At 60.5% G+C, this 57671-nt stretch carries 48 protein-coding genes, 2 tRNA genes, 1 pseudogene and 1 riboswitch (2 of these 52 running past the window's edge); of the genes and pseudogenes, 35 read left to right on the forward strand and 16 right to left on the reverse strand.

The features are described from left to right. The 3 genes in view from BW686_RS02940 to BW686_RS02950 are tightly spaced (at most 31 nt apart) and all read left to right on the forward strand, a layout consistent with a single transcriptional unit that may run on beyond the window. Nucleotides 1–323, forward strand: partial view of a glycosyltransferase family protein gene (locus BW686_RS02940; protein WP_084914138.1) — the 3' end only. Its footprint begins 634 nt before the window's first position; only the last 323 of its 957 coding nucleotides appear in the window; its start codon lies off the left edge, out of view; the stop codon is at nucleotides 321–323. A 31-nt stretch (nucleotides 324–354) separates the two neighbouring features. Further along, a complete protein-coding gene (locus tag BW686_RS02945; RefSeq protein WP_084914139.1) occupies nucleotides 355–1128 on the forward strand; it encodes a hypothetical protein in 774 nt (257 codons plus the stop codon). Beyond that, the gene (locus tag BW686_RS02950) at nucleotides 1118–2293 is read left to right on the forward strand and encodes a hypothetical protein (RefSeq protein ID WP_084914140.1); all 1176 of its coding nucleotides are present in this window, start codon (nucleotides 1118–1120) and stop codon (nucleotides 2291–2293) included. The genes BW686_RS02945 and BW686_RS02950 overlap by 11 nt, the downstream gene beginning before the upstream one ends. Nucleotides 2294–2339: 46 nt before the next feature. Here BW686_RS02950 and BW686_RS02955 read toward each other — a convergent pair whose 3' ends face one another. Further along, on the reverse strand, nucleotides 2340–2978 hold the full coding sequence (locus tag BW686_RS02955) for a toluene tolerance protein (protein ID WP_179149149.1): 639 nt from the start codon (nucleotides 2976–2978) through the stop codon (nucleotides 2340–2342). 215 nt (nucleotides 2979–3193) lie between these two features. Between BW686_RS02955 and msbA the strand changes: the two genes are divergently transcribed. Then, nucleotides 3194–4996, forward strand: a complete 1803-nt coding sequence (msbA, locus tag BW686_RS02960) for a lipid A export permease/ATP-binding protein MsbA (protein WP_084914317.1) — start codon at nucleotides 3194–3196, stop codon at nucleotides 4994–4996. 124 nt (nucleotides 4997–5120) lie between these two features. Further along, on the forward strand, nucleotides 5121–6542 hold the full coding sequence (gene hldE / locus BW686_RS02965) for a bifunctional D-glycero-beta-D-manno-heptose-7-phosphate kinase/D-glycero-beta-D-manno-heptose 1-phosphate adenylyltransferase HldE (RefSeq protein ID WP_084914142.1): 1422 nt from the start codon (nucleotides 5121–5123) through the stop codon (nucleotides 6540–6542). A 33-nt stretch (nucleotides 6543–6575) separates the two neighbouring features. Here the strand turns inward: hldE and BW686_RS02970 are convergent, their stop codons facing one another. Genes BW686_RS02970 through BW686_RS02985 form a run of 4 tightly spaced genes read right to left on the reverse strand, consistent with a single transcriptional unit; the run spans nucleotide 6576 to nucleotide 9937 of the window. Next, nucleotides 6576–7532, reverse strand: coding sequence for a metal ABC transporter ATPase (locus BW686_RS02970; protein WP_084914143.1), 957 nt, complete (start codon nucleotides 7530–7532; stop codon nucleotides 6576–6578). A 36-nt stretch (nucleotides 7533–7568) separates the two neighbouring features. Further along, nucleotides 7569–8384 carry an aldo/keto reductase gene (locus BW686_RS02975; RefSeq protein ID WP_084914144.1) on the reverse strand — a complete coding sequence of 272 codons (816 nt, stop codon included), beginning with the start codon at nucleotides 8382–8384 and terminating at the stop codon, nucleotides 7569–7571. Then, on the reverse strand, nucleotides 8381–9556 hold the full coding sequence (locus BW686_RS02980; protein WP_084914145.1) for an NAD(P)/FAD-dependent oxidoreductase: 1176 nt from the start codon (nucleotides 9554–9556) through the stop codon (nucleotides 8381–8383). Before BW686_RS02980 ends, BW686_RS02975 begins: the two co-directional genes overlap by 4 nt. 48 nt (nucleotides 9557–9604) lie before the next feature. Further along, nucleotides 9605–9937 (reverse strand): SMR family transporter, encoded by a 333-nt coding sequence (locus BW686_RS02985; protein WP_084914146.1) that lies wholly within the window; start codon nucleotides 9935–9937, stop codon nucleotides 9605–9607. 69 nt (nucleotides 9938–10006) lie between these two features. On the opposite strand from BW686_RS02985, the gene waaA reads away from it, so the two are divergent. Beyond that, a complete protein-coding gene (waaA, locus tag BW686_RS02990) occupies nucleotides 10007–11287 on the forward strand; it encodes a lipid IV(A) 3-deoxy-D-manno-octulosonic acid transferase (protein ID WP_084914147.1) in 1281 nt (426 codons plus the stop codon). Nucleotides 11288–11577: 290 nt separating this feature from the next. Here waaA and BW686_RS03000 read toward each other — a convergent pair whose 3' ends face one another. After that, entirely contained in the window at nucleotides 11578–13017 is a 1440-nt protein-coding gene (locus BW686_RS03000; protein WP_084914148.1) for a TolC family outer membrane protein, read from the reverse strand. Nucleotides 13018–13179: 162 nt separating this feature from the next. Then, nucleotides 13180–13284: riboswitch (TPP riboswitch) on the forward strand. A gap of 156 nt (nucleotides 13285–13440) precedes the next feature. Between BW686_RS03000 and thiC the strand changes: the two genes are divergently transcribed. After that, a complete protein-coding gene (thiC, locus tag BW686_RS03005) occupies nucleotides 13441–15330 on the forward strand; it encodes a phosphomethylpyrimidine synthase ThiC (RefSeq protein ID WP_084914149.1) in 1890 nt (629 codons plus the stop codon). 1092 nt (nucleotides 15331–16422) lie between these two features. Here the strand turns inward: thiC and BW686_RS03015 are convergent. Then, nucleotides 16423–17172, reverse strand: a complete 750-nt coding sequence (locus BW686_RS03015; protein WP_084914151.1) for an RsiV family protein — start codon at nucleotides 17170–17172, stop codon at nucleotides 16423–16425. A 208-nt stretch (nucleotides 17173–17380) separates the two neighbouring features. On the opposite strand from BW686_RS03015, the gene BW686_RS03025 reads away from it, so the two are divergent. From BW686_RS03025 to BW686_RS03065, 10 genes are all read left to right on the forward strand, one after another. Further along, complete coding sequence (locus tag BW686_RS03025) at nucleotides 17381–17998, forward strand: NUDIX domain-containing protein (RefSeq protein ID WP_179149150.1); 618 nt, start codon at nucleotides 17381–17383, stop codon at nucleotides 17996–17998. After that, a complete protein-coding gene (locus BW686_RS03030) occupies nucleotides 17989–18441 on the forward strand; it encodes a DUF1249 domain-containing protein (protein ID WP_084914153.1) in 453 nt (150 codons plus the stop codon). Before BW686_RS03025 ends, BW686_RS03030 begins: the two co-directional genes overlap by 10 nt. Before the next feature lie 27 nt (nucleotides 18442–18468). After that, nucleotides 18469–18663 carry a hypothetical protein gene (locus BW686_RS26750; protein ID WP_179197220.1) on the forward strand — a complete coding sequence of 65 codons (195 nt, stop codon included), beginning with the start codon at nucleotides 18469–18471 and terminating at the stop codon, nucleotides 18661–18663. A gap of 87 nt (nucleotides 18664–18750) precedes the next feature. Next, nucleotides 18751–19557: a 3',5'-cyclic-AMP phosphodiesterase gene (gene cpdA, locus BW686_RS03035; protein WP_084914154.1), complete on the forward strand. Its 807-nt coding sequence runs from the start codon at nucleotides 18751–18753 to the stop codon at nucleotides 19555–19557. A gap of 91 nt (nucleotides 19558–19648) precedes the next feature. Further along, nucleotides 19649–20257, forward strand: coding sequence for a YqiA/YcfP family alpha/beta fold hydrolase (locus BW686_RS03040; RefSeq protein WP_084914155.1), 609 nt, complete (start codon nucleotides 19649–19651; stop codon nucleotides 20255–20257). Between the two features lie 71 nt (nucleotides 20258–20328). Next, complete coding sequence (gene parE, locus BW686_RS03045) at nucleotides 20329–22233, forward strand: DNA topoisomerase IV subunit B (RefSeq protein WP_084914156.1); 1905 nt, start codon at nucleotides 20329–20331, stop codon at nucleotides 22231–22233. Then, nucleotides 22233–23222: an esterase-like activity of phytase family protein gene (locus BW686_RS03050; protein WP_373270977.1), complete on the forward strand. Its 990-nt coding sequence runs from the start codon at nucleotides 22233–22235 to the stop codon at nucleotides 23220–23222. The genes parE and BW686_RS03050 overlap by 1 nt, the downstream gene beginning before the upstream one ends. Nucleotides 23223–23260: 38 nt before the next feature. After that, complete coding sequence (locus BW686_RS03055; protein ID WP_179149165.1) at nucleotides 23261–23740, forward strand: retropepsin-like aspartic protease family protein; 480 nt, start codon at nucleotides 23261–23263, stop codon at nucleotides 23738–23740. 10 nt (nucleotides 23741–23750) lie between these two features. After that, a complete protein-coding gene (parC, locus tag BW686_RS03060; RefSeq protein WP_084914159.1) occupies nucleotides 23751–26006 on the forward strand; it encodes a DNA topoisomerase IV subunit A in 2256 nt (751 codons plus the stop codon). A 183-nt stretch (nucleotides 26007–26189) separates the two neighbouring features. Further along, complete coding sequence (locus BW686_RS03065; RefSeq protein WP_179149152.1) at nucleotides 26190–26885, forward strand: PqiC family protein; 696 nt, start codon at nucleotides 26190–26192, stop codon at nucleotides 26883–26885. A 195-nt stretch (nucleotides 26886–27080) separates the two neighbouring features. Here the strand turns inward: BW686_RS03065 and BW686_RS03070 are convergent, their stop codons facing one another. Continuing rightward, nucleotides 27081–28625: a HAMP domain-containing protein gene (locus BW686_RS03070; protein WP_084914161.1), complete on the reverse strand. Its 1545-nt coding sequence runs from the start codon at nucleotides 28623–28625 to the stop codon at nucleotides 27081–27083. Between the two features lie 130 nt (nucleotides 28626–28755). Here BW686_RS03070 and serB point away from each other — a divergent pair, with 130 nt between their 5' ends. Continuing rightward, a complete protein-coding gene (gene serB, locus BW686_RS03075) occupies nucleotides 28756–29970 on the forward strand; it encodes a phosphoserine phosphatase SerB (protein ID WP_084914162.1) in 1215 nt (404 codons plus the stop codon). A gap of 45 nt (nucleotides 29971–30015) precedes the next feature. On the opposite strand, the gene BW686_RS03080 is transcribed toward serB, so the two are convergent. The 4 genes and pseudogenes from BW686_RS03080 to BW686_RS03090 all read right to left on the reverse strand — a co-directional run bounded on the left by BW686_RS03080 (nucleotide 30016) and on the right by BW686_RS03090 (nucleotide 35468). Next, nucleotides 30016–31800: a molecular chaperone gene (locus BW686_RS03080; RefSeq protein ID WP_084914321.1), complete on the reverse strand. Its 1785-nt coding sequence runs from the start codon at nucleotides 31798–31800 to the stop codon at nucleotides 30016–30018. Between the two features lie 263 nt (nucleotides 31801–32063). Beyond that, nucleotides 32064–32927 carry an archaetidylserine decarboxylase gene (gene asd, locus BW686_RS27035; RefSeq protein ID WP_245399343.1) on the reverse strand — a complete coding sequence of 288 codons (864 nt, stop codon included), beginning with the start codon at nucleotides 32925–32927 and terminating at the stop codon, nucleotides 32064–32066. 150 nt (nucleotides 32928–33077) lie between these two features. Then, nucleotides 33078–33887 (reverse strand): annotated as a pseudogene (locus BW686_RS27040) (rhodanese-like domain-containing protein); the annotation flags it as partial. Between the two features lie 45 nt (nucleotides 33888–33932). Then, a complete protein-coding gene (locus BW686_RS03090; RefSeq protein WP_084914164.1) occupies nucleotides 33933–35468 on the reverse strand; it encodes an HDOD domain-containing protein in 1536 nt (511 codons plus the stop codon). A gap of 207 nt (nucleotides 35469–35675) precedes the next feature. Between BW686_RS03090 and motA the strand changes: the two genes are divergently transcribed. Then, the gene (motA, locus tag BW686_RS03095) at nucleotides 35676–36527 is read left to right on the forward strand and encodes a flagellar motor stator protein MotA (RefSeq protein ID WP_084914165.1); all 852 of its coding nucleotides are present in this window, start codon (nucleotides 35676–35678) and stop codon (nucleotides 36525–36527) included. A 3-nt stretch (nucleotides 36528–36530) separates the two neighbouring features. Continuing rightward, the gene (gene motB, locus BW686_RS03100; RefSeq protein WP_084914166.1) at nucleotides 36531–37553 is read left to right on the forward strand and encodes a flagellar motor protein MotB; all 1023 of its coding nucleotides are present in this window, start codon (nucleotides 36531–36533) and stop codon (nucleotides 37551–37553) included. A gap of 62 nt (nucleotides 37554–37615) precedes the next feature. Here the strand turns inward: motB and rsgA are convergent, their stop codons facing one another. Next, nucleotides 37616–38647 carry a small ribosomal subunit biogenesis GTPase RsgA gene (rsgA, locus tag BW686_RS03105; protein WP_084914167.1) on the reverse strand — a complete coding sequence of 344 codons (1032 nt, stop codon included), beginning with the start codon at nucleotides 38645–38647 and terminating at the stop codon, nucleotides 37616–37618. A gap of 108 nt (nucleotides 38648–38755) precedes the next feature. On the opposite strand from rsgA, the gene orn reads away from it, so the two are divergent. Together orn and BW686_RS03115 are read left to right on the forward strand one after the other, a co-directional pair. Further along, nucleotides 38756–39292, forward strand: coding sequence for an oligoribonuclease (gene orn, locus BW686_RS03110; RefSeq protein ID WP_005731116.1), 537 nt, complete (start codon nucleotides 38756–38758; stop codon nucleotides 39290–39292). Nucleotides 39293–39398: 106 nt separating this feature from the next. Then, the gene (locus BW686_RS03115; protein WP_084914168.1) at nucleotides 39399–40010 is read left to right on the forward strand and encodes a trimeric intracellular cation channel family protein; all 612 of its coding nucleotides are present in this window, start codon (nucleotides 39399–39401) and stop codon (nucleotides 40008–40010) included. A gap of 51 nt (nucleotides 40011–40061) precedes the next feature. On the opposite strand, the gene queG is transcribed toward BW686_RS03115, so the two are convergent. Then, complete coding sequence (gene queG, locus BW686_RS03120; RefSeq protein ID WP_084914169.1) at nucleotides 40062–41150, reverse strand: tRNA epoxyqueuosine(34) reductase QueG; 1089 nt, start codon at nucleotides 41148–41150, stop codon at nucleotides 40062–40064. Nucleotides 41151–41213: 63 nt separating this feature from the next. Here queG and BW686_RS03125 point away from each other — a divergent pair, with 63 nt between their 5' ends. From BW686_RS03125 to BW686_RS03180, 12 genes are all read left to right on the forward strand, one after another. Continuing rightward, complete coding sequence (locus BW686_RS03125) at nucleotides 41214–42704, forward strand: NAD(P)H-hydrate dehydratase (RefSeq protein WP_084914170.1); 1491 nt, start codon at nucleotides 41214–41216, stop codon at nucleotides 42702–42704. A 29-nt stretch (nucleotides 42705–42733) separates the two neighbouring features. Then, nucleotides 42734–43162: a tRNA (adenosine(37)-N6)-threonylcarbamoyltransferase complex ATPase subunit type 1 TsaE gene (tsaE, locus tag BW686_RS03130; RefSeq protein ID WP_245399023.1), complete on the forward strand. Its 429-nt coding sequence runs from the start codon at nucleotides 42734–42736 to the stop codon at nucleotides 43160–43162. Nucleotides 43163–43164: 2 nt separating this feature from the next. After that, the gene (locus BW686_RS03135; RefSeq protein WP_218775740.1) at nucleotides 43165–44592 is read left to right on the forward strand and encodes an N-acetylmuramoyl-L-alanine amidase; all 1428 of its coding nucleotides are present in this window, start codon (nucleotides 43165–43167) and stop codon (nucleotides 44590–44592) included. Then, nucleotides 44592–46535: a DNA mismatch repair endonuclease MutL gene (gene mutL / locus BW686_RS03140; RefSeq protein ID WP_084914172.1), complete on the forward strand. Its 1944-nt coding sequence runs from the start codon at nucleotides 44592–44594 to the stop codon at nucleotides 46533–46535. Before BW686_RS03135 ends, mutL begins: the two co-directional genes overlap by 1 nt. Next, nucleotides 46536–47507, forward strand: coding sequence for a tRNA (adenosine(37)-N6)-dimethylallyltransferase MiaA (gene miaA, locus BW686_RS03145; RefSeq protein WP_084914173.1), 972 nt, complete (start codon nucleotides 46536–46538; stop codon nucleotides 47505–47507). Nucleotides 47508–47598: 91 nt separating this feature from the next. After that, the gene (gene hfq, locus BW686_RS03150) at nucleotides 47599–47859 is read left to right on the forward strand and encodes an RNA chaperone Hfq (RefSeq protein ID WP_002551819.1); all 261 of its coding nucleotides are present in this window, start codon (nucleotides 47599–47601) and stop codon (nucleotides 47857–47859) included. A gap of 12 nt (nucleotides 47860–47871) precedes the next feature. Continuing rightward, complete coding sequence (gene hflX, locus BW686_RS03155) at nucleotides 47872–49173, forward strand: ribosome rescue GTPase HflX (RefSeq protein ID WP_084914174.1); 1302 nt, start codon at nucleotides 47872–47874, stop codon at nucleotides 49171–49173. A gap of 96 nt (nucleotides 49174–49269) precedes the next feature. Next, nucleotides 49270–50466, forward strand: coding sequence for an FtsH protease activity modulator HflK (gene hflK, locus BW686_RS03160; RefSeq protein ID WP_084914175.1), 1197 nt, complete (start codon nucleotides 49270–49272; stop codon nucleotides 50464–50466). After that, nucleotides 50466–51335, forward strand: coding sequence for a protease modulator HflC (gene hflC, locus BW686_RS03165; protein WP_084914176.1), 870 nt, complete (start codon nucleotides 50466–50468; stop codon nucleotides 51333–51335). Before hflK ends, hflC begins: the two co-directional genes overlap by 1 nt. A gap of 270 nt (nucleotides 51336–51605) precedes the next feature. After that, complete coding sequence (locus BW686_RS03170) at nucleotides 51606–52793, forward strand: ATP phosphoribosyltransferase regulatory subunit (RefSeq protein WP_084914177.1); 1188 nt, start codon at nucleotides 51606–51608, stop codon at nucleotides 52791–52793. A gap of 54 nt (nucleotides 52794–52847) precedes the next feature. Next, entirely contained in the window at nucleotides 52848–54140 is a 1293-nt protein-coding gene (locus tag BW686_RS03175) for an adenylosuccinate synthase (RefSeq protein WP_084914178.1), read from the forward strand. Between the two features lie 169 nt (nucleotides 54141–54309). Beyond that, nucleotides 54310–56244, forward strand: coding sequence for a methyl-accepting chemotaxis protein (locus BW686_RS03180; RefSeq protein ID WP_084914179.1), 1935 nt, complete (start codon nucleotides 54310–54312; stop codon nucleotides 56242–56244). Between the two features lie 104 nt (nucleotides 56245–56348). On the opposite strand, the gene BW686_RS03185 is transcribed toward BW686_RS03180, so the two are convergent. Together BW686_RS03185 and BW686_RS03190 are read right to left on the reverse strand one after the other, a co-directional pair. Next, nucleotides 56349–56435, reverse strand: a tRNA-Leu gene (locus tag BW686_RS03185). Between the two features lie 160 nt (nucleotides 56436–56595). Further along, nucleotides 56596–56682: transfer RNA gene (locus BW686_RS03190), tRNA-Leu, on the reverse strand. 225 nt (nucleotides 56683–56907) lie between these two features. On the opposite strand from BW686_RS03190, the gene rnr reads away from it, so the two are divergent. Beyond that, a protein-coding gene (rnr, locus tag BW686_RS03195; protein ID WP_084914180.1) for a ribonuclease R crosses the window boundary here: on the forward strand, nucleotides 56908–57671 show its 5' portion. Its footprint extends 1870 nt past the window's final position; 764 of the gene's 2634 nt are visible here — the first part of the coding sequence; its start codon is at nucleotides 56908–56910; its stop codon lies off the right edge, out of view.

Raw genomic sequence — 57671 nt, forward strand, 5'->3', positions numbered from 1 at the left:
TCAAGAACTTCGAAGCCATGGCGTGCGGGTGCGTGCTGTTTGCGTTTGATCAGGGCGCTGAGGAAAACCGTGCGCTGGGCTTTGTGGACATGCACAACATCGTGCTCTACCGAGACATTCCCCAGCTTCGGGAAAAGCTGGCACAGTTGCGCGAGAACGCCGAACTTGCCAGCGAAATCTCACGCAACGGGCAGACTTTGGTTCAGGAACGCTTTACATTCCATGCCCTTGGAAAAGCCATTGTGGACACTATGCGTGCGCCATTGCGCAGTATGCCGGCACCCCGCTGGACCGATCGCTTGCGGTCACGGTGGGGCTGGTAATGCCTTATGAATATTCAATGATTGGGAACGAATGATGGTATTCAGCGAAAACAGCGACATCACACTGGTCGTGACCAGTTGTGGTCGCTTCGACCTGTTGAAGCGCACCCTGGAGACATTCGACCGTTTCAACACTGCGCCCTTGCGCCAGGTGCTGATTACCGAAGACTCGGGCGACGCTCAGGTCGAAGCGTGTATTCCGGAACACTGGCGTCCCCACACGCGCTTCATCATCAACAACCCGAAGCTTGGGCAGATGCGCTCGGTCGATGCGGCCTATTCGATGATCGAGACAACCTGGGTCTTCCATTGCGAAGATGACTGGGATTTCTACCGTCCGCACTTCATCGAAGAGTCGATGGCCCTTCTGGAGCATGACCCTCAGGCGCTGCAGGTCTGGCTGCGCAGCTACAATCACGACCTGCGTATCCACAGCCCTTATGTTTACCTCGACGCGCGCGAAGTGGTCGATTGCATTCCGTTTTACAGGCTGTGTTCACACAAGGCCGAGTGGCAGGGGTTTTCATTCAACCCCGGGCTGCGCCGTCTGGCGGATTACCAGCAGCATGCGCCTTATGCGGCGCACGGTGGAGAGAAGAAACTTTCACAATTATTCGCTGCGCAAAACCGGTACGCTCTGATTCTGGAAAATGATGCCGTGTTGCACACCGGTTTCGGTGAGCATGTGGTGGTGCCGCAGGAGCGGCTTGATAAACAGCGTCGCAAGCGTCGTGATCGCATCAAGCTGATCGCCGCTGTGTTCGCTGGCCTTGTAGCAGGTTGGTTGCTCAATAATGTCAGTTGACCGAATCAGAATGCCCGGCAGCAAAGTACAAGCGTATTTCACGGCAGCGATTGTTGTCTTTCTGCTGAGTTTCATTCTCAACTCGTCAGCCAAGATCACCAACAACCTGTTCTATGCATTCACGGCCTTGCCCGGCTTGTTCTTTTTGATCAAGTACCGGGGCGCAGGCGTGTTTGCCAAGCCGCTGGGCATTGCCTGGGTGGTGTTCATGACGTGCTTTCTGGTCCCGGCGCTGCAAGCGCAGGAGTTCCAGTATTACAAGCACATTGTCTACGTCAGCCTGTTTGTCTTTGTCGTGGCCGGCATCACGGACAACGGGTTTTTCCGGCGTGGCCTCTTTGTGCGGGGCATGTTCTGGGCCGTAGGCCTGTACATTCTGCTCAGTTCGATCCACAGCTGGGTGACCGGGCAGTTTGTCTTCGGCCAGCGTGTGGCAATTCTGCCGGGACGTATGGAGAACGTGATCTACGCCAGCGCCTGGCTGGTGTGCAGTCTCGCCCTGGCACTGCCGCTGTGGGCTAAAGAGCGACGTTGGGTCGAGGCGGTCTGCGCAGCCTTGTTCACGCTGGTGATCACCGCGTTTGTCGTCCAGACACGGACCGCTCTGGTCGGGGCGGGCTTCCTGTTTTTTGCCTGCACGGTGTATTCGATCTACCGTTTTCCGTTGCGTACTGTCGTGGCCTTACTGGTATTGGGCGTTGTGGCGGCCGCAGGTTTCTGGATCGTGAAAGATGAGCAGTGGGTGACCTTGTTGATGGTCAGAGGCGATTCCTACCGTATCGAACTGTTTGAAATCATGACCGGCGAGTGGCATCGCTGCGGTTGGCTGCTGGGGTGCGGTGTCGACTTTTACACCACCCAGACACTCACCGGGGGCGTACCGATTCAGCACCCGCACAACATCTTTGTGTCACTGGGGCTCTACACCGGCGCCGCTTCGCTGGTGATGTTTCTGGTGGTGATGGCGATGACGCTGTGGAACGCCTTGCGTGAGGGTGACGCCTGGGGCCTCTATCTGGCATGCGCGCTGGTGATGCTCAACTTCGACGGCGGGCAACTGGTCGGCAACCCGGACGAACTCTGGGTGCTGGTGCTGCTGCCGGCGACGATGGTGCTGGGGCGTGTGGTGCAGACGCACCGGCTCAAGCGGGCAGCGGCGGTCTGATCGCCGCAACGAATAAAAATGGCCGCCTTTCGAGCGGCCATTTTTTTCAGGCCATCGCCTGGGTCAGTTCGCCCGTATCGCAGAGAGTCTGAGCGCTCATGTAGCCTTCCAGAAACGCCGGATTGCCGTTGTCCAGCAGCCACTGGCGGTCTTCCTGATAGCGCAGCATGTGCTTGAAGTTACGCAGACGCAGGCTTTTGCGGAGCGCGCGGCGGTAGGTTTTCATGTCGGCAATGTCGATCAGGCCGAGGTTGCCGTCTGGCGTGAGGATCACGTTGCCCAGGTGCGCCGAGCGAAAGTAGATACCTTTCTCATGCAGGTTGGCGATGAAACGCCCCAGTTGCGCGCGCAGTTTGTCATCGGCGAGCGCGCTGCCCAGCAGTTGGCGCAGCGTGTAACCGGCCAGCGGTGCGTAATGCACGGCATCACGTTCTATCTCGGCGATCCGGCGGACCGCGAGGACGCGAGGGCAGGGGATATCACGATTGGCCAGCGTGACGCAGTTGTCCGCGAAGCGCTGGGCATAGGGATACCAGGCTGCCGAGCTGACAAAACGTTTGCGCCGAAACAATTTCAACATCGACCCGTCACGCAGACGTAGTACTTTATCGCCCGTGCCGTCGGCTTCAAGCACTTCGGCGCCTTGAACCAGGTCAAGGTAATGGGCGTGGTCAAGCGCTTGCATCGATACTCCGGTTTTTACGCCCCAGGGGCCACTGGTCGTCATGCACAAGCCTGCTTTTGATTCTGGCCAAAGGCCGTGGGCAGAAGCCAGATTTGCAGGTTTCAGGCAGCGATCAGAAACCCTTGGGTATGGGCGGGCCGCCTATGTTACCGCAGCAGGCGGCCGCGAAAACTGCTGTGATACAATTCGGCCTCTTTTTAACACGACGGATTCTCATGACAACTTCCGAATCGTCCGCCACCTCCAGCGTGAAAATCTATTTCCGTCTGTTGTCGTACGTGCGTCCGTATGTGGGCATTTTTCTGCTCAGTATCATCGGTTTCGTGATCTTCGCCTCGACCCAGCCGATGCTCGCCGGCATCCTGAAATACTTTGTCGATGGCCTGACCAACCCTGAAGCCGTGCTGTTCCCCAATGTGCCGTACCTGCGCGAGCTGCAATTGCTGCAGGCCGTGCCGCTGCTGATCGTCCTGATCGCCGCCTGGCAGGGGCTGGGTTCGTTTCTGGGTAACTACTTTCTGGCCAAGGTCTCGCTGGGGCTGGTACACGACCTGCGCGTCGAGCTGTTCAACAAGCTGCTGGTCCTGCCCAATCGCTATTTCGACACGACCAATTCCGGCCACCTGATCTCGCGCATCACCTTCAACGTCACGATGGTGACCGGTGCTGCCACCGATGCGATCAAGGTCGTGATTCGTGAAGGCCTGACAGTCGTGTTTTTGTTCATCTATCTGCTGATGATGAACTGGAAACTGACGCTGGTGATGCTGGCAATTCTGCCGCTGATCGCCGTCATGGTCGGCAGCGCGAGCAAGAAATTCCGCAAGCAGAGCAAGAAGATTCAAGTGGCAATGGGCGATGTGACCCATGTTGCTTCGGAAACCATTCAAGGCTATCGCGTGGTGCGCAGCTTCGGTGGTGAGTCCTACGAGCAGAATCGTTTCGCCGAGGCCAGCGACAGCAACACCCGCAAACAGCTGCGCATGACCAAGACCGGCGCGATCTACACGCCGATGCTGCAACTGGTGATCTACAGCGCCATGGCGGTGCTTATGTTCCTGGTGCTGTTCCTGCGTGGCGATGCCACTGCAGGCGATCTGGTCGCCTACATCACTGCCGCCGGCCTGCTGCCCAAGCCGATTCGTCAGTTGTCGGAAGTCAGCTCGACCATTCAGAAGGGCGTCGCAGGTGCCGAAAGCATCTTCGAACAGCTGGATGTCGAGGAAGAGGTCGACACCGGCACTGTCGAGCGTGATCGGGTCACCGGCCACCTTGAAGTGAAGAACCTCAGTTTCTTCTACCCGCAAACCGAGCGTCAGGTGCTGAATGACATCAGCTTCTCTGCGGCGCCGGGGCAGATGATCGCGCTGGTGGGCCGCTCCGGCAGCGGCAAGTCGACGCTGGCCAACCTGATTCCGCGGTTTTACGGTCACGAGATGGGCAATATTCTGCTCGATGGCGTCGAGATCAACGACTACCGGTTGCGCAACCTGCGCAGGCACATCGCCCAGGTCAACCAGAACGTCACCCTGTTCAACGACAGCATCGCCAACAACATCGCTTATGGCGATCTGGCCGGTGCGCCGCGTGCCGACATCGAGGCTGCTGCCGCTGACGCTTACGCCAAGGAATTCATCGACCAGTTGCCGCAGGGTTTTGATACTCAGGTGGGGGAGAACGGTGTGTTGCTGTCCGGTGGTCAACGGCAGCGCCTGGCGATTGCCCGTGCCTTGCTCAAGAATGCGCCCTTGCTGATCCTCGACGAGGCCACGTCCGCACTGGACACCGAATCCGAGCGTCACATTCAGGCGGCGCTGGATCACGTCATGAAAGGCCGTACCACGCTGGTCATCGCTCACCGCCTTTCGACCATCGAAAAGGCCGACCTGATTCTGGTCATGGACGCCGGGAAAATCGTTGAGCGTGGCACCCATTCCGAGTTGCTGGCGCAAAACGGCTATTACGCCCGTTTGCATGCGATGGGGCTGGATGAGCCTGCTCCTGTCGGCGCTGTCTGACATTGCTATCAGGCGGGCTGATGCAGCCCGCCTGCCTTTTGGTGGCGTGATTCAACAGCCTGTCTGTTGCAAACCCCTGTGCTAAGATTCCGCCCCTGTCCATTTTTCTAGTACGGGTTGTTCCATGAAGCTAACCATGCCGCGCTTTGATCAGGCCCCTGTCCTGGTGGTCGGTGATGTCATGCTCGACAGATACTGGCATGGTGGTACCTCGCGTATTTCCCCTGAAGCGCCGGTGCCTGTGGTCAAGGTCGATCAGATCGAGGACCGTCCGGGCGGTGCCGCCAACGTTGCCCTGAACATTGCTGCGCTGGGCGCGCCGGCTTCGCTGGTCGGTGTGACGGGTGACGATGAGGCGGCTGACAGCCTGGCCAACAGCCTGAAAGCGGCGGGTGTACTGGCGCGCTTCCAACGCATCGCCGATCAGCCGACCATCGTCAAGTTGCGTGTCATGAGTCGCCATCAGCAATTGCTGCGTATCGACTTCGAAGAACCGTTCAACACGGATCCGCTGGCACTGAGCGCAGAAGTTTACAGCCTGCTGGACGGCATCAAGGTGCTGGTCCTGTCCGATTACGGCAAGGGCGCACTGAAAAACCATCAGGCGCTGATTCAGGCAGCCCGCAAGCGTGGCATTCCGGTGCTGGCCGACCCCAAGGGCAAGGATTTCGCGATCTATCGCGGTGCGAGCCTGATCACCCCGAACCTGAGCGAATTCGAAGCCATCGTCGGGCATTGCGTCGACGAAGCCCAGTTGGTCACCAAAGGTGCGCAACTGATGCAGGAGCTTGACCTGGGCGCGTTGCTGGTGACCCGTGGCGAGCACGGCATGACATTGCTGCGCCCCGATCAACAAGCCCTGCACCTGCCGGCCAGAGCACGCGAAGTGTTTGATGTGACCGGCGCGGGCGATACGGTCATCTCCACGTTGGCGGCGGCGATTGCGGCTGGCGAAGAATTGCCCCATGCCGTCGCGCTGGCCAATCTGGCGGCGGGCATCGTGGTCGGCAAACTGGGCACCGCAGCCATCAGCGCCCCTGAGCTACGCCGCGCCATTCAGCGCGAAGAGGGCTCCGAGCGCGGCGTGCTGGGCCTGGAGCAATTGCTGCTGGCGGTCGACGATGCGCGTGCCCACAAGGAACGAATCGTCTTCACCAATGGCTGTTTCGATATTCTCCACGCCGGCCATGTGACCTACCTGGAGCAAGCCAGGGCGCTGGGCGATCGCCTTATCGTGGCAGTCAACGACGACGCTTCCGTCAGTCGTCTGAAAGGGCCGGGCCGTCCGATCAACAGTGTCGACCGGCGCATGGCGGTGCTGGCCGGGCTGGGGGCGGTGGACTGGGTCATCAGCTTCCCTGAAGGCACGCCCGAGAACCTGCTGGCTCACGTCAAGCCGGACGTGCTGGTCAAAGGCGGTGATTACGGGGTCGATCAGGTGGTCGGCGCTGACATCGTTCAGGCCTACGGCGGCGATGTGCGGGTCTTGGGGCTGGTTGAAAACAGCTCGACAACGGCAATCGTCAGAAAAATTCGCGAGCAATAACGCCAAGGCGAGCGGCAGGCTTCAGCCTGTCGCTCACAGCCTGCCGCTCATCGCCTGCAACAGTTCCCGTGCCTTGCCGGTCAGGCGCTTGAAACCGGTCTTTTTCGGCGGCGGTGTCATCCCCTGCTGACGCAGCCAGTCTTTCCAGCGGATTCGCTCCTCACGCACCACCCAGCCATCCTGTGCGGCAAAGCTTTCTGCCAGGTGCAAGCCGCGAGTTCCGGCCGGGATCAGCTTGTCGCGCTTGAGCGTGTAGAGCTCGGGCAGTGGCGATCCGTTCTCCAGCGGCATCAGGTACAGGTCCGGTTTACTGCGGTTCAGGCGGACGATCAGTTGATCGTTTTCCAGCACTTCATCAACGTGGAACAGGCTGACCGGGCGCGCCTCTTTGGGGATTTCCAGGCGCATGTCGTAAATCAGCTGCAACGATGCCGTGGGCAGATGCACATAGGCCCTGGGCCGCTCGATGAGTGTCAGGTTGCCGCTGCGCACCGGCCTTGCCGCACCGGACAACGGGCTCAGGCGAAAGGGCATTGCGTCGCGGTAATGCAGCGCCGCCGCGTAGGGCGCAGGCAGCCAGGTTTCCTTGAACAGCCCGTTCAACCAGCCCTGAGGCGTTTCGATCAGGCATTCTTCGGCCACTTCCTGAATCGCCGTATGCAGAGGCAACGCCATTTCGTGGGCCGGGACATAACCCGAGATCAGCTTGAGTACAACGTCGCCGCGGTCCTGACGGCGCTGGCGGACCAGCACCCAGTAATCACGATTCTGCCAACTGACGGTGAGGCGGACCGAGACGCCCAGATTGGCCAGCTCGGCAGCGAAACGTTCGGTGTCCGGCACCTCGATCTTGCGTCGTCGCTGCAGGGTCTGAGCGAAGTTCATCGGCATGCCGACGCTCTGATAACTCAGGCCTTCCGGGGTGGCTTCGACGAACAGCGGCAGGGTCTTGAAGTTGCTGGGGTTCTTTCGGATCAGTGTTCGCGGCATAACGGCTCCTTCTTGCGTTGGGGTCGGCCGCCTACATCAGGCTTGACGGCAAATCACGGCAGCGGCGGTTGCAACGTTATGCGCCAGGTGCAATGGGTTGATGGTCCCGACAATAGCACTGACAACTCCCGGGTGTTCAAACAGTAGTTGAAAACTGGCCTGCACCGGGTCCATTCCGGACGTCAGGCATGCATGGCCGCTGGCCAGTGCCTTTTTGACCAGAATGCCTTTACCGTGCGCGGCGGCGTAATCGATCACCGGTTTTTCGGTCTGTTCGTCGAGGTTGTAGGTGACCATCGCGCAGTCGCCCTCACGCAAAGCCAGCAGGCCCCCCTCGACGGTCTTGCCGGAAAAGCCGAAGGCCCGCAGCTTGCCTTCGCGCTTGAGGTCGGCAAGGGTCTGGTACACCTCGGTGTCATTGAGAATCGCCAGATCGTTGCCATCCGAATGGACCAGGACCAGATCCAGAAAGTCAGTTTCAAGACGTTTCAGGCTGCGCTCCACCGACTGGCGCGTGTGCGCAGCGCTGAAGTCGTGGCTCGACTGGCCGTTGTCGAACTCTTCACCCACCTTGCTGACGATTACCCAGTCCTGACGCTGGCCACGCAACAACGGGCCGAGGCGTTCTTCGCTGGTACCGTAGGCCGGCGCGGTGTCGATCAGGTTGATGCCCATGTCGCGGGCCATTCGCAGCAGCATCTGTGCCTGCTGATCATCCGGAATCTTGAAGCCGCTGGGGTATTTGACACCCACATCCCGGCCCAGCTTGACGGTGCCCAGGCCCAGCGGCGAAACCGTCAGGCCGGTGCTGCCGAGGGGGCGGTGCAGGTTGTGCAGGGTTTTCAGGCTCATGGCAGCAGTTCATCCCAGACAGGTATGGCCATTGGCGGCCTTGGCACATTCGCCAGCGGGGCTTGCGGTGTCGGATGGATGCCGTCTTTCGACAACTGAGACAGCACCCGGTCAGCGAAGTCCGGTGCCAGTGCCAGCTTGGTCGGCCAACCCACCATCAGGCGCTGCTGGCTGTCGAGAAAGGCGTTGTCCGGGCGTACCAGGCCTGACTGGGCAGGCTCGGCACGGTCCACGCGCAGGGTCGCCCACTGCGCCTGGCTCAGGTCGATCCACGGCAGCAACGCTTCAAGTTCCTTGCGGGCGACGGCAATCTGCGCGTCAGGTTCGCGCGCCACGCCGTCGGCCTCGGCCAGATCGCCGCCCAGGTACCACACGCATTGGCCATTGGCGGCAAAATGAGTGGTGACGGTAATGCGCGGCTTGGTGCCACCGCCCAGACAGTGTGCGTACAGCGGTTTCAGAGTTGCGCCCTTGACCAGCACCATGTGCAGGGGGCGGCGCTGCATTTGAGGTTGCGACACGCCAAGCGCGTTCAGCAGGTCGGCATTACCGCCGCCCGCACTGAGCACGATGCGCTGGGCATGAATGTCACGATCATCGACGCGCAGGCCGACCAGTTCATCCGCCTCGTAAAGCGGCTCGATCTTCTGCCCGGCCAGCAAGCTGTCGCCCGCCAGCTCCGCAAGCCGTTCGATCAGGCTTGGTACATCGACCACCAGTTCTGCCAGTCGATAGACCTTGCCCTTGAATTTCGGGTTTTGCAGGGCCGGCGGCAGTTGCTCGCCCTTGACCTGATCCACGCGACCACGCACCGCCTTGCTGGCAAAAAAGCTGGTCAGGTTGCCCGCGAGGGTGCCCGGCGACCACAGGTAATGGGCCTCGGACAGCAGGCGTACGCCGGACAGGTCCAGCTCGCCCTTGCCGTCGAGCGCTTCCCGCCAGCGGCGCGGCATGTCGGCAATGGCCTCGGAGGCACCCGACAGCGCGCCATGCAGCGCGTATTTGGCGCCGCCGTGAATAATGCCCTGCGACTTCAGGCTTTGCCCGCCACCCAGGCTGGCGCTTTCTACCAGCACTGTCGAGAACCCTTGACGACGCAACCGGGCATTGAGCCAGAGACCGGCGACGCCAGCCCCGACAATCAGCACGTCAGTGGAAATAACCGATGGCATGAGCACCTCAGTGAGCAAAAAGTATGAGCATTATAAGGGATCAGGTTTTCAATGCCCGGCGGTTTTCGAGAACAGCTGGATGACCGCCACACCGGCCACGATCATACCCATGCCCAGTAACGCGGGCAGGTCGAGTTTCTGGCCGTAGATAAAGTACGCCGCGATGCTCACCATGACGATGCCCATGCCCGACCAGATCGCGTAAGTGATGCCCACCGGGATCGTGCGCATCACCAGGATCAGCATCCAGAACGCGATCGCATAACCGGTGATCAGCAACAGCAAGGGCAGAGGCGTGCTCAGCCCCTTGACGGCCTTCATGGACGTGGTGGCGATGACTTCCGCGCAGACGGCGATAGCCAGCAGGTAATAAGCGTTCATGATGCATTCCTTTTCGTCAGGATGCGCATTCTAGCGGCTTGTGATGGCGGGCTGATAAACTCCGCGCCCATGAATAGAACCCTTTATACCGTGCTGTTTCATCTTGGCCTGCCTTTGGTTGCCCTGCGTCTGTGGTTGCGCGGGCGCAAGGCTCCGGCTTATCGCCAGCGTATCGGCGAGCGCTTCGCCACTGGCTTGCCCGCCATGCAGCGCGGCGGGATCTGGGTGCATGCGGTGTCGGTGGGCGAGAGCATCGCCGCCGCGCCGATGATTCGCGCGTTGCTGGCGAACTATCCGCAATTGCCGATCACTGTGACTTGCATGACGCCCACAGGTTCGGAGCGAATCAAGGCGATGTTCGCCAGCGAGCCGCGCATTCAGCATTGCTACCTGCCGTACGACCTGCCGTGGGCTGCCGGCCGTTTCCTGGATCATGTGCAGCCGCGGCTGGGCATCATCATGGAAACCGAGCTGTGGCCCAATCACATTCATCAGTGTGCAACGCGTGGCATTCCGGTGGTGCTTGCCAATGCGCGGCTGTCGGCGCGTTCGGCGCGGGGCTACGCACGTTTTGCGAAGCTGACCCGCCCGATGCTGGCCGAGATGGCCTGGTTCGCGGTGCAGACCGAAGCTGAAGCGCAGCGCTTTCGTGATCTGGGCGCACGGCCTGAATGCGTCGCGGTGACCGGCTCGATCAAGTTCGATTTGAGCATCGACCCGCAATTGCTGGAGCGCGCTGCGCAACTGCGTGAACAATGGCAGGCGACGCAGCGACCGGTGTGGATCGCTGCCAGTACTCATGCCGGTGAGGATGAAAGCGTTCTGTCAGCCCATCGCTCCTTGCTGAAGGATCATCCCGATGCGTTGCTGATTCTGGTGCCGCGCCACCCCGAGCGTTTCGACAGCGTGCATGCGTTGTGTCAGCAGCAGGGTTTTGCGACGGTTCGGCGCTCCGCTGCCCAGCTTGTCACGCCGGAGGTGTCAGTGCTGCTGGGCGACACGATGGGCGAATTGCTGTTTCTTTATGCGCTTGCCGACATCGCGTTCGTGGGCGGCAGCCTGGTGCCCAACGGCGGACACAACCTGCTGGAGCCGGCAGCACTGGCCAAGCCGGTATTGAGCGGCCCGCACCTGTTCAACTTCCTTGAGATCGCTGCACTGCTGCGCACGGCCGGTGCTCTAGAAGAAGTCAGCGATGCAAATGCGCTAGCCATTGCCGTGCAGCGCCTTATCGACCAGCCACAACAGGCGCGCAACATGGCCGATGCCGGGCTTGCGGTGATGAAAGCAAATCAGGGCGCGCTGCAACGCCTGCTCGACGGGATCGGGCGGTTGCTGGCCAAGCGCTGAGTTGCGGAGGACGCAGAGCGTCCAGAACGGCATGCCCACGCGGAGCGTGGGCACGATAGGGTTCTCTGGCCCAGACACCTCTCGTTCCTCGTTCCATTGGGGAGGACGCAGAGCGTCCAGAACGGCATGCCCACGCGGAGCATGGGCACGATGGGGGCTCCAGACACCTCTCGTTCCTCACGCTCCGCGTGGGAATGCCGTTCGTGACGCTCCGCGTCACACCTGTGCGCCGCGCGACGTACTCAAGGTTTCACGCAGATAGCTCGCGCAATCCTTCCCTGTCAATCCACTCAGCGCTTTGCAGGCCGTTCGAAGTTCTTCTGAGCAGCCGTCGCCAGGTCTGGCGGCAAGAAGTCCTTGTCCGGGTTGTAATCGGGCTTGAGGTAACGTGACAGGTCCTGCAAGTCACCCGGGTTCAGGGTGCCCGCTGCCTGTTTCAGGCGCAGGTTGTCGAGGATGTAGTCATAACGGGTGTTGTTGTAATCGCGCACCGATGCATACAGCTGGCGCTGGGCGTCCAGCACGTCGACGATGTTGCGGGTGCCGACCTGATAGCCGATTTCCGTGGCTTCCAGCGCGCTCTGGTTGGAGATGATCGACTGCTTGCGAGCCTGAACCTGCTCGACATCGGTGTTCACCGCGCGGTGCAGGTTACGGGTGTTTTCCACCACCTGACGGCGCAGGCTTTCGCGGCGCTGTTCGCTCTGGCTCAGGCGCGAATACGCCTCACGCACTTGCGAGCTGGTCAGGCCGCCGCTGTAGATCGGGATATTCAACTGCACGCCAATGCTGCGCTGTTCGACGTCACCGCCGTAGTTCTGGCCGGTGTAGTTGGGATTGCTGAAGCCGAGTGCGTCGTTGTCGCCACGCTGGTAGGTCGCCACCGCATCGAGTGTCGGCGCATGCCCGGCCTTGCGCTGGCGCAGGGTTTCTTCGGCCGCACTGACGGCGTAGTTGCTGGCCAGCAGGTTCAGGTTCTGTTGCGCGGCAGTGTCCACCCAGGCCTTGGCATCATTCGGCGTCGGCGCGAGCACCGGCAAGGTATGCACAATGCCTTCGATGGAGTTGTATTCACGGTTGGTCAATGTCACCAGCGCCTGAAAAGCGTCGTCCACCTGACGTTTGGCGATAAGCCGGCCGGCACGCGAAGTGTCATAGCCGGCTTGGGCCTGAAGCACATCGGTCTTGTCCGACAGGCCGACATCGAAGCGCTCCCTGGCCTGGTCCAGTTGGCGTCTGAACGCTTCCTCCTCAGCCTTGGTCGATGCCAGATTGTCCTGCGCACGCAACACGCTGAAATAGCTCTGGGCTGATTGCAGGATCAGGTTCTGCTCGGTGGCCGACAGCTCCAGCGCCGCTTGTTCGTTGACCGCCTCGGCCGCCTGCAACTGGAACCAGCGGTCAGCGCGAAAGATCGGCTGGCTCAGGGTGGCCTGGTACACCGTGCCGCTGCGGGTTGCCACGGCGCTGGGCCGGTCGATGCTGGTGCGGGTGTTGCTGTTCTGAACGCTGCCGGAAATATTCGGCAGCAGGCCGGCACGTGCCTGCGGCACCGCTTCCTTGCGGGCGTCGTAATCGGCGCGCGAGGCGGCGAGGTCGGCGTTGTTGTCCACCGCCTGCTGGTACACGTTCAGCAGGCCGGTCTTGGTCGGCATTGGCAATTCGGCTGCCCAGGTCAGCCCGCTGGACGCAAACGAAACAGCCACGGCCAACGAAAGTTTGCGCAACATGAGGCATTCCCTGTTCATGAAGAAAGTCATCACGGTTTGGAGAGAAACCGGGTTAGCGAGTGTAGAGCCAGACTCTTTAAGCAACAATCTTCGATTTGCACCATTTATCGAGGTCCGAGCAAATAGGCTGGCATTGCGACTGCGGCCCGTCATAGACTGACGGCGTTCTTGTCGGGGTGCCTTGCTATGAGGCTGAGATCGGTTAAACCGGATCCCGTTGAACCTGATCAGGTTAGCGCCTGCGTAGGGAACAAGATTTCTCGTCTCCCGGCGAGTCCTCTTGAGTGTCGTCCGGGGTCGATTGTTCAAATAATGAACAGTTTCGCCTCCTGTCGATACTCGGCACCAGCACTGGTGCGTCCGTCCGTCATGTTCAGGTCACTCCGACAATCAATCCGCAGCCGGATGTCTGGAGAGCCCGTGATGAGTACAACACAAAAAAACACAGCCCATTTGAGCGAGTCGGCGCAGGTCGATTCCGGATCAGTGCAGCCGTTTACCCGTTCGCAGAAAATCTACGTTCAAGGCTCACGCCCTGACATCCGCGTGCCGATGCGCGAAGTGACACTGGACATCACGCCGACGGATTTTGGCGGCGAAATCAACGCCCCCGTTACCGTGTATGACACCTCCGGCCCGTACACCGACCCCAACGTCATCATTGACGTGCGCAAGGGCCTGGCTGACGTGCGCTCGCCGTGGATCGACTCGCGCAATGACACCGAGCGTCTGCCGGGTCTGAGTTCTCATTTCGGTCAGCAACGCCTGAGCGACGCCGAGTTGACGGCATTGCGCTTCGCCCACGTGCGCAACCCGCGCCGTGCCAGGGCCGGTGCCAACGTCAGCCAGATGCACTATGCCCGTCAGGGCATCATTACCGCCGAGATGGAATACGTCGCCATCCGCGAAAACATGAAACTGCAGGAGGCGCGCGCCGCCGGCCTGCTGACGCAGCAGCACGCCGGGCACAGCTTCGGTGCCAGCATCCCGAAGGAAATCACCGCCGAGTTCGTGCGCGAAGAAATCGCCCGAGGCCGCGCCATCATTCCGGCCAACATCAACCACGTCGAGCTGGAGCCGATGATCATCGGCCGCAACTTCCTGGTGAAGATCAACGGCAATATCGGCAACAGCGCGTTGGGTTCTTCCATCGAAGAAGAAGTCGCCAAACTGACCTGGGGCATTCGCTGGGGGTCGGACACGGTCATGGACCTGTCCACCGGCAAGCACATTCACGAAACCCGCGAATGGATTATCCGCAATTCGCCAGTGCCCATTGGTACAGTGCCGATCTATCAGGCGCTGGAAAAGGTCGGCGGTGCGGCGGAGGACCTGACCTGGGAGCTGTTCCGCGACACGCTGATCGAGCAGGCCGAGCAAGGCGTCGATTACTTCACCATTCATGCGGGCGTGCTGCTGCGCTATGTGCCGCTGACCGCCAAACGCGTGACCGGCATTGTCAGCCGGGGCGGTTCGATCATGGCCAAGTGGTGCCTGGCGCACCATCAGGAAAACTTCCTGTACACCCACTTCGAAGACATCTGCGAAATCATGAAAGCGTACGACGTCAGCTTCTCGCTGGGTGACGGCTTGCGTCCGGGTTCGATTGCCGACGCCAACGACGCGGCCCAGTTCGGCGAGCTGGAAACCCTCGGCGAGCTGACCAAGATTGCCTGGAAGCACGACGTGCAGACCATGATCGAAGGCCCCGGTCATGTGCCGATGCAGTTGATCAAGGAGAACATGGACAAGCAACTGGAGTGCTGTGACGAAGCGCCGTTTTACACCCTCGGCCCGCTGACCACCGACATTGCGCCGGGTTATGACCACATCACGTCAGGCATCGGTGCCGCGATGATCGGCTGGTTCGGTTGCGCCATGCTGTGCTACGTCACGCCCAAGGAACATCTGGGGTTGCCGAACAAAGATGACGTGAAGACCGGGATCATCACTTACAAGATCGCAGCCCATGCGGCGGACCTGGCCAAAGGGCATCCGGGCGCACAGATTCGTGACAATGCCTTGAGCAAGGCGCGTTTCGAGTTCCGCTGGGAAGACCAGTTCAACCTCGGCCTGGACCCGGACACCGCACGCTCGTACCACGACGAAACCCTGCCCAAGGACTCGGCCAAGGTCGCGCACTTCTGCTCCATGTGCGGGCCGAAATTCTGCTCAATGAAAATCACCCAGGAAGTACGCGAGTACGCGGCCAATCAGCGGATTGAAGCGGTAGACGTCGATGTCGCCAAAGGCCTCGCCGAGCAGGCCGAGCGCTTCAAGCAGGAAGGCAGCCAGTTGTACAAGAAGGTGTAGAGGGCGATAGCACGTCGTTATACACAAGTTCGCTTCTGATGCTGGCCGAAGGCCGTAGGAGCGAACTTGCCACGCCCTGCGGGCAGAGGCGTACTCTGCGTCCGACGCATCGTCATGCACAAGTCCGCTTCTGATGCTGGCCGAAGGCCGTGGGAGCGAGCTTGCTCGCGAAGGGGCCAGTGCAGTCATTGAAAATGGGGCGTCTGAACCCTCGTCTTCGCGAACAAGTTCGCTCCCACGCCCTGCGGGCAGAAGCGTGCTCTGCGTCCGATGCATCGTCATGCAAAGTCCGCTTTTGATTCTGGCCAAAGGCCGTGGGGGCAAGCTCACTTCCATGCCCTGCGGGCAGAAGCGTGCTCTGCGTCCGATGCATCGTCATGCACAAGCCCGCTTTTTGATGCTGGCCGAAGGCCGTGGGGGCAAGCTCACTTCCACGCCCTGCGGGCAGAAGCGTGCTTTGTGTCTGATGCATCGTCATGCACAAGTCCGCTTTTGATTCTGGCCAAAGGCCGTGGGAGCGAGCTTGCTCGCGAAGGGGCCAGTGCAGTCATTGAAAGTGGGGCGTTTGAACCCTCGTCTTCGCGAACAAGTTCGCTCCCACGCCCTTTGGGCAGAGGCGTGCCCTGCGTCCGATGCAGCGCTATGCACCAGTCCGCTTTTGATGCTGGCCGAAGGCCGTGGGGGCAAGCTCACTTCCATGCCCTGCGGGCAGAAGCGTGCTTTGTGTCCGATGCATCGTTATGCACAAGTCCGCTTTTGATTCTGGCCAAAGGCCGTGGGAGCGAGCTTGCTCGCGAAGGGGCCAGTGCAGTCATTGAAAATGGGGCGTCTGAACCCTCGTCTTCGCGAACAAGTTCGCTCCCACGCCCTGCGGGCAGAAGCGTGCTCTGCGTCTGATGCATCGTCATGCACAAGCCCGCTTTTTGATGCTGGCCTAAGGCCGTGGGGGCAAGCTTGCCACGCCCTGTGGGCAGAGGCGTGCTCTGCGTCATCGCACCTGTCACGTGCTGGCCAATCTCTACGCTGAGGTGGGCGCAACACTGCCAGCGCTCATCGGCGCTGGCGTGTTGTAACGGTTGATCGGCAGAGCGATCAACCGCGGCCGGGGAACAGTTCCGGTTTGAGGATGCCGTTGAGCTGAGGGTAGGGCACCTTCAGTTCGATGTGGCCCATCGAATACGGTGCGATGGTATCCACCGAGTATTTGAGGATCACGGCGCCGTAGGTCAGCGCAATGTGCGGCGTGCGCTTGAAGGGCCAGGTCTTCATGAACTCGCTGTCTTCATTCATCTTGGTCGATATCAGCCAGCTCTGGTGAGCCAACTGGACTTTCTGCCAGAACTCGCTTTCCTTGCCCGGAATGATCATGTCGGCCAGCGTCAGGACTTTCTGTTGCTGGCGCGAATAGTTGATGAACGCACGGCCAGGATTGCCATGAGCGCCACCACCGGTATCGAGGTAGCTGGACAGTTCTACAACCACGATACCGTCATGCTGCTCGCGTACCTTGGCTTGCAGGTAACTGGCATTGCGACCCTGTGCCTGGCTCAGGAACTGCTCCTGATACGCCTTGATGGACGGCGGTGTGGTGGTGCTGGTATCGCCGACCGTCAGTTGCAGCAGCGTTTTCTGAACGATGGCGTCCAGGCGCGGCTCATCCGGGAAATGCACGGTATCGATGTTCACCAACGGGCAATCTGCCGTGGTGCAGCCCGGCTTGATCAGCTCGGACGCATCGCGCTGGACTTGCAGCGGTGCGCGCATGTTGGGCGTGAAGAGGCTTTGGCAGGCGCCGAGCAACAGGGCCAGGCAAGCCAGTGAAGTGATCCTCAGTAACGACATGTTGATCCTTGGCAGTGTCAATAAAGGCGGTTGCGTTGTGCGTGTGCAGGCTGGTTTGACTGTGGACAACGACTTCGGTTCGCTAGATGGCAGATTAGAATTGTTTTAGGCCCCAACCGTCTACCCTGCATGTTCAAGGGGGCTGCATCCGACCGTCGATGCGCGTTAGGATGGCCCGATGTCAAAAATGGCGGCAAGCGAGAATTCCATGACCCAGACCACACGCACTGAACCCAAGGCTTTTGAAACGATCAGCCGCGAAAACTGCTTCAAAGGCTTTTACAGGCTGGACAAGTTACACGTGCGTCACGAACTGTTCGCCGGTGGCATGAGCAAGGAAATCAGCCGCGAGCTGTTCGTTCGTCATGACGCTGTTTGCGTGCTTCCTTATGACGCCAAACGCGATGAAGTGGTGCTGATCGAGCAGTTCCGCGTCGGCGCCATGAAAAAGACCCAGAACCCTTGGCTGATCGAACTGGTCGCCGGTCTTATCGACAAGGATGAGCAGCCGGAAGAAGTTGCTCATCGTGAGGCAGAAGAGGAAGCTGGGCTTGTGTTCGACGCGCTGTGGCCGATCACCAAATATTTCCCTTCGCCGGGCGGCAGTGACGAATTCGTTCACTTGTACATGGGGCGCTGCAGCAGCGAAGGGGCGGGTGGGTTGCACGGCCTTGAGTCCGAAGGCGAAGACATCCGCGTGACGGTCTGGTCCTTCGACGACGCGATGCAAGCCATGAAAGACGGAGAAATCAAGAACGCTTCAACGATCATTGCCTTGCAATGGCTGGCGTTGAACCGCGCTGAAATAAGGGGGTTATGGTCGTGAATCTATTGCGTGACCGCTATCGTGTCGACCTTGCCGGGCTGCAGGCTGCGTGCGAGGCGAACTATGCACGCCTGATGCGTCTGCTGCCCGACATGCGCAACGAACAGCGTTCACGCCGCGTCGCCGTTACCCAGGGCGACCAGATGCTGGGCGTGCTGGCCGTCGAAGTGCTGCTCGACTGCCCGTACACCACCACGCTGCAAGTCCGGCAGGAACACAGCCTGCCCTGGCTGCCGGTGCCGGTGCTTGAAGTGCAGGTCTACCACGACGCGCGCATGGCCGAAGTCATCGGCGCCGAACACGCGCGCCGCTTTCGTGGCATCTATCCGTACCCGAACGCCGATATGCATCAGCCGGATGAAAAGGCCCAGCTCAATCTGTTTCTCGGCGAATGGCTGAGTCATTGCCTGGCGTGCGGGCATGAGTTTGAAGCGGTGCGTTGATTGTTTTGCGGCTCATCCTGATGACTGATGCCGTGGACCGTTCATCTGGCGGGGCTAGCTCTCAGCGTTGTTTCTGCATCTGTAATGGCAGGACATATCAGCCCTGACAAGCCTCATGAGCACGCACTTGATGACCTCTTGGGTGCCGCGCTGGCAGGCATGCTGGTGGTGTGGCTGGTGGCTTCAATTGCGCTCAAGCGCCGAGCGAATCAGCAAATGTGACCAAATGCTCATTCGCCCCCACATTCCCGGTTTACCCATTCGTTGCCACATCACATAATCGCGCTGAATCCTCCTTGGGAGACGGTCTTGCCGAGCGCAGCCCCTAAATCGTCAGTCCTGCTGGTCCAGCTATCCGACAGCCACCTGTTCGCCGAGGCGGACGGGGCGTTGCTGGGTATGAGTACCCGGGACAGTCTGGAAAAAGTCGTTGACCGGGTGCTGGCCGAGCAGCCTCAAGTGGATCTGGTGGTGGCCAGCGGGGATATTTCCCAGGATGGCAGCGTCGGGTCCTACGAGGCGTTTCGCCAGATCAGTGCGCGAATCGAAGCGCCTGCGCGCTGGTTTGCCGGCAATCACGACGAGTTGCCGCAGATGGAGCATGTCGCCGAGCGCGACGGGCTGTTGAACCCGGTGGCCGATGTCGGTCAGTGGCGGATCACGCTGCTGGACTCGGCCGTGCCCGGCTCGGTGCCGGGGTTTCTGGCGCAATCACAGCTGCAACTGTTGGAACGGTCGTTGAGCGAAGCGCCTGACCGGCATCATCTGGTTTGCCTGCACCATCATCCGGTGGCCATCGGCTGTGAGTGGATGGCGCCCATCGGCCTGCGCAATGCCGACGCGCTGTTCGCGGTGCTGGACCGGTTTGCCCAGGTCCGGGCTGTGCTGTGGGGGCATGTGCATCAGGAGTTCGACCAGGTGCGCAACGGCGTGCGCCTGCTGGCATCGCCTTCGACCTGCATCCAGTTCGCACCGGGCAGTGTGGATTTCAAGGTGGACACGTCGGCGCCAGGGTATCGCTGGCTGCGGCTGCACGATGACGGACGGCTGGAGACCGCCGTGTCCCGCGTGGTCGGCATGACGTTCGAGGTGGACTACGGCGGAACCGGGTATTGAAGAATGAGCGGGCCGACACGTTTCCGGTGAGGTGTTGTAGCGTGAGTCCCTGTAAACTACACGGCTTTGCCTTGCACCCGGGAGCGATAGCGTGACCAGCGACACACCTTCATTGCTGTATATACACGGCCTGAACAGCTCGGCCCTGTCGAGAAAGGCCTGTCAGCTGGTGACGCTGATGACATCACTGGGCCTGGCAGATCGCCTGCAAGTGCCTGAACTGCATCACCATCCGCGTCAGGCCATGCTTCAACTCGAGTCGGCCATAGACGCGCTGGGCCGCCCTTTGCTGGTCGGCAGCTCTCTCGGCGGCTACTATGCGACTCATTTGGCGCAGCGTCACGGGCTCAAGGCTGTGCTGATCAACCCGGCGGTCAACCCGCATCAGCTTTTTGACGGGTTCCTCGGCACGCAGCAGAACCTGTACACCGGTGAGCAATGGCAACTGACCGAAGACCATATTCAGGCGCTGGCGGAGCTGGAAGTCCCGGCCCCGCAAGACCCGCAGCAGTTTCAGGTGTGGCTGCAGACCGGTGACGAGACCCTCGATTACCGTCGCGCCGAAACGTTTTACCGGCATTGCGCGCTGCGCATTCAGTCAGGGGGCGACCACAGCTTTCAAGGTTTTGCCGAGCGGTTGCCTGCGCTGCTGAGTTTTGCCGGATTTGCACCCGATCTGCTGCAGAAGATCGACCTGTGACCGATGCCCGGTCATGTGAATGCAAGAACATTGAATCCCGAAATTTCATGAAAGATTGATAACGAGAACCCATGGCCAATCCCAGCGCTAGCTCTTATAACGCAGACGCCATCGAAGTCCTCTCGGGCCTCGATCCGGTTCGCAAACGTCCGGGCATGTACACCGACACCTCGCGGCCCAATCACCTGGCGCAGGAAGTCATCGACAACAGCGTCGATGAGGCCCTGGCCGGTCATGCGCGCTCGGTGCAGGTCATTCTGCATGCCGACAACTCTCTGGAAGTGTCCGACGACGGTCGCGGCATGCCGGTGGACATTCACCCGGAAGAGGGCGTGTCCGGCGTCGAGCTGATCCTGACCAAGCTGCACGCAGGTGGCAAATTCTCCAACAAGAACTATCAGTTTTCCGGCGGCCTGCACGGCGTGGGTATTTCCGTGGTCAACGCGCTGTCCACCCAGGTCCGGGTGCGGGTCAAACGTGATGGCAATGAATACGAAATGACCTTCGCCGACGGCTACAAGGCCACTGAACTGGCCGTCATCGGCACCGTCGGCAAGCGCAACACCGGCACCAGCGTCTATTTCGCGCCGGACCCGAAGTATTTCGATACCCCCAAGTTTTCCGTCAGCCGTCTCAAGCACGTACTCAAGGCCAAGGCGGTGTTGTGCCCGGGGCTGCTGGTCAGCTTCGAAGACAAATCTTCGGGCGAGAAAGTCGAGTGGCATTACGAAGACGGTTTGCGCTCTTATCTGCAGGATTCGGTCACCGACTTCCTGCGCCTGCCGGACGAACCGTTCTGCGGCAGCTTTGCCGGTAATAAAGAAGCGGTCGATTGGGCGCTGCTGTGGTTGCCTGAAGGCGGCGACAGTGTGCAGGAAAGCTACGTCAACCTGATTCCGACGGCGCAAGGCGGCACGCACGTCAATGGCCTGCGCCAGGGCCTGCTGGATGCAATGCGCGAGTTCTGCGAATTCCGCAATCTGCTGCCGCGCGGCGTGAAGCTGGCCCCGGAAGACGTCTGGGAGCGCATCGCCTTCGTCCTGTCGATGAAAATGCAGGAGCCACAGTTCTCCGGTCAGACCAAAGAGCGCCTGTCGTCCCGCGAAGCCGCCGCGTTCGTTTCCGGTGTGGTCAAGGATGCCTTCAGCCTGTGGCTCAACACGCACTCCGAGCTGGGCCTGCAACTGGCCGACCTGGCGATCAACAACGCTGGCCGCCGCCTCAAGGCCAGCAAGAAGGTCGAGCGCAAGCGCATCACTCAAGGGCCGGCACTGCCCGGCAAACTGGCTGATTGCGCGGGTCAGGACCCGGCGCGTTCCGAGCTGTTTCTGGTCGAGGGTGATTCCGCGGGCGGGTCGGCCAAGCAGGCGCGAGACAAGGAATTCCAGGCCATCCTGCCGCTGCGCGGGAAGATTCTGAACACGTGGGAAGTGGACGGCGGCGAAGTCCTCGCCAGCCAGGAAGTCCACAACATTGCCGTTGCCATCGGTGTCGATCCGGGCGCTGCCGACATCAGCCAGTTGCGCTACGGCAAGATCTGCATCCTCGCCGACGCCGACTCGGACGGTCTGCACATCGCCACGCTGCTGTGCGCGCTGTTCGTCCAGCACTTCCGCCCTTTGGTGGATGCCGGTCACGTGTACGTCGCGATGCCGCCGCTTTACCGGATCGATCTGGGCAAGGAAATCTACTACGCGCTGGACGAAGGCGAGCGCGACGGGATTCTTGACCGTCTGGTGGCCGAGAAGAAACGCGGCAAACCACAGGTCACCCGATTCAAGGGGCTGGGTGAAATGAACCCGCCGCAGTTGCGCGAAACCACGATGGACCCCAATACGCGGCGTCTGGTGCAGCTTACGCTGGACGATTACGCCGCGACCTCGGAAATGATGGACATGCTGCTCGCCAAGAAGCGTGCGGGTGATCGCAAGTCCTGGCTCGAATCCAAGGGCAACCTCGCCGAGGTTCTGACTTGATGCGAGCGTGGCTCGCTGCGTTGGGCTGCGTTTTTCTGGCTTTTCTGGCGGCTCCGGTTCTTGCTGCGCCGCTTGAGGTCCTGACGCTGCAATCCGAGCATCCGGTTGACGGCATGGTCGGCGGCAATCTGTCGGGTCTGGCCATGTGCAATGGTCGGCTCTGGACAGTCTCGGACCGTGACGACAACCTGCTGTACAGCCTTGATGTGTCCGAAAACACCTGGAAGGCCGAGCCGCAACGCATCGACGCGCCAGCGCCGCAGAGCTTTCTGCCGCTGAATTTGCGTTCGCTCGCGCATCTGTCATCCGTGGTGCGAGGCGGTGATCTGGATTTCGAAGGCATCAGTTGTGACGCCGCCGGTAATCGCTATCTGGTCAGCGAGGCGTATGGCACGGTCCTCAAGGTGCCCGTCAGCGGCACGCCGTCATGGCTGCCGCTGCCTGAAGAACTGATCGAACAGGCCCGTGCGCAAGGCATGTTGCAGCACTTCAATGCGATCTTCGAAGGTATCGCGGTGAATGCCGAAGGCAATCGCCTCTGGCTGGCCGCCGAGCGCGAGAAACGTGGTTTGTTGAGGGTGCAACGTGACGGGGGCCAGTGGAACTGTGGGCAAGGCTGCGTGATGTTGTCCGAGTCGGGCAAAGACCGGTTGCCGGCAGAACAGGGTGGCAAAAGCGTTTCCACGGATTTTTCCGATCTGTCGCTGTACAACGGCAAGCTGTTCACGCTGGAGCGCGCGGTGTACCGGATTTGTCGTCGGGATGTGCAGACAGGGCAGGTCGAACGCTGCTGGTCGTTTGCCAGGGAAGCGATGGTGCCGTCCCGCCGCTACAATCAGCCCTATGGCCTGACCGAAGCGCTGGTGGTGGACGAGACCGGCGCCTGGGTCGGCATCGACAACAACTTCGGCGCTCGCGCCGACGGCGAGAAACGCCCGATTGTCTGGCGTTTCGCCGCGCCACAGGACGGCTGGAGTGCAGGTCAGTGAGCGAAATACAGCCCGGCAAACGCGCAGGCAAGGTATTGATGATCATGGCTTGGGCAGCCGGCCTGTTTCTGGCTACGCGCTTTTTTGGTGACTGGGAAGACAAGCAGCAAAACCCTAACGCCGTGGTCACTTCGCAGCACGGTGACGGCTATATTGAGGTGCAACTGGCTGGTAATCGTCAGGGGCATTTCGTCAGTACCGGCCAGATCAATGGCCGGACGGTGGAGTTCATGATCGACACCGGCGCGACCGATGTCGCGATACCCGGTGACATGGCCGATAGCCTTGGTCTGAAGCGCGGCTTGCCGGTCACGGTCAGTACCGCCAACGGCAATAGCCAGGGCTTTCGTACCACGCTGGATCGTTTGCAACTGGGCGACATCGTCCTGAACAACGTGCGCGCTCTGGTGGCGCCCGGCCTTGACGGCGAGCAGGTGCTGCTGGGCATGAGTGCAATGAAACAACTCGAATTCACACAGCGCGGTGGCAACTTGCTGCTGCGCCAGTCAACGAAATGATGAGGCCCGCATGAGCGACTCCCTTGACCTCAGCCTGGATGGCGTAGAACGCCGATCACTGGCTGACTTCACCGAACAGGCCTACCTCAACTACTCCATGTACGTGATCATGGACCGTGCCTTGCCGCACATCGGCGACGGCCTGAAACCCGTCCAGCGGCGCATCATCTACGCGATGAGCGAGCTGGGCCTGGGCGCCGACGCCAAGCACAAGAAATCGGCGCGTACCGTCGGTGACGTGCTCGGCAAGTTTCACCCTCACGGCGATTCGGCCTGCTACGAAGCTATGGTGCTGATGGCCCAGCCGTTCAGTTATCGCTACACGCTGGTGGACGGGCAGGGCAACTGGGGTGCGCCGGATGATCCCAAATCCTTCGCCGCCATGCGTTACACCGAGGCGCGTCTCTCGCGCTACTCCGAAGTCCTGCTCAGCGAGCTGGGCCAAGGCACCGCAGACTGGGTGCCGAACTTCGACGGTACGCTGGATGAACCTGCGGTGTTGCCGGCCCGTTTGCCGAATATCCTGCTCAATGGCACCACCGGCATTGCCGTCGGCATGGCCACGGACGTTCCGCCGCACAACCTGCGTGAAGTGGCCAGCGCCTGTGTTCGCCTGCTGGACGAGCCAAAGGCCACGATCCCCGAGCTGTGCGAGCATATTCTGGGGCCGGATTACCCGACCGAAGCCGAGATCATCACCCCGCGCGCCGACCTGTTGAAAATTTACGAAACCGGTCGTGGTTCGGTGCGCATGCGTGCCGTGTACCGCATCGAAGATGGCGACATCGTTGTCACGTCGCTGCCGCATCAGGTGTCCGGCGCCAAGGTGCTGGAGCAGATCGCCGCTCAGATGCAGGCCAAGAAACTGCCGATGGTGGCGGACCTGCGTGACGAGTCGGACCACGAAAACCCTTGCCGCATCGTGATCATCCCGCGCTCCAACCGGGTTGAGCTGGACGAGCTGATGCAGCATCTGTTCGCCACCACCGAGCTGGAGTCCAGCTATCGGGTGAACATCAACATCATCGGTCTGGATGGCAAGCCGCAGCTCAAGAACCTCAAGACGCTGCTCGGCGAATGGCTGACGTTCCGCATCGGTACCGTGCGTCGTCGTCTGCAGTTCCGTCTGGACAAGGTCGAGCATCGTTTGCACCTGTTGGACGGTTTGCTGACGGCTTACCTGAACCTGGATGAAGTGATCCACATCATCCGGACCGCCGAACATCCCAAGGCCGAGCTGATTGCCCGCTTCGGGCTGTCGGAAATCCAGGCGGATTACATTCTCGACACCCGCCTGCGTCAGTTGGCGCGTCTCGAAGAGATGAAGCTGCGCAGCGAACAGGATGCACTGCTTAAAGAACAAGCCAAGCTTCAGGCCTTGCTGGGTAGCGAGGCCAAGCTGCGCAAGCTGGTGCGCGCCGAGCTGATCGCCGACGCGGAAACCTACGGCGATGACCGCCGTTCGCCCATCGTCGCTCGCGCCGAAGCCAAGGCGCTGTCTGAAAACGAACTGATGCCGACCGAGCCGGTGACGGTGGTGCTGTCGGAAAAAGGCTGGGTGCGTTGCGCCAAGGGCCATGACATCGATGCGACAGGGCTTTCCTATAAAGCGGGAGACGGTTTCAAGACCTCGTCCATCGGGCGCTCCAACCAGTTTGCCGTGTTCATCGACTCGACCGGGCGCAGCTATTCGGTTGCGGCGCACACCTTGCCTTCCGCGCGTGGCCAAGGCGAACCGCTGACCGGCAAGCTGCAACCGCCGCCGGGCGCGACGTTCGAGTGTGTATTGATGCCGGAAGACGACGCGCTGTACGTGATCGCGTCCGATGCCGGTTACGGCTTTGTGGTCAAGGGCGAAGACCTGCAAGCCAAGAACAAGGCCGGCAAGGCGCTGCTGAGCCTGCCCGCCGGTGCCAAGGTCATTCTGCCGCGGCCGGTGTCTGATCGTGAGCAGAACTGGCTGGCAGCGGTGACCACTGAAGGCCGTCTGCTGGTGTTCAAAATCAGTGATCTGCCGCAACTGGGCAAAGGCAAGGGCAACAAGATTATCGGTATTCCGGGCGAGCGGGTGGCCAGTCGTGAGGAATACGTGACCGATCTGGCCGTGATCGCACAGGGCGCGACTCTCGTTCTTCAGGCCGGAAAGCGAACCCTGTCACTCAAACCTGAAGACATTGAACATTACAAGGGTGAGCGTGGCCGTCGTGGCAATAAACTGCCAAGGGGCTTCCAGCGCGTCGACGCGTTATTGGTGGAAAATAGCTGAAAACATTGATCTGGGACCAGTGTTCTTCGTTTTGCCACGAAGTACGATGCATAATCGCTGGAGTCAGACTGCATATTCACGGATGATATGGGGTCTTGGGGTGCATGCGTGGCTCAGTGCCTGCATGGGTCTTGAAAGCACTTATACCGTGGCTAGTCTCTGGGCGGCCACTTGGATGGGATGATGAATTTTCTACGCCTTCCCCTGATCTTGCTGATGACAGGCGTGCTGGGTCTGGCTGGTTGCAGTGTGCGCCAGCCGACCGCGCTGTATCAGCTTGATAGCGGTGAGCCTGGTCAGCCGAAACAGAGTAGTGGTCTGGCAGTATTGCTGGGTCCTGTTTCGGTGGCCGACTATCTGCAACGCGAAACCCTTCTGCAACGCCAGCCTGATGGCACCCTGACCGCATCGCCGGATGGGCGCTGGGCAGGCAACCTGTCTTCGGACATCGATCAACTGCTTTTGCGTCAGCTGGCCTGGAAACTCGACAGCCAGCGTGTCGTGATGGCGCCAGCGGTTGCCAATTTCACGCCGGACGTTCAGGTCGTGCTCTCGATCACCCGACTGGACTCCGGCGCCAAACAGCCTGCCGTTCTGGATGCGCAATGGCGTCTTCTGGACCGCAAAGGCCATGTGCGTGACAGCCGGCTGGTACACCTTGAACAGGTCCACGCTGGCAGCTCTGCCGATCAGGTCAAGGCACAAGGCATGCTGTTGCAACGCCTGGCCGACCAGGTCAGCACCGCCATCAAGCCTATTTCATGGCAACCGCTTGAAGAGCCGAAAAAGGCCCCGGTCGCCAAGGCCAAAGAGCCTGACAAGCCACGGATCCCGATGGCATCGCCGATACGTACCGACCTTGAAGTGTTCCGCTTCTAACATCGGACAAACAAAAAAGCCCGCAGCGATGCGGGCTTTTTGTTGGGTGTTCGGCGCAACACTTCTTGTTCTGAACGCTTCAGCGCGGGAACGCCTCTCGCTACGCTGTGCGTCGCTGGTGGGCGCACAATGTCCCGAACGGCATGCCCACGCAGAGCATGGGCACGATAGGTGTTGGGGTGCGAGAGGCGGTGGTCAGGCTTTGTTGGCGTCGTGCATGCGCGCCAGTTGGCGTTCGAGCATTGACGGGTAAGGCTCCATCAGGCGCTCGACGCAGCAGGCGCCTTCAGGGCTGGCGATGGGGCGGATGCGGGCGCGTTGGCGGATCAGCGGATCATCGTTGATTCGCCGCTCGACCAGCAGCAGATTGCGGCTGTGCTGAGACAGGGCCAATGCGTTCTGGGCGGTTTCGGTCAGCAGCAGGTCGATCTGGCTCAGGTCGCTCAGGTTTTCACCCAGGGTCAGGCCCAGTTGCAATTGCAGGGTGATGCCGCTGTCCGCCACTTCAATCTGCAAGGCGTGGCTCAGTGCCCGCAGCAGTTCGCCGCAGCAGATGGCGTTGGTCAGGTAATCGTCGCCGCTTTCATGGCTGTGAAACAGCATCAGCGTGCTGCCGTCATTCAAGGTGTGCAGTTCACCTTCATACACCGACGCCGCCTGATCAAGGCAGTCGCGATAACGTTGCAGCAATTCGGTCAGACGCGCACGAGGCAGGCGGCGCAACTGGTCCTGCGAACCAAGTTGCACGGCCAGCACGGCGCTGTCGTGGGGTTCACGCTGAACGACCGCAGCGGCTGCGGGACGCACGGCTGACGAGTTGCTGGAATGGTCGCGAAGGTCAGCGAACGGGTCTTCTTCGTCCTCTTCATCTTCTTCGGCGACGATGCGGCGCTGCACGGGCGGCGCTGGCAGGCGAGGCTTCGGTTCGCTGAGCGTCGAACTGCGTGTGGTGACAGGCGGCGCAGGCTTTTCTTCAGGCTCCAGATACGGATCGTCGCCGTCGTCTTCGTCATACTCCGGTTCGGGCAACGGTTCCGGTTCGGGAATCGGCGGCGCGAACGAGGCGCGCAACTGCCGGGCGAGATCGCCGATCTCGTCCTGACGATCAGTGGCCGGCGTGTACGGGTCGATGTTCCGCAACCAGATGCGCATCTGCATCAACGGCGTGGAGATATGCCGGCCAAGGCGCAGGCTGAGGGCCAGCGCCAGTGCCAGCAGAATACCCGCCAGAATGCCCATGCTCTGCAGGCTGATGGTCATCGGCTGCTGGAACTGTGACATGTCGAGGCTGATGCGCAGATGACCTGCCATCACATCCTGGAACGTGATCTTGATTTCATACAGGCCCTGAGCCTCACCCAGAATCCCGTTTTTCGGGCGCTGGCCGGCTTCCGCGAGGATGCGGTTATCCACACTGTAGATAGCGGCGTGCGCTACCAGCGGGTTTTTGACCAGATTGCCCAGCAGCACGTTGAGACTGAGGATGTCGTTGGACACCAGCAGTTCGGTAGCCGACGTAGCCGTCTGGGTCGTCAGGGCCTGCCCCAGTGCGTCAGCCTGTTCATGCATGGCCTGCTTGAACTGCAGGCCCATGACACCGGCGTAGATCACCAGCGCCAAAGCGACCAGGATCACGTTATGGCTGGCAATGCGCAAAGCGATCGGTACACGGCGATGACGCAGGGCACGAAAGATGAGCAGGAAGAAATTATCGGTTTTAACGGGCGTGGGCCGGTTCACAGAGCACGGCTCTTTCGGTGAAGTTGTCGCGCAGTATAACGAGCGACCCAGTAGCGGCAAAGCGCTGCCTGTGCCCGATGGTCACTGAAAGTGGTTAGAATGCGGTTTTTTTCCACTGCGGGGGTGCGCCTTGCGCGAAATCGTCCTGATTAACATCACTGGTGTCGACCGTCCCGGTCTCACCGCTGCCATCACCGGCGTCCTCGCCCAGGGTGGCGTGAACATTCTCGATATTGGTCAGGCGGTGATCCACGACACCCTGTCGTTCGGCATCCTGGTTGAAATTCCGGATACCGTCGAAGGTTCGTCCGTGCTCAAGGACATCCTGTTCACAGCCTATAAGCTGGACCAACAGGTGCGCTTCACGGCGGTGTCCGAAAAGGATTATGAGCACTGGGTCGAAGGCCAGGGCAAGTCGCGTCATATCGTGACGCTGTTGACCCGCAAGGTGACCGCCGAGCAATTGCAGTGTGTCAGCGCCATTACGGCGAAGTACGGGTTGAATATCGATCAGATCGATCGTCTGTCCGGTCGCATGCCGCTCGACACGCCTGCCGACAAGGGCAAGGGCTGCATCGAGTTCACGGTGCGCGGCGAGCCTGCCGATCCGAAAGCCATGCAGGCCGAGTTTCTTGCGGTGGCGCAGGAGCTGAACGTCGATATCGCATTCCAGCAGGACTCGCTGTTTCGCCGCAATCGGCGTCTGGCGGTGTTCGACATGGACTCGACCCTGATCGAAGCCGAAGTGATCGACGAGCTGGCCAAGGCCGCAGGCGTCGGCGAGCAGGTTTCCGAGATTACCGAGCGTGCGATGCGCGGCGAGCTGGATTTCAGTGAAAGCTTCAAGGAGCGTCTGGCCTTGCTCAAGGGGCTGGATGTCAGCGTGCTGGACGAAATCGGCGCTTCGCTGCGGCTGACCGAAGGCGCTGAAACCCTGTTCGCCGAACTCAAGCGTCTGGGCTACAAAACAGCGATTCTGTCAGGTGGCTTTACCTACTTCGCCAAACAACTGCAGGCAAAGCTGGGCATCGATTACGTGTATGCCAATGAACTAGAAGTGGTCGACGGCAAGGTCACGGGCGTCGCCGTCGAGCCTATCGTCAATGCTCAGCGCAAGGCAGACCTGCTGCGTGAACTGGCTCATAAGGAAGGCTTGAGCCTGGAGCAGACCATTGCGGTCGGCGACGGGGCCAATGACTTGCCGATGCTGGCGATTGCCGGGCTGGGTGTGGCGTTCCGTGCCAAACCGCTGGTCAAGCAGTCGGCCAAACAGGCGATCTCGACACTGGGGCTGGACGGGGTTCTGTATTTGCTGGGCTTCCGCGACCGCGAAGCACAGCGCTGAGCCTGGCGTTGCGGGCCGTCGTGACAGCGCAATCTGTTGCGACGGCTACAGCGTGCCCCACAACGAATCGAACTCCTGATCAGGTTTCGCTTTTTCTTTCGGGGCAGCTTTGGGCGCCTCGTAAACCTGATACTCGAACTGATTGTAACTGGCGCTGCTGATGCGCCGGTTGCTCAGTGACGCGCGCCGCTCTTCGCCATTGATATTGATCATCACTTTGCTGCCTTCCTGAAAAGGCAGTCGTGGTGCGAGCACGGTCGGCGGTTTTTCCATCGCGCGCACTTCCGGCAGCATCAGCGTCCGCAGGTACTGGCTGTTCTGCTGTTCGCGTATCAGTTGCATGCCGCAGGGCTGGGCAAAAGGCGCAATCAGCTCGATGCCCATCTGCGTGCCGCCACTGCGCACCTGGCGAACCCAGCGTACGATGGCGATGCTCCAGCCTTGCCCCGAATCATCCTGAATGCCCACCAGCTCGCCCGCCTGCAACTGCTGCGGGACTTCCTTCTGCCATGCCAGGCAGTAACCGCCCGGACTATGGTTGACGATGTTCAGGTCGTAAGTCGGGAACGTGTGCTGGTTATTGGATGACGAGTCACTGTCACCGTCGCTTTTCGGGTACTCGATCTCTTCGTACGGCAACAGGACGGATGAGGTATTGCCTCGCTGCGTGTCGAAGGCAGAGGACCAGGGATCGTCCTCGGTCTCGTTGACAATCTTCAGCGAAAAATTCGCCGCGCTGCTGGCGCCACTCAGTTGCAGCAGTTCGCTGAACGACTTTTGACCAGCGACGTAAAAATGCAGCGCACTCATGCCGATGCACAGCTTCAGCGTGCCTTGGCCCGCTGTGCGCTGAAACGTACGCTCGGCCACATCGCCCCAGGCCGCTGCCAGATGTTGCAACAGGTCAGTGTTGATTCCGGTGGGGATCAACAACTTTGAAGGCGAGCGCTGGTCGTCGGGCAACGCCAGGTACTGGTTGATCGCGTCGGCCAGCGCCAGGGTGTTGATGCCCAGCAGTCTGGGAGATTGCTCGTCGGTGAACAGGGTGCGGTACAGCGGCGGTTTATCAACCGTTGGCTCCAGCGCGAAAAGGCTGCTGTCCTCCGCGGGCGATCGCAGCCTGACCAACGGGCTCCAGGCCTCCAGCGCGTCGGCCAGTTTGCCGATGTTCAACTGGCGCATCTGATTGCAGCGCGAGCATCCCATCAGCAGCGCGATCACGTACGTCTGCTCAACGCTCAACGCTTTGGTGTGATGAGCCAGCGGTTCGTCGATCAGCGTGTTGTGTAACTGGTACTGGCGAGCGATCTGGTAGATCTGATGCAGTTCCAGCCACAGGCCGTCCTGAACCGGACAGTAAAGCTGATTGGCGCGAATCAACGGCCCGTTGAGCCCGTGCAGTGCGCGTTGCAGTGCCGTGCCGAACAGCGTGGATTGATCTTTGCTGTAACGCGGCGCGACCTGCTGGATGATCTGTTTGTAACCGGTTGCCAGATGGTTTTGCAGCGCCTGGCAGAGGTTGGCTACTTTGCGCGGTCGCTCGTCGAGCACGATGGCCTGATTGAGGAAGTGGCGTTCCAGGTGTTTGCAGACGAAATACACCTCGGACCGCAGCAACTCGAGCATTTGCAGGCGATTGTCACTGGGGGTGATCAGTTGGTTCAGCTCGGTCAGCCCCTGATAAAGCTGACGTGCCATTTCTCCGAGGTTGGCCTTGGGCAGTCTGGAGATCCAGCGTTTGAGGTCGCGGGGCGTTGCTTCACAGAATGTCAGGCTCGACTGCGCCGGCGTAGGGGCACGCAGCAGCAGAGGGAGGCTAAAATTACTCATGTGACAGGCAAACTCCAACGACTCACTGGACCGGGCGGCAACATTAAATGGCTGCCTGACACCATCGCCCGACAGAGAGGTGTCCAGCATACGCCGCTAATGTGCGAAGTGTCCTACAGCACCGAATGAGCGACTCTACCAGTATCGGCAAAGCCACGCAGCAAATGTGGCTTTGTGCCAGCCTTGCTCCCGTTCGACGCTGGAAGAGCGCAGCCGTTCAGGCCGCGCCCCTTTATTTTTCTGCCCGGCCCGGTTATCGGGTGTCAGGCCTGTTTCGGAACGGCCAGCGCCTGCCCCATCTGAACCTTGGACCCCGCGGTCAGTTGTTCAGCCCATTTGACCTGATTCGGCCCGAACAGAACGATTGCGGTCGAACCCAGCTTGAAGCGACCCATCTCGGCGCCTTTTTCCAGATGGATAGGCGCACGCGCTGCTTCATCGTAGCTGAATGTCTTCAATTCGCGCTTGGGCGGCGTCACCAGCCCGGCCCAGACCGTCTCGACCGACGCCACAATCATCGCGCCCACCAGCACCACGGCCATCGGCCCACGCTCGGTGTCGAACAGACATACCACGCGCTCGTTACGGGCGAACAGCTCCGGCACGTTTTCAGCAGTGGTCTGATTGACCGAAAAGATGCGGCCCGGTACGTAAACCATTTCGCGCAGCGTGCCGGCCAGCGGCATGTGAACGCGGTGGTAGTCTTTGGGCGACAGGTAGACCGTTGCGAACTCACCCCCCATGAACGGTGCAGACAGCTTCGGATCGCCGCCCAGCAGTTCAAGCACGCTGAAGCTGTGGCCTTTGGCCTGGAAGATGCGGCCATGATCGATCGGCCCCAACTGACTGATTGCACCGTCAGCGGGTGACAGAATCGCGCCAGGCGTGGTGTCCAGCGGGCGCGCATCGGGTTTCAGTGCGCGGGTGAAGAAGGCGTTGAAATGCTCGTAGGATGTCAGGTCTTCAACCAGTGCCTGCGACATGTCTACCTGGTAGCGACGGGCAAACCACGCGGTGAAAGCGTTTTTGAACCAGCGCACGCGGCATTCGGCAACGCAGCCGGCCAGTCGGGACAGCAGGTGATGCGGCAGCAGGTACTGACTGAGAATAAACAAGCGATCTTTCATTGAGGGTCCTGAAGATGAGTGTCCTGAAAATGAATGCCCTGCCGATTTCTGAGACGTTCCGGCCGGCTCGCTGACGCTGACAGGTTCGATGGCCTCGGCGGGCTGTGCCGGCTGGAATGGTTCAGCGGGGGCGGCCGCTGCGTTCGATGTTTCAACCGGCGTGTCCGGATGGTTGCCCCATTCTCCCCACGAGCCGGCGTATGCCTTGACCCTTGGGTAGCCCAACGCTTTCGCCACCAGGTACGTGAAGCCCGAGCGGTGGTGGGTTTGGCAATGGGTGATCACTTCCTTGTCCGGGGTAATGCCCAGCTCGCGCAGAACCTGCGGCATGTCCTGACGAATGCGCAGGTTGCGCGTCTTGTCCATGCCCGCGGTCCATTCGAAATTGACGGCCCCTGGCACATGACCGCCTTTGGCGGAGACCACTTTTTCGCCCGAATATTCAGTCGGCGCGCGCGCATCCCAGATCGCCAGGTCGGCTGCACCCAGGCGGCTTTGCAGGTATTCACGGGTGGCCGTCGGTTCTTCATGCAGCGTCAGCGTGACCGGACCGCCTGCAACGGGCGGAACCTCGGTACTCATGGGCAGCGATTCTGCTTCCCAGGCCAGCACGCCGCCGTCCAGGTAGTGATAGCGGTGATGGCCGATGACATCCAGCAGCCAGATGAAGCGACCGGCCCAGCCGCCGCCTTCGTCATCGTAGACGACATAAACTGCATCGGGGTTATGGCCCAGTTCACCGAACAGTTGCTCCAGGCTGGCGGTGTCAGGCAGCAGGCCGGGGGCGGGCGGTTTGCCCAGCTGTGTGCGTTTGGGGTCGACGAAGCGAGCGCCGCGAATATGACCGGCTTCGTAGCGAGCGCTGCTGGTCAGATCCACGAGAATCAGTTCCGGGGCGTCGAGACGCTCAAGCAGATCGTTGGGTTCGATGACCAGCGACAAGCCAGTGAATTCGGACATTTGCAGCCTCCGATGGAGAGAAAGAGGCGAATTGTACGCCAGGCCTCATGCTTTGCGATGACTAAAGATGCCAAGTGCCCGTTCAATACATTGCGCGGTTTTTCCGAACGCTTGCACGGAAATTTCCGACAATGCGCCCCCGCCCTGATCGGCGATGACCAGCAGCATGACTTTGCCGTTATTGCTCAGCGAACGAATCAACCAGTGCTGGCCGCTGAACAATGCTTTGAGTGGCGCGGGCAATAGCGCTGAAAACTGCGCAATATTGGCTGGCGTCATGCGCAACTGTGTCGGCTGGGTCAGCAGGCGTTGCAGCACCGTGCTTTCCTTGATGAGCAGCTGCAAGGCAGCGGCTTCCTTGGGCAGGCCGGCGAGCTGATTGACGCGCAGCACGGTCGTGGTCTTGTCCAGCATCAGCAGCATGACCCGCTCCATGCCGCAGGCGGTCAGGGCTTCTCGGGCAGAGGTGGTCAAGTGCATGGCGTTGATGAACGGGCTGGGCTCTTGCAACAACTCGGCGCACAGCTTGCGCCAGAGCTGAAGGGCATCAGCCGAAGGCGGTGGCGCGGGCTCGTTGTCGCGCCTGATTCGGCGCGTGTCCCAAGGCCAGATCAGCGATTCGGCCGGGTGCCACAGGTCCTTTTCCGCATGGATGCGTGCGCTGCTGGCGGCGTTCTGATGCGCCTGCTGCTGCACTTCGCTGATGGACTGTTGCAGATAAAGGCTGGTCAACCGCTCCCAGCGCAGGCAATGCGGGCTGTTCCAGGCATTCTGTGCCGCCAGCGCAAGACCATTTCCCAGCAGGACGGTGTTGGCCGGCTGATTCAGCCAGCGTCGCAGGTTGGGGTCGGCGTCCATGAGCTGTTGCTGTTCCAGCGAACTGCGATCCGCCCGCGCAACGCGCAGTGCCTTGGCCAGTTCGCGTCGTTCATTGATCAGCAGTTTATAGCCGCGGGTGACCCATACCGGCAGGCGCCAGAACTCGGCCAGCGCCAGACACAGCTCCAGCAGGTTGACGCCGAACAGTTCTTTTTCCACCGCGACGCTGGAGTGCCCCTTATGGATAACTCGTACTTCAAGCTCCTCCAGCAGTTTCGGGTAAGCGAGCGCCAGGGGCCAGAGCGGTGCAAGAAACAGCAGGCTGCCCAGGTGGATGTCCTGCCACAGCCGCGCCAGACGGCTGGCAAACAGACCGTTGGCCTGTTGCGTGGCGTGCTGGCTCACCAATAGCAGTTGACGGTAGGCGGCAGGAATGTCTTCAGGCGGCTTGGCCGGCAGACGGCCTAGCAGGATTTCGGTGCGTGCCAGCCCCAGGCGGTTGATCGCGATTTCCAGGCTCTCGGCCTGCTCGGTCATGCCGTGGGTGTGATGGTTGGCCTCGCGCATCACGCTCAGTACCAGCGCAGGACTTTCCTGCATCATTTCGGCGATGTCCCGCAGCGAGCGGCGGCTGTCATTGAGTGCGGAACGCACGTGCGCATGATTGGCTGCGGGAACCGGCAACGCGATACCGTCAAGCTGTTTGACCCAGGCGTCGAGCGTCTTCGGAACGAGATGATGAGATGTATGTACTGTCGACATTGGATGGCCTGTGCGACTGATTATCCGGGCGGAAAGACCGCCAGTGTGCGGGTCGGAGCGGCCATTTTCACCTGTTGATTCCGCAGGTGAAATGGGTTTTTCACAAGAACCGGCTATAGTCTGGACCAGATGGGCCGATAAGGAGAAGAAGAGATTCATGAACTTCCGCACTGTCCCTGAACCCGACTCAGTAAAGTATTTTCTCCTATGGCTAAAATTATCGGCATCATCGTCGTTATCGCGAGTGTCCTCGGCGGGTATGTGTTGTCCCATGGCAAGGTCATGGCGCTGTTCCAGCCCTACGAGGTCTTGATCATCGGCGGTGCTGCACTGGGCGCGTTCCTCCAGGCCAACCCTGGCTATATGACGATGCACGTGTTCAAGAAGTCGCTGAAGATGTTCGGCAGCCGCTTCACTCACGCCTACTACCTTGAGGTGCTGGGTCTGGTGTACGAGATCCTCAACAAGAGCCGCCGTGAAGGCATGATGGCTATTGAAGGGGACATCGAAGACGCGGCCTCCAGCCCGATTTTCACCAAATACCCGGGTGTCCTGAAAGATGAGCGCATGACGGCGTACATCTGTGATTACCTGCGCATCATGTCGTCCGGCAACATGGCTCCCCATGAGCTGGAAGGTCTGTTCGACATGGAGCTGCTGAGCATGAAAGAAGAGCTCGAGCACCCCTCGCACGCCATCACCGGTATTGCCGACGGTATGCCCGGTTTCGGTATCGTGGCGGCGGTATTGGGTATCGTAGTGACCATGGCGTCCCTGGGGTCGGGCGACAAGGCGGCCATCGGCATGCACGTAGGTGCGGCACTGGTGGGAACGTTCTTCGGTATTCTGGCGGCGTACGGCTTCTTCGGCCCTCTGGCCACCTGCCTTGCGCACGATGCCAAGGAAGAAATGAACGTCTACGAGAGCATCAAGGCGTCTTTGGTGGCTTCGGCCTCCGGCATGCCGCCTTCGCTGGCCGTGGAGTTCGGCCGCAAGGTTCTTTATCCGTTGCATCGCCCCAGCTTCAGTGAGCTGGAACAAGCGGTTCGCGGTCGCTAAGTCATGGAAAATAATCAGCCGATAATCATCAAGCGCGTAAAGCGCTTCGGTGGCGGACATCACGGCGGCGCCTGGAAAATCGCCTTTGCCGACTTCGCGACGGCGATGATGGCGTTCTTTCTGGTGCTGTGGCTGATGTCGTCTGCCACGCCTGAACAGTTGCTGGCTGTCGCGGGTTACTTCAAGGACCCGGTGGGCTTTTCGGACAGCGGTTCGCCCTATGTGATCGATCTGGGCGGCTCGCCGGAGATGTCGCCGAACCAGACCCTCAACCCCGAGGTCAAGACCACGCCTTCCCCGGACACCGTGCCCATCGAGGCCGAGACCTCGGAAACCAAGGCCGAAGCGGTCGAGCAGGAGCGTCTGGAGATGCTGTTGCAAGAACTGCAGAACAAGGTCGAAGAAAACCCGCAACTGCAGAAGTTCAAGGATCAGATTCTGTTCGAGATCACCCAGGACGGCTTGCGTATCCAGATCATGGACGCCGAGAACCGGCCAATGTTCGACTCGGGCAGCGCGCGGCTCAAACCTTATTTCGAAGATATTCTGCTGGCCTTGGCTGACACCATCAAAAGTGTGCCGAACAAGATCAGCATCAGTGGCCATACCGATGCGACGCCTTTTGTGGGCAGTGGCGGCTTTGGCAACTGGGAGTTGTCGGCCAACCGCGCCAACGCCGCACGCCGGGCGCTGGTCGCCGGGACGTATCCGGATTCACAGGTGGCCAGGGTGGTGGGCTATGCCTCGTCGGCTCTTTATGACCACGATAACCCTACCAACCCGGTCAACCGCCGCATCGATATCGTGGTCCTGACCAAAAAGGCCCAGCACCGTATCGAGGGCGATCAAAACTCCGGCGGCGCGCCACCCGCCAAGCCTGCGCCGGCAGCACCAGGAACGCCAGCTGCGCCAGCTTCGAGCGGCACGCCGCCCGATCCGCAGGCGTACGCTCAGCCGCACGAGATACGGCAGAAGCTGAACATCTTCGACGACGGCAAGTTACGGGTCGATCCGGCCCAGAACTGAGCCACAACAGACACAAAAACGCCGCGATGATCGCGGCGTTTTTGTGTGCGGCGTTTCAGGCGTCAGTAGCTGTCTTGCGGCAGGCTGGCGATGATCGAGCGATAGCTGTTCATGCGCTGCTGTTGCACGCGGCCGTCTTCAAGCCCGGCGAGCAGGGCGCAGCCTGGTTCGCGGTCATGCTTGCAGTCGCGGAAACGGCAGGTGCCGATCAGGTCGTTGAACTCGATGAAGCCCGCCTCTACGTCGGCACGGCTGACGTGGCCCAGGCCGAACTCACGAATACCCGGTGAGTCGATCAGATCACCGCCCCGCGGGAAGTGAAACAGCCGTGCGGTCGTGGTCGTGTGCGTGCCCTGACCGGACACCTCGGACAACGGCCCGACACGGGTATCGGTTTCCGGCAGCAGGCTGTTGACCAGCGATGACTTGCCGACACCGGACTGACCGACGAACACGCTGATATGGCCATCAAGCTGGCTTTGCAGCTTCTGCATGCCGTCGCCGTGGTGCGCGGAGACTTCCAGTACCGGGTAACCCAGGGTGCGATAGACCGCCAGCAGCGCATTCAGCGCAGGCGCGTTCTGCTCGTCGATCAGGTCTGCCTTGTTGAGCAGCAGCAGCGGGTGAATGCCTGCATGCTCGGCGGCGACCAGATAGCGGTCGATCAGGTTGGCATGCGGCTCTGGCATCGGCGCGAAGACGATCACGATCAGGTCGACGTTGGCGGCCACGGGCTTGAGCTGGCCGCGAGAATCGGGGCGGCGCAGTTCGGTGGAGCGCGGCAGTTGCGCGACGATCACGCCGATGCCCTGATTACCGGCCCGCCAGACCACGCGATCGCCGGTTACCAGTGCAGGCAGGTTGGCGCGCAGGTGGCAGCGGAAGACCTGACCGGCTGTTTCGCCTTCCTGGGCTTCGACTTCGACCTGTACACCGAAGTGAGCAATCACCAGGCCTGTCTGCTCGGGGCCGAGGTCGCCGCCCTCCAGTGTTTCAAGCGTGACAGACTCGCGCTTTGCTGCGCGGGCTGCACGTTCGCCCTGGATTTTTTCGATGCGCCAGTTCTGACGACGATTGAGTTGGCGTTTGGCCATGGGTGTTCCGATGTGAAGTAAGCAATGAATTAAGCAGTACGTTTGATCCGCAGGAGTCTATCACGGCAGGGTGAGCTAAACTGCGCGCCTACGCTGAGGAGTCGACACATGCAGAACAAGCAGAACCTGATCTGGATCGATCTGGAAATGACCGGTCTGGACCCGGATACCGATGTCATCATCGAAATGGCCACGATCATCACCGATAGCGAGCTGAACACGCTGGCGGAAGGGCCGGTGATCGCTGTGCATCAGAGCGACGAGACGCTGGCGAAAATGGACGAGTGGAACACTCGCCAGCACGGCGGCTCGGGCCTGACCCAGCGCGTGCGGGAAAGCACCATCAGCATGGCTGAAGCCGAAGCGCAGACCCTTGAATTCATCAAGCTGTGGGTGCCCGAGCGCAGTTCGCCGATCTGCGGCAACAGCATCTGTCAGGACCGTCGCTTCCTTTATCGCCACATGCCGACGCTGGAAAACTACTTCCACTACCGCAACCTCGACGTCTCGACGTTGAAGGAGCTGGCCGCGCGCTGGTCTCCGGAACTCAAGTTCAAGAAAGGCAGCACGCATCTGGCGCTGGATGACATCCGGGAATCAATCGCCGAACTGCGTTTCTACCGCGAGCATTTCATCAAGCCGTGATCTAGTGAATGCAAGGCATCAGCGTGCGGTGAATAATCTTCGCTGCACTCTTTCAGTGCGCCGGTCCGCTGGTTAGACTGCGCGCCTTTGTCGCAGAGTCGCCGCCATGTTGCTGATGCTTTATCTGATCGCCATCACTGCTGAAGCCATGACCGGCGCCTTGTCGGCCGGGCGGCGCGGCATGGACTGGTTCGGTGTGGTGCTGATCGCCTGCGTGACTGCGTTGGGCGGCGGGTCGGTGCGTGACGTGCTGATCGGTCATTACCCGCTGACCTGGGTCAAGCATCCGGAATACCTGATACTGACCAGCGTGGCCGCCTTGGTGACGATCTTCATTGCGCCGCTGATGCGCCACCTGCGTTCGCTGTTTCTGGTGCTCGATGCCTTGGGGCTGGTCGCCTTCACACTGATCGGCTGCATGACCGCCCTGGAGGCCGGGCACGGTCTGGTGATCGCGTCGGTGTGCGGCGTCATCACCGGTGTCTTCGGCGGGATCCTGCGCGACATCTTCTGCAACGACATCCCGCTGATCTTCCGCCGCGAGCTTTACGCCAGCGTGTCGTTTCTGGCCGCGTGGTGCTTTCTGCTCTGCCAGTACCTGCAACTGCCGAATGAACAAGCGGTGCTGATCACCCTGTTCGGCGGCCTGCTGCTGCGTCTGCTGGCCATCCGGTTTCACTGGGAAATGCCCAAGTTCGTCTATAAAGACGAGCCTTGAAGCTTGTGGGAGCGAGCTTGCTCGCGAAGAGGCCAGCAAACGCGCTGCCAATTAAAGCGTCGCAACACCATGCCGCCCCAACGCCCATTCCACATGCTCCCTGACCAGTTCAGACGGGTAGTCGCGCCGCGCTTGCAGGGCCTCGAGCACCGGAATGGTGGAGGGCGCATTGCCGAGGCCGACGGCCAGGTTGCGCAGCCAGCGTTCATACCCGGCACGGCGCAGGGGCGAGCCTTCTGTGCTGCTGAGGAATTTTTCTTCATCCCATAAAAACAGTTCGGCCAGCCCGGCGTTGTCCAGGTTATGGCGCGGCTGAAAGTCACTTTGTTCGGTCGGGCGAGCGAAGCGGTTCCACGGACAGACAATCTGGCAGTCGTCACAACCGAACACCCGATTGCCTATCAAGGGCCGCAGTTCTTCGGGAATGGCCGTCTTCAGCTCGATGGTCAGGTAGGAAATACAGCGTCGCGCGTCCAGCACGTAAGGCCCGACGAAGGCGGCTGTCGGGCAGATGTCCAGGCAGGCCGAGCAGCGACCACAATGTTCCGTTGCGTGAGGCGCGTCGACCGGCAGCGGAATATCGACAAACAGTTCGCCGAGAAAAAAGAAGCTGCCGGCCTTGCGGTTGAGCACCAGTGTGTTTTTGCCGATCCAGCCCAGCCCGGCCTGCTCGGCAATGGCCTTTTCCAGCACCGGCGCGCTGTCCACGAAGGCGCGAAAGCCGAACGGCCCGATGGCCTGCTGAATGCGCTCGGCCAGTTGCTGCAAACGCTTGCGGATCAGCTTGTGATAATCGCGGCCCAGGGCGTAGCGTGAAACGTAGGCCTTTTCCGGTTCTGTCAGGCGTTGCGCCATCTCGGTGTCGCCGGGCAGGTAGTCCATACGCAGCGACACCACCCGCAGTGTTCCCGGCACCAGTTCATCCGGGTGGGAACGTTTGCTGCCGTGGGCTGCCATATAGTCCATTTCGCCGTGATAACCAGCATCGAGCCAGCGTTGCAGGTGCTGCTCATGCTCTGCCAGGTCCAGGCCGCTGATCCCGACTTCCTGAAAACCCAACTCGCGCCCCCACGCCTTGATCGACAGGGCGAGAGCGGCAAGATCATCGGAAGTGGGAAGTACAGCAGTAATAGCGGACATGCGCAGAGAGAAACCGGGGCCAAGGTGCGTATAATTCTGCCAGACATCGGAGCCTACAGACGCATGTTCGACACTAAACCTCATTTACCCGACGCGCTGTACAGTGCCGAGCAGGTCCGCGACCTCGACGCCCGGCTGATTGCCGCCGGCACGCCAGGCTTCGAATTGATGCAGCGTGCGGCTCACGCCCTGTGGCGAGCGATACGTCGGCGCTGGCCCGAGGTGAGCCAACTGACGGTGCTGGCCGGGCGTGGCAACAATGCGGGCGACGGGTATCTGGTGGCGGCGCTGGCGCACAAGGCTGGTTGGCAGGTTCGCGTGCTGGCGGTCGATGACCCGGCAGCGCTGGCAGGTGATGCGGCATCGGCGCATGCAGCGGCATCGCAGGTGGATATTCAGGCCTGGGCAGGTCAGCCACTCAATGGCGTGGTGCTGGATGCGTTGCTGGGCACCGGTCTCAAGGGCGACGTGCGTGAGCCTTATCGTTCAGCCATTGAAGCGATCAATGCCAGCGGTCTGCCGGTTGCGGCGGTGGACATCCCGTCAGGCTTGAGCGCAGACACCGGGCAGGCCCTCGGCGTGGCGGTGCGCGCCGATCTCACGGTGACGTTCATTGGCCTGAAAGCCGGGCTGCTGACCGGCGAGGCGGCCGACTGTGTCGGCGAACTGGTTTTTGACGACTTGCAAGCCGATCCGGCGCTGGTTGCGCAGACGCCGGTCACCGCGAAACGTCTTGATACACACAATTTGCCGTCTCTGGCGCCACGTCCGCGTACTGCTCATAAAGGCATGTTCGGGCGAGTACTGGTCATCGGTGGCGATCACGGCTTCGGCGGCGCCGCCTTGCTGAGTGCCGAAAGCGCCTTGCGCAGCGGCGCAGGCATGCTGACCCTGGCGACCCGTGCCGAACACATCCCGGCAGCGTTGACGCGCATGCCGGAAATCATGAGTGCGGCGATCCGCTCGGCAAACCAGTTGATGTCGCTGATCGAGCCCGCCAGTGTGCTGGTGGTCGGTCCAGGGCTGGGGCAGGCCGCCTGGGGGCGCAGCCTGTTGTCGGCTGCCGCCAACGCGGATCGGCCGCAAGTCTGGGACGCCGACGCCCTGAACATGCTGGCGGCCGGGCAGGCAAGTTTGCCGGCAAACAGCGTCATCACGCCGCATCCGGGTGAAGCGGCGCGCCTGCTGGGTGTCGGCATCAAAGACATTCAGAACGATCGCCTCGCCGCTGTCCGGGCGCTGGCCCGCACATTCAACACCGTTTGCGTGCTCAAGGGCTCCGGCAGCCTGATTGCCGATGCGCACGGGCAAGTGGCGTTGTGTGATCGCGGTCATCCGGCAATGGCCACCGCCGGGCTGGGTGATGTGCTTGCCGGCCTGATCGGCGCGTTGATGGCGCAACATCTGTCGCCCTTCGAGGCGGCGTGTCTGGCGGTATGGCTGCACGCCAGTGCCGGTCAGAACGTCGGTGAAGCCGGTCGCGGGCTGGCCGCCAGCGACATTATTCCCGCCATTCGTCAGTTATTGGAGGAGCTGCAACCGTGTCTGATTTAACGCTGCATGTGGTTGGCGAAGAGGCAATGATGCGTTTTGGTGCGCGTCTGGCGCAGGTGACCGAGGGCACAGGCGTCATCTTTCTCGACGGCGATCTGGGCGCGGGGAAAACCACCCTGTCGCGGGGAATGATTCGCGGGTTCGGGCATGCCGGGGCTGTCAAGAGCCCGACTTTCACGCTGGTCGAGCCTTACGAAATCGGTGAGATCCGGGTGTTCCACTTCGATCTGTATCGGCTGGTCGATCCCGAGGAGCTGGAGTTCATGGGCGTGCGTGATTACTTCGACGGCCAGGCACTTTGTCTGATTGAATGGCCCCAGCGTGGTGCAGGCTTTTTGCCAAAGCCTGACCTGACCATTACCATTGGGCCGCACGGAGAAGGTCGGTCCGTGATATTGAGCCCACTGGGCTCGCGTGGCGAACGCTGGTGTGCCACTTTGGCTTTGGAATTCAAATAGATATGGGGTTAGGTATGCGCATGCGCGCGCTGGTTACTGTAGTTGGTCTGCTGTTGATGGCCCTGGCTGTCGAGGCGGTTGCCGCTACGCAAGTACGAAGTGTCCGCTTATGGCGAGCGCCGGATAACACGCGTCTGGTATTCGACCTGACGGGGCCGGTCCAGCACAGCGTATTCACCCTGACGTCGCCCGATCGTCTGGTCATCGATATCAATGGGGCGACACTGGCCGGTCCGCTGAATGTGCCGACCGCCAATACGCCGATCAGCAGCATGCGCTCTGCCCAACGTACGCCTTCCGATCTGCGCGTGGTCATCGACCTGAAAAAGGCGGTGACGCCGAAGAGCTTCACGCTTGCGCCCAACCAGCAATATGGCAACCGTCTGGTGGTCGATCTGTTCGACAATGCCGCAGATGCCAACCCGACGCCTGTGATTCCGGACACCGCCGCCAACACCGCGCCAGCGGTTCCGGTGAGTCCTGCCAAACCTGAAATCAAACTGACCCCGGTGCCCAACGGCAAGCGCGATATCGTGATCGTGATCGATGCCGGGCACGGTGGTGAAGACCCGGGCGCCTCGGGTGGTGCGGGTCAGAAAGAGAAAAACGTGGTGCTGTCGATTGCCAAGGAGTTGCAGCGCCAGGTCAACGCTGAAAAAGGCTACCGCGCCGAACTGACACGGACGGGCGACTATTTCATTCCGTTGCGTAAACGTACCGAGATCGCCCGCGCCAAAGGTGCCGACCTGTTTGTGTCCATTCACGCCGACGCCGCGCCTTCCACCGCCGCTTTCGGTGCGTCGGTGTTCGCTCTTTCTGATCGCGGGGCCACGTCCGAAACGGCGCGCTGGCTGGCGGACAGTGAAAACCGTTCCGACCTGATCGGCGGGGCCGGTGCCGTCAGCCTGGATGACAAAGACCGCATGCTGGCGGGCGTGTTGCTGGACTTGTCCATGACCGCCTCGTTGTCGTCGAGTCTGAACGTCGGCCAGAAAGTACTGAGCAATATCGGTCGCGTCACTTCATTGCACAAATCCCGTGTCGAGCAGGCAGGCTTCATGGTGCTCAAGTCGCCGGATATCCCGTCGATTCTGGTGGAAACCGGCTTCATCTCCAACGCCAACGAAGCCAACAAGCTCGGCTCTGCGTCGCACCAGCAAGCGTTGGCCCGTTCGATCACTTCCGGTGTGAAGCAGTTCTTCCAGCAGAATCCGCCGCAGGGCACTTACATCGCCTGGTTGCGTGACAACGGCAAGCTGGCGCAGGGGCCGCGTAACCATGTGGTTCGCTCGGGCGAAACCCTGGCCATGCTCGCGGCACGCTATGACATGAACATCGCCACCTTGCGCAGTGCCAACAACCTGAAAACCGATGAATTGAAAATCGGCCAGGACCTGCGCATTCCGAGTTCCGAGGTTGCTACACAGTAATGACCGATCTTCTGCTTGACGGCGCCGAAGCCGATAACGCCCGGACGGGCTTGAATGCCGCACGTATCGAATTGCTCAGCCCGCGTCTGGCCAACCAGATCGCGGCCGGCGAGGTGGTCGAGCGTCCGGCGTCGGTTATCAAGGAATTGCTGGAGAACAGCCTCGATTCCGGTGCGCGGCGCATTGACGTCGACGTCGAGCAGGCGGGCATCAAGCTGTTGAAAGTGCGGGACGACGGCGGCGGCATTTCGTCTGATGACCTGCCGCTGGCTTTGGCGCGACACGCGACCAGCAAAATTCGCGATCTGGAAGACCTCGAACGGGTCATGAGCCTGGGGTTTCGCGGCGAGGCACTGGCCTCGATCAGTTCCGTGGCCCGGTTGACACTGACCTCGCGAACCCGTGACGCCGATCAGGCCTGGCAGGTCGAAACCGAAGGCCGTGACATGGCGCCACGGGTGCAGCCAGCAGCGCACCCGGTAGGCACCTCGGTGGAAGTGCGCGACCTGTTTTTCAACACGCCGGCTCGCCGCAAGTTTCTCAAGGCCGAGAAAACCGAATTCGATCATTTGCAGGAAGTCATCAAGCGCATGGCGCTGGCGCGTTTCGATGTGGCCTTTCATTTGCGCCACAACGGCAAGACCGTGCTCAGCCTGCATGAAGCGCATGATGACACCGCCAGAGCGCGTCGTGTTTCGGCCATCTGCGGGCCGGGCTTTCTTGAGCAGGCGTTGCCCATCGAGATCGAGCGCAATGGTCTGCACCTGTGGGGCTGGGTCGGGCTGCCGACGTTTTCGCGCAGCCAGGCCGATCTGCAGTATTTTTTCGTGAATGGCCGTGCAGTGCGCGACAAACTGGTCGCCCATGCGGTGCGTCAGGCTTATCGCGACGTGCTGTTCAATGGCCGCCACCCGACCTTCGTGCTGTTCTTCGAAGTCGATCCAGCTGCCGTCGATGTCAACGTTCACCCGACCAAGCACGAAGTACGCTTTCGTGACGGGCGCATGGTGCATGACTTTTTGTACGGCACCTTGCACCGAGCCTTGGGTGATGTGCGCCCTGAGAATCAGCTGGGTGGCAGCGTGCCAGTCGTCACCGAAACGCGTCCGACCGGCCCTGAAGCAGGCGAGTTCGGGCCGCAGGGCGAAATGCGTTTGGCCAACAATGTGCTGGAACAGCCGCAGGGCGAGGCGTTTGCCCGGCCTGCGGGCGGCGGTTCCGGCAGCGGCTATCAATACCAGTATTCGCCACGGCCCACGACGGGCGTGCCGGTTGCCGAAGCGCAGAGCGCCTACCGCGAGTTTTTCGCACCGCTGCCCAGTGCCGCGCCCTCGACGCTGCCTGAGTCGCCGAGCGATATTCCCCCGTTGGGTTACGCGTTGGCGCAGCTCAAGGGTATCTACATTCTGGCCGAGAACGCCCACGGCCTGGTGCTGGTGGACATGCATGCCGCCCACGAACGCATCATGTACGAGCGCTTGAAGATCGCGATGGCCAACGAAGGCCTCAGCGGTCAGCCGTTATTGGTGCCTGAGTCCCTCGCGGTCAGTCAGCGTGAAGCCGATTGCGCCGAAGAACACATTGCGACGTTCCAGCGGCTGGGCTTCGAGCTTCAGCGGCTTGGCCCGGAAACCCTGGCGATCCGCCAGATTCCCGCGCTGCTCAAACAGGCCGAAGCCAACCGGCTGGTCAGTGATGTGCTGGCGGACCTGATGGAATACGGCACCAGCGACCGGGTGCAGGCGCACATGAACGAGCTGCTCGGTACGATGGCCTGTCACGGCGCGATTCGGGCCAACCGGCGCCTGGCCATCCCGGAAATGAACGGGCTGCTGCGCGACATGGAAAACACCGAGCGCAGCGGTCAATGCAACCACGGTCGTCCCACCTGGACCCAGATGGGGCTCAACGACCTGGATAAATTATTCCTGCGCGGTCAATGAATGAATGCTTTACCTCCGGCCATCTTTCTCATGGGGCCAACCGCCGCAGGCAAGACTGACCTTGCCATCGAACTGAGCAAAGTACTGCCTTGCGAGCTGATCAGCGTCGATTCGGCACTGGTCTATCGCGGCATGGACATCGGCACCGCCAAGCCCTCCAAAGCACAGCTGGCCGAATTTCCGCACCGCCTGATCGACATTCTCGACCCTGCGCAGAGCTACTCGGCTGCCGACTTTCGCACCGATGCGCTGGCGGCCATGGCGGAAATTACCGCACGCGGAAATATTCCTTTGCTGGTCGGCGGCACTATGTTGTATTTCAAGGCTCTATTGGACGGGCTGGCAGATATGCCGGCCGCCGATGCAGAGGTTCGGGCGCAGCTTGAAGCCGATGCACAGGCCTTTGGCTGGCAGTCGTTGCATGACCAGTTGGCGGTGGTCGACCCGGTGTCGGCGGCACGTATTCACCCCAACGATCCGCAACGTCTGATCAGGGCGCTGGAGGTTTATCGCGTCAGCGGAATGAGCATGACCGCACACCGCGAGCAACAAACTGCGCAAAGTACCGAAGCAGCCGCATCAGGGCGTCAGCAATTGCCCTATACTGTCGCAAATCTTGCAATCGCCCCGGCTGATCGCAAGGTGCTGCACCAACGCATCGCGCTACGTTTTGAACAAATGCTGGACCAGGGGTTTGTGGACGAAGTACTGGCATTGCGCTCTAGAGGCGACCTGCATTCCGGGTTGCCATCGATAAGGGCAGTGGGTTATCGCCAGGTCTGGGATCATCTGGACGGAAAGCTGACGCGGGATGAAATGCAGGAGCGGGGCATCATTGCAACGCGCCAGCTGGCCAAAAGGCAATTTACCTGGCTACGCAGCTGGGAGAATTTGCACTGGCTGGACAGTCTGGCCAGCGACAATCTGCCGCGCGCCTTGAAATACATGGGATCGGTCTCCATATTGAGCTGAGTCCCTGCAATAGCCGTCTATCCTTGGGGGGTGGCCGGTCAAGCCAATCGAATTCGATTTATTATTATTGATCCTTAAAGGAGTGCGGCACATGTCAAAAGGGCATTCGCTACAAGACCCTTACCTGAATACCTTGCGTAAAGAGAAGGTCGGGGTATCGATCTATCTGGTCAACGGTATCAAGCTGCAGGGTACGATCGAGTCTTTCGACCAGTTCGTCATTTTGCTGAAAAACACTGTCAGCCAGATGGTCTACAAACACGCCATTTCCACCGTTGTACCGGTTCGTCCGATCCGCCTGCCTAGCGCTACAGACGCTGACGGCGCGGACGCCGAGCCAGGTAACGCCTGATAGGAGTCTGCCTTGTTCTTTGAGCGCCACAGTGGTGGTGAACGGGCCATACTCGTTCACCTGGATGGTCAGGACCCTGAGGCGCGCGAAGATCCGCAGGAGTTTCAGGAGCTGGCCATATCGGCCGGTGCTGATACCGTTGCGTTCATCAACGTGCCGCGTCATCGGCCATCGGCCAAATACCTGATTGGCTCTGGCAAGGTCGAGGAACTTCGCGACCAGGTCAAAGCCGAGCAGGCTGATCTCGTGATATTCAATCACACCCTCACGCCCAGTCAGGAACGTAACCTCGAACGCGTTTTCGAGTGCCGCGTGCTTGATCGTACGGGCTTGATTCTCGATATCTTTGCGCAACGAGCGCGTACTCACGAAGGCAAGTTGCAGGTCGAACTGGCCCAGCTCGAGCACATGAGTACCCGTCTGGTGCGTGGCTGGACTCACCTTGAGCGACAGAAAGGTGGTATCGGCCTGCGCGGTCCGGGTGAAACCCAGCTTGAAACCGACCGACGTCTTCTGCGGGTTCGCCTGCGGCAGATCAAAGGGCGACTGGAGAAGGTTCGCAGTCAGCGGGATCAGGCGCGTCGCGGGCGTCAGCGTGCCGATATCCCGTCGGTTTCACTGGTGGGCTATACCAACGCCGGCAAATCGACCCTTTTCAACTCGGTGACCGATTCGGACGTGTTCGCGGCTGACCAGTTGTTCGCCACGCTTGATCCGACCTTGCGTCGTCTGCAGCTCGACGACCTGGGTCCCATCGTGCTGGCTGACACCGTGGGCTTCATTCGCCATCTGCCTCACAAGCTGGTAGAAGCCTTTCGCGCGACACTTGAAGAATCGAGCAATTCCGATCTGCTGCTGCATGTCATCGATGCGCACGAGCCTGATCGCATGTCGCAGATCGAGCAGGTCATGGCGGTGCTCGGTGAGATCGGTGCCGAGGGCTTGCCGATCCTCGAGGTCTATAACAAACTCGATCTGCTCGAAGGGGTGGAACCTCAGATACAGCGCGATGCCGATGGCAAGCCGCAGCGTGTCTGGGTGTCGGCCCATGACGGTCGTGGTCTGGATCTGCTCAAGCAGGCTATTGCCGAGCTGCTCGGCAATGACCTGTTTGTCGGCACACTGCATTTGCCACAGAGTCTCGCCCGGTTGCGTGCGCAGTTTTTCGAGCTGGGCACGGTGCAGAGCGAAACCCATGACGAAGAAGGTGCCAGCTTGCTGGCGGTGCGAATACCGCGCGTTGAACTCAATCGACTGGTGAGTCGCGAAGGATTGCAGCCGCTGGAGTTCATCGAGCAACACACTTTGCAATAAAAGCACGGGAAAGCCGTTGTACGGCTTTCGCGAGCATTCTGTAGCATTGGTCGGCGCGCCGCGGGCGCGTCTTTGCTTTATCAGATGGAGAGCGCTATGGCTTGGAATGAGCCGGGTGGCAACTCGAATAATCAAGATCCCTGGGGTGGCAAACGCCGTGGCGGCGACCGCAAGGGACCACCTGATCTCGACGAGGCCTTCCGTAAGCTGCAGGAAAGCCTGAAGGGGTTGTTCGGCGGCGGTAACAAACGTGGCAGCGATGGCGGCGGCAGTGGCAACGGTGGCGGCTCGGGCAAGGGCGGTGGCTTTGGCCTGCTCGGCATCGGCCTGGTCGTACTCGTCGCTTTCTGGCTCTACAGCGCTATCTATGTTGTCGATGAGCAAGAGCAGGCGGTCGTGCTGCGTCTCGGCAAATACCACGATACCGTGGGGCCGGGCCTCAACATCTACTTCCCGCCGTTCGACCGCAAGTACATGGAAAACGTGACTCGCGAACGTGCCTACACCAAGCAGGGCCAGATGCTCACCGAAGACGAGAACATTGTCGAAGTGCCTCTGACCGTGCAATACAAGATCAGCGATCTAAGGGCCTTCGTTGTGAACGTCGATCAGCCTGAGATCAGCCTGCAGCACGCGACCGAAAGCGCGTTGCGCCACGTCGTGGGTTCCACGGCGATGGATCAGGTGCTGACTGAAGGTCGTGAACTGATGGCCAGCGAGATCAAGGAGCGTCTGCAACGTTTCCTCGACACCTACGGCACCGGTATCACCGTCACTCAGGTAAACGTACAGAGCGCTGCTGCGCCACGTGAAGTGCAGGAAGCCTTTGACGACGTGATCCGCGCCCGTGAAGACGAGCAACGCGCACGCAATCAGGCCGAAAGTTATGCCAATGGCGTGATTCCGGAAGCGCGCGGTCAGGCTCAGCGCATTCTTGAAGATGCCAACGGCTACCGTGATGAAGTGGTTTCGCGCGCCAAAGGTGAGGCTGATCGCTTTACCAAGCTGGTCGCCGAATACCGCAAGGCGCCAGAGGTCACTCGCCAGCGTCTGTATCTGGACACCATGCAGGAAGTCTTCAGCAACACGAGCAAGGTCCTTGTGACCGGCGACAAAGGGCAGAACAATCTGCTTTACCTCCCGCTCGACAAGATGATCGAAAGCAGCCGCAGCAGTACTGGCAACGGTTCCAATACGGGCACGTCGTCTCAGTCCGCTACTGATGCTGCCGCTGCTGCCCGGGCGACTGAGGCTCAGCAGCGCGGTGAAGTACGTACCAGGGAGACTCGCTGATGAGTAACAAGTCACTGATCACCCTTATTGTCGGCGTGGTGCTGGCCGTCATCGCCTGGAACAGCTTTTACATAGTGTCCCAGACCGAGCGCGCGGTTCTGCTGCAGTTCGGGCGTGTGGTTCAGGCGGATGTCAAGCCGGGCCTGCACGTGAAGGTTCCTTACGTGAACCAGGTGCGCAAATTCGACGGGCGTCTTCTGACGCTGGACGCGCCCACCCAGCGTTTTCTGACGCTGGAGAAGAAAGCGGTCATGGTCGATGCCTACGCCAAATGGCGCGTGAAGGATGCAGAGCGTTTCTATACTGCGACTTCCGGCCTCAAGCAGATTGCCGACGAACGTCTTTCGCGTCGTCTGGAATCCGGCCTGCGCGACCAGTTCGGCAAGCGCACCCTGCACGAAGTCGTGTCGGGTGAGCGAGACGCGCTGATGGCGGACATCACCGGTTCGCTGAATCGCATGGCTGAAAAAGAGCTGGGCATCGAAGTAGTGGATGTCCGGGTCAAGGCCATCGACCTGCCGAAGGAAGTGAATCGCAGCGTGTTCGAGCGGATGAGTACCGAGCGTGAGCGTGAAGCGCGTGAGCATCGTGCCAAGGGTAACGAGCTGGCTGAAGGTATTCGTGCCGATGCCGATCGTCAGCGCCGTGTGCTGCTGGCAGAAGCCTATCGCGAGTCGGAAGAAGCGCGTGGTGACGGTGATGCCCAGGCTGCTGCGATCTACTCCAAGGCCTACGGTCAGGACCAGGAGTTCTACGCGTTCTACCGTAGCCTGCGTGCCTACCGCGAAAGCTTTGCGAACAAGAGCGACGTGATGGTGCTTGATCCGAACAGCGAATTCTTTCGCTACATGGAAAAAGCCAAGCCGTAATTAATCACCCGCCGGGCGGCAAAACCGCCTGGTGGGGTGAACGTACGGTGAAACGTGTGTATCATGCGGCAGCCGGGAAATTCCCGGCTTTTTTGCGTCTGCACGATTGATTGGCCGCATCTGGTTCAGACAGCGGCAAAGTTTTTCGAGGAGAGTGGTCTGCAAAGCCTGTCTCGGGCATTTGTCGTGCCCGCCATACGGCGCACCACTTTCTGCTTCACTCAAGGCCGGCCTTCAGGCTGGCCGCCTGGATCACAGGGGATAGGCGTAATGGCAACGGTTGACCGCTGGCTGCTACCAGATGGCATCGAAGAAGTACTGCCACCGGAAGCGGCGCGCATTGAAGTAGCGCGCCGTCAGGTGCTGGATCTGTTTCAGAGCTGGGGCTATGAGTTCGTCGTCACCCCGCATATCGAGTATCTGGAGTCCCTGCTGACTGGCGCGGGTTCGGATCTGGATCTGCGCACCTTCAAGGTCATCGACCCGCAGTCGGGTCGGCAGATGGGCTTTCGCGCCGATATCACGCCGCAGGTTGCTCGCATCGATGCACACACCCTGAAACGTGAAGGCCCGAGTCGCCTGTGCTATGCGGGCAGCGTTCTGCATGCTCAGCCCCGGGCACTGTCTTCTTCGCGCAGCCCGATTCAGCTCGGCGCCGAGCTGTATGGCGACGCAAGCCCGAGCAGCGACGTCGAGGTCATCAGTCTGATGCTGTCCATGCTGCAACTGGCTGAAGTGCCGGATGTACACATGGACCTCGGGCACGTAGGCATCTACCGTGGGCTGGCACGTGCGGCCGGGCTGTCGGGCGAAGTCGAGCAGCAGTTGTTCGATGCCCTGCAGCGCAAGGCCATCGACGAAGTAATTGCCCTCACCGCCGATCTGCCGCAAGAGCTGGCTTCGATGCTGCGTGCGCTGGTAGGGCTGTGCGGTGGGCGTGAGGTGCTGGATGCGGCGCGTGATCGTCTGGCGGGCGCGCCTGCACCGGTACTGGCGGCACTGGATGACCTGCTGGCCATTGCAGACCGCCTCGCAACACGCTTCCCGCAGTTGCCGCTGTATTTCGATCTTGGCGAGCTGCGCGGCTACCATTACCACACCGGTGTGGTGTTCGCGGTGTTTGTTCCTGGCGTGGGTCAGTCCATTGCTCAGGGTGGTCGTTACGATGACATCGGTGCCGATTTTGGTCGTGCCCGCCCGGCGACCGGCTTTTCCACTGACCTGAAAACCCTGGTAACGCTGGGGCAGGCAGAAATCGTATTACCGTCTGGTGGCATCTGGGTGCCGGACAGTACGGATGCGGCACTCTGGCAGCGGGTTTGCCAGTTGCGCAGCGAAGGTCAGCGTGTGGTTCAGGCGTTGCCTGGGCAGCAGGTAAGCGCCGCGCGTGAAGCCGACTGTGACCGGCAATTGATTCAGCATGGCGAGCACTGGCAGGTCATGCCGCTGGCTTCTTGAGTATTCCTGCCGGCCGCCGCCGGCACCAAGTTTGCGTGAATGAGGACAAGTGTTATGGGTAAGAATGTCGTAGTCCTGGGCACTCAATGGGGTGATGAGGGCAAAGGCAAGATCGTTGATCTGCTGACCGAACATGCTACCGCCGTAGTTCGCTACCAGGGTGGCCACAATGCGGGTCACACACTGGTGATCGACGGTGAGAAAACCGTATTGCACCTGATTCCGTCCGGTGTCCTGCGCGAAGGCGTGCAGTGCCTGATCGGTAACGGTGTGGTGGTTGCCCCCGACGCGCTCCTGCGCGAAATCATCAAGCTGGAAGAGAAAGGAATTCCGGTGCGTGAGCGCCTGCGCATCAGCCCGTCCTGCCCGCTGATCCTGTCGTACCACGTTGCACTGGACCAGGCGCGTGAAAAAGCCCGCGGCGAGTTCAAGATCGGCACCACCGGTCGTGGTATCGGCCCGGCCTACGAAGACAAGGTTGCACGTCGCGGTCTGCGCATCGGCGACCTGTTCCACCGCGAGCGCTTCGCCGCCAAGCTGGGCGAGCTGCTCGACTACCACAACTTCGTGCTGGTCAATTACTACAAAGAGCCTGCCATCGACTTCCAGAAGACACTCGACGAGTGCATGGAATACGCTGACCTGCTCAAGCCGCTGATGCTCGACGTCACCGCTGCGCTGCATGAAATGCGTCGTGACGGCAAAGACATCATGTTCGAAGGTGCCCAGGGTTCGCTGCTGGACATCGACCACGGCACCTATCCGTACGTGACCAGCTCCAACACCACGGCTGGCGGCATTGCGACAGGGTCGGGCTTCGGTCCGATGTACCTGGATTACATTCTGGGCATCACCAAGGCCTACACCACGCGTGTCGGTTCAGGTCCGTTTCCGACCGAACTGTTCGACGATGTCGGTGCTTTCCTGGCCAAGCGTGGTCATGAATTCGGCGCAACCACAGGCCGTGCCCGTCGTTGCGGCTGGTTCGACGCCGTCATCCTGCGTCGCGCCATCGAGATCAACAGCATCTCGGGCTTGTGCCTGACCAAGCTGGACGTGCTGGACGGTCTGGAAACCATCAACATCTGTGTTGGCTACGAGAATGAAGACGGCGCAGTCATCGACGCGCCTACCGACGCCGACAGCTACCTGGGTCTGCGTCCGGTCTACGAGCAGATGCCGGGCTGGAGCGAGTCCACGCTGGGTGCCAAGACGCTTGAAGAGCTGCCTGCCGCTGCGCGCGCTTACATCAAGCGCGTCGAGGAGCTGGTAGGTGCGCCTATCGATATCATTTCGACCGGTCCTGACCGTAACGAAACCATCGTGCTGCGTCATCCGTTCGGCTGATCCATCGCCGGGCGTTACAAAAAGGGTCGCATTTGCGGCCTTTTTTGCTTTCGGCGTGTAAGGCGGTTCATCGTAAAAAGTGAGACTTGTGTCACGGCACGGCGCTTGCTACAAAGATGACAGAAAAGTGCCATCATTTTAATGGCGCTCAAGGTGGAGGGATTCTCCTGTGTCAGCTGTCCTGTCTCTTTTGCAAAGTCGTCTGCTGCGCCCCGTGTTCATTGCGCTGGGCATCGCACTTTTGGTGCAGGTGGTGGTAGCGGTTGCGCTCACCCGGAGCACGGTCACTGCGCTGGAGGCTGATCTTGCCAATCGCCTCGGGGTAGATTCGCAACACCTTTCCGCCGAGCTGGAGCTGGCGAGTAGCGAAGTGACGTCGAGTCTGGATTCGCTGTCGACCAGTACCCGCCAACGTCTGAGCGTCGGGCTCTCTGAGCGCTTGAAAGGTGAGCAGGCGCAACTGCGCGCTACGTTGGAAAAAGACCTCCATGATTCTGCGACCGACATGGCTGAATTGCTGGCTGCCGTCGCCCCGCGAGCGATGTGGGACAACGACACGCCAACCCTTTCCGAATTCGCGCGACGTGCGCAGCGTAATCCGAACGTGCTGTTCGTGGTTTACGACGATGCAGCTGGCGAGCACTTGACCCGCTACATGAACCGGGATAACCCTCTGGTCAAGGCATTGCTGGCCAAAGGCGAGGGTGAGCGGGCGATGGACAAGATTCTGAACGCCGCGAAAAACGATCCATCCGTTTATTACGTCGAGGCCTCCATCAGCCCTAACGGCGTCGAGATCGGCAAAGTGCGCATGGGTGTTTCCACGGCGACAGTCGAGGAAAATCTCGCGGCACTGGACAAGCGCTTCGCCACGCTGATCACCAGTGGCGAGCAGCTGGTTTCCGACAGCCTCGCCAGTGCGTCGAAGGACAGCTCCGCGGCCTTGCGCACGCGCCTGCAATCCGCTCAAACCGCCGCGACAGCCATGACCGGCAACACGCGTGTCGCGGTTCAGGAGGCGGCTGAAACCTTGCGCTGGCGGATCGGTCTGGGCCTGGCGCTGGTGGGGCTGGGCGTGCTGCTGTTGCTGGCCGTGGTTCTGGGGCGTCGAGTGGTCAGCAAGCTGCACCTGTTGATCGCCGCGCTGAATGATCTGGCGGCGGGAGAGGGCGACCTGACCAGGCGCGTCAAGCTGGACAGCAATGATGAGATCGGCGATATGTCGGCCGCGGTCAATCGCTTCATCGACAAGCTGCAACCCATCGTGCGCGAAGCCGGTGAAGTTGCGCAACTGACGGGTGTCGAGATTGGTGCGATGAGCCAGCGCAATGCCGGTGCCGATGCAGCAGCCGAATTGCAGCGAGATGAAGTGGCGGCCAGTCTGAAAGCGCTGGAGCAAATGGCTGACGAGGCGCAGTCGGAAAGTCATGCGATGCAAGCGGCCTTGCGTCAGGTCATCGACATCAAGCAGGCCACCGATGAAAACACCCGCACCTCCAATCAGGTGGGCGGTTTGATTGAGGCGCTGGCCGGACAGGTCGAGACTGGCGCGCAAGTGATCGAGCGTCTGGCGCAGCAAAGCCAGCAGATCGAGGTGGTGCTGGAAGTTATCCACGGCATTGCCGAACAAACCAACCTGCTGGCACTGAACGCGGCCATCGAGGCGGCGCGTGCTGGCGAGACGGGCAGGGGGTTTGCGGTTGTCGCGGACGAGGTGAGGGCGCTGGCCAGCAAGACGCAAAGTTCGACCGGAGACATTCAGGAACACATCGTCGCCTTGCAGCGCGGCGCGAAAGAGGCCGTCGCCGCCATCGGCATCGCCGGTCGCCAGGCCAAGGAAGGTCTTGAGGTGCTGCGTGAAAGCGTCAAGCGGCAGCAGACGGTGCAGACCTCGGTGGAGCAGGTACACGCCGCCATCGGGTTGGCGACCAAGGCTGCCGTGCATCAGGCAGAAGGTGCCCAGGCAGTGCGTGGTCGGGTAGAGGTGATTCACGCTCAAGCCGAGCGAGCGGCCAAGGCCGTGGTGGAAACGACCGCCAGTGGCAAGGTCCTCAACGGGCTTGCTGCACAGTTGAAGGCAAGTCTGGGGCAGTTTCGGGCTTGAGTTTGCGGTGTTCGGCGCTACGGCTGTAGCGCTGAATACGCGGGAAGGAATTTCACAGCGTCTTAAATGCAAAAAACCGAGCCATTGGCTCGGTTTTTTTGAATTGGTGCCCAGAAGAAGACTCGAACTTCCACGACCTTGCGGTCACCAGCACCTGAAGCTGGCGTGTCTACCAATTTCACCATCTGGGCAGCATCAGCAGCGTCTCCGCCGTTGATGGGGCGCACTATACGGCGATCGTTTTGCTCTGTAAACCCCTGTTTTGATTTAATAATCAAAACCCAAAAATGCAAAAACCCGCTTTCGCGGGTTTTTGTGAGGCTTGAGACTGTTGTAGTCTGTTGCCTGAATTGGTGCCCAGAAGAAGACTCGAACTTCCACGACCTTGCGGTCACCAGCACCTGAAGCTGGCGTGTCTACCAATTTCACCATCTGGGCAGTATCGAATGGCATCAGCCTGCCGATGGCGCGCACTATACGGAGCGCTTTTTAGGCTGTAAACCCCGGCGGCGAAAAAAAGTCTAAAAAATTCGCGGGCGGTGTGTTTCGGGTGTTGCAGCGGGGTCAGGCAGGCTTTTTGTCGAGCGGTTTGAGCGTGAAATTTCCCGTTTCATGAGGTCTATGCCAAACTAACCCCTATATATACAAGGTGAAAACTATCTAATGGCCGATTGGCAGTCCCTCGATCCCGAGGCCGCTCGTGAAGCGGAAAAATACGAAAACCCTATTCCCAGCCGCGAGCTGATCTTGCAGCACCTGTCCGAGCGCGGTTCGCCGGCCAGTCGCGAGCAACTGGTCGAAGAATTCGGCCTGACCACCGAAGATCAATTCGAGGCCCTGCGCCGTCGCCTTCGTGCGATGGAGCGTGACGCCCAGTTGATCTATACCCGTCGTGGCACTTACGCACCGGTAGACAAGCTTGACCTGATTCTTGGTCGCATCTCCGGCCACCGCGACGGTTTCGGTTTCCTGGTGCCCGATGACGGCTCCGATGACCTGTTCATGAGCCCGGCGCAGATGCGTCTGGTGTTTGACGGTGATCGGGCGCTGGCGCGGGTTTCCGGTCTTGATCGTCGTGGTCGTCGCGAAGGCGTGATCGTCGAAGTGATCTCGCGTGCTCATGAAACCATCGTGGGTCGCTATTTCGAAGAAAGCGGCATTGGTTTTGTGGTGCCCGATAACCCGAAAATCCAGCAGGAAGTGCTGGTGACGCCGGGTCGCAACAACAGCGCCAAGATTGGCCAGTTCGTCGAGGTGAAGATCACTCACTGGCCTACTCCGCGCTTCCAGCCTCAAGGTGATGTGGTCGAAGTGGTCGGCAACTACATGGCGCCGGGAATGGAAATCGATGTCGCGCTGCGCACGTACGACATTCCGCACGTCTGGCCGGAAGCCGTCCTCAAAGAGGCCGCCAAGCTCAAGCCGGA

Origin of the sequence: Pseudomonas syringae (genome assembly GCF_002157375.1) — a bacterium.
GTDB lineage: Bacteria > Pseudomonadota > Gammaproteobacteria > Pseudomonadales > Pseudomonadaceae > Aquipseudomonas > Aquipseudomonas syringae_T.

Coding starts and splice junctions, on each gene's coding strand:
- BW686_RS02970 (WP_084914143.1), bottom strand. CDS start 7,532: ATGCCGCGAACACTGATCCGAAAGAACCCCAGCAACTTCAAGACCCTG.
- hflK (WP_084914175.1), top strand. CDS start 49,270: ATGGCTTGGAATGAGCCGGGTGGCAACTCGAATAATCAAGATCCCTGG.
- rsgA (WP_084914167.1), bottom strand. CDS start 38,647: ATGGCCAAACGCCAACTCAATCGTCGTCAGAACTGGCGCATCGAAAAA.
- queG (WP_084914169.1), bottom strand. CDS start 41,150: ATGTCCGCTATTACTGCTGTACTTCCCACTTCCGATGATCTTGCCGCT.
- hflC (WP_084914176.1), top strand. CDS start 50,466: ATGAGTAACAAGTCACTGATCACCCTTATTGTCGGCGTGGTGCTGGCC.
- BW686_RS02955 (WP_179149149.1), bottom strand. CDS start 2,978: ATGCAAGCGCTTGACCACGCCCATTACCTTGACCTGGTTCAAGGCGCC.
- BW686_RS03050 (WP_373270977.1), top strand. CDS start 22,233: ATGCGAGCGTGGCTCGCTGCGTTGGGCTGCGTTTTTCTGGCTTTTCTG.
- asd (WP_245399343.1), bottom strand. CDS start 32,927: ATGAAAGATCGCTTGTTTATTCTCAGTCAGTACCTGCTGCCGCATCAC.
- hldE (WP_084914142.1), top strand. CDS start 5,121: ATGAAGCTAACCATGCCGCGCTTTGATCAGGCCCCTGTCCTGGTGGTC.
- BW686_RS03175 (WP_084914178.1), top strand. CDS start 52,848: ATGGGTAAGAATGTCGTAGTCCTGGGCACTCAATGGGGTGATGAGGGC.
- parE (WP_084914156.1), top strand. CDS start 20,329: ATGGCCAATCCCAGCGCTAGCTCTTATAACGCAGACGCCATCGAAGTC.
- BW686_RS03000 (WP_084914148.1), bottom strand. CDS start 13,017: ATGTTGCGCAAACTTTCGTTGGCCGTGGCTGTTTCGTTTGCGTCCAGC.
- BW686_RS02980 (WP_084914145.1), bottom strand. CDS start 9,556: ATGCCATCGGTTATTTCCACTGACGTGCTGATTGTCGGGGCTGGCGTC.
- miaA (WP_084914173.1), top strand. CDS start 46,536: ATGAATGCTTTACCTCCGGCCATCTTTCTCATGGGGCCAACCGCCGCA.
- mutL (WP_084914172.1), top strand. CDS start 44,592: ATGACCGATCTTCTGCTTGACGGCGCCGAAGCCGATAACGCCCGGACG.
- waaA (WP_084914147.1), top strand. CDS start 10,007: ATGAATAGAACCCTTTATACCGTGCTGTTTCATCTTGGCCTGCCTTTG.
- BW686_RS03055 (WP_179149165.1), top strand. CDS start 23,261: ATGATCATGGCTTGGGCAGCCGGCCTGTTTCTGGCTACGCGCTTTTTT.
- BW686_RS03015 (WP_084914151.1), bottom strand. CDS start 17,172: ATGTCGTTACTGAGGATCACTTCACTGGCTTGCCTGGCCCTGTTGCTC.
- BW686_RS02985 (WP_084914146.1), bottom strand. CDS start 9,937: ATGAACGCTTATTACCTGCTGGCTATCGCCGTCTGCGCGGAAGTCATC.
- motB (WP_084914166.1), top strand. CDS start 36,531: ATGGAAAATAATCAGCCGATAATCATCAAGCGCGTAAAGCGCTTCGGT.
- orn (WP_005731116.1), top strand. CDS start 38,756: ATGCAGAACAAGCAGAACCTGATCTGGATCGATCTGGAAATGACCGGT.
- BW686_RS03090 (WP_084914164.1), bottom strand. CDS start 35,468: ATGTCGACAGTACATACATCTCATCATCTCGTTCCGAAGACGCTCGAC.
- BW686_RS03135 (WP_218775740.1), top strand. CDS start 43,165: ATGGGGTTAGGTATGCGCATGCGCGCGCTGGTTACTGTAGTTGGTCTG.
- hfq (WP_002551819.1), top strand. CDS start 47,599: ATGTCAAAAGGGCATTCGCTACAAGACCCTTACCTGAATACCTTGCGT.
- BW686_RS02945 (WP_084914139.1), top strand. CDS start 355: ATGATGGTATTCAGCGAAAACAGCGACATCACACTGGTCGTGACCAGT.
- BW686_RS03065 (WP_179149152.1), top strand. CDS start 26,190: ATGAATTTTCTACGCCTTCCCCTGATCTTGCTGATGACAGGCGTGCTG.
- parC (WP_084914159.1), top strand. CDS start 23,751: ATGAGCGACTCCCTTGACCTCAGCCTGGATGGCGTAGAACGCCGATCA.
- BW686_RS02950 (WP_084914140.1), top strand. CDS start 1,118: ATGTCAGTTGACCGAATCAGAATGCCCGGCAGCAAAGTACAAGCGTAT.
- motA (WP_084914165.1), top strand. CDS start 35,676: ATGGCTAAAATTATCGGCATCATCGTCGTTATCGCGAGTGTCCTCGGC.
- BW686_RS03030 (WP_084914153.1), top strand. CDS start 17,989: ATGGTCGTGAATCTATTGCGTGACCGCTATCGTGTCGACCTTGCCGGG.
- BW686_RS02975 (WP_084914144.1), bottom strand. CDS start 8,384: ATGAGCCTGAAAACCCTGCACAACCTGCACCGCCCCCTCGGCAGCACC.
- BW686_RS26750 (WP_179197220.1), top strand. CDS start 18,469: ATGCCGTGGACCGTTCATCTGGCGGGGCTAGCTCTCAGCGTTGTTTCT.
- BW686_RS03115 (WP_084914168.1), top strand. CDS start 39,399: ATGTTGCTGATGCTTTATCTGATCGCCATCACTGCTGAAGCCATGACC.
- msbA (WP_084914317.1), top strand. CDS start 3,194: ATGACAACTTCCGAATCGTCCGCCACCTCCAGCGTGAAAATCTATTTC.
- BW686_RS03125 (WP_084914170.1), top strand. CDS start 41,214: ATGTTCGACACTAAACCTCATTTACCCGACGCGCTGTACAGTGCCGAG.
- BW686_RS03025 (WP_179149150.1), top strand. CDS start 17,381: ATGACCCAGACCACACGCACTGAACCCAAGGCTTTTGAAACGATCAGC.
- thiC (WP_084914149.1), top strand. CDS start 13,441: ATGAGTACAACACAAAAAAACACAGCCCATTTGAGCGAGTCGGCGCAG.
- tsaE (WP_245399023.1), top strand. CDS start 42,734: ATGCGTTTTGGTGCGCGTCTGGCGCAGGTGACCGAGGGCACAGGCGTC.
- BW686_RS03170 (WP_084914177.1), top strand. CDS start 51,606: ATGGCAACGGTTGACCGCTGGCTGCTACCAGATGGCATCGAAGAAGTA.
- BW686_RS03080 (WP_084914321.1), bottom strand. CDS start 31,800: ATGAGTAATTTTAGCCTCCCTCTGCTGCTGCGTGCCCCTACGCCGGCG.